61 protein-coding genes and 1 tRNA gene (2 of these 62 only partly in view) are annotated in these 55469 nt (G+C 72.5%); 16 read left to right on the top strand and 46 right to left on the bottom strand.

Features of this window, described 5'->3' with window-relative positions:
- The 3 genes in view from CCO04_RS02135 to CCO04_RS02125 are tightly spaced (at most 31 nt apart) and all read left to right on the top strand, a layout consistent with a single transcriptional unit that may run on beyond the window.
- Positions 1-27, top strand: partial view of a M28 family peptidase gene (locus CCO04_RS02135; RefSeq protein WP_215812438.1) — the 3' portion only. It extends 1518 nt beyond the left edge of the window; the window shows 27 of its 1545 coding nt (coding positions 1519-1545); the start codon falls outside the window, past its left edge; its stop codon occupies positions 25-27.
- Complete coding sequence (locus tag CCO04_RS02130) at positions 24-1208, top strand: lipase family protein (RefSeq protein WP_215812437.1); 1185 nt, start codon at positions 24-26, stop codon at positions 1206-1208. Before CCO04_RS02135 ends, CCO04_RS02130 begins: the two co-directional genes overlap by 4 nt.
- A 31-nt stretch (positions 1209-1239) precedes the next feature.
- Positions 1240-1470: a DUF3263 domain-containing protein gene (locus CCO04_RS02125; protein WP_215812436.1), complete on the top strand. Its 231-nt coding sequence runs from the start codon at positions 1240-1242 to the stop codon at positions 1468-1470.
- A 74-nt stretch (positions 1471-1544) separates the two neighbouring features.
- Here CCO04_RS02125 and CCO04_RS02120 read toward each other — a convergent pair whose 3' ends face one another.
- The 22 genes from CCO04_RS02120 to CCO04_RS02015 form a co-directional block, all read right to left on the bottom strand.
- Positions 1545-1724 (bottom strand): hypothetical protein, encoded by a 180-nt coding sequence (locus CCO04_RS02120; protein WP_215812435.1) that lies wholly within the window; start codon positions 1722-1724, stop codon positions 1545-1547.
- A complete protein-coding gene (locus CCO04_RS02115; RefSeq protein WP_215812434.1) occupies positions 1721-2398 on the bottom strand; it encodes an endonuclease/exonuclease/phosphatase family protein in 678 nt (225 codons plus the stop codon). The genes CCO04_RS02120 and CCO04_RS02115 overlap by 4 nt, the downstream gene beginning before the upstream one ends.
- A 44-nt stretch (positions 2399-2442) precedes the next feature.
- Complete coding sequence (locus CCO04_RS02110; protein ID WP_215812433.1) at positions 2443-2967, bottom strand: M15 family metallopeptidase; 525 nt, start codon at positions 2965-2967, stop codon at positions 2443-2445.
- Positions 2964-3326, bottom strand: a complete 363-nt coding sequence (locus tag CCO04_RS02105) for a hypothetical protein (protein WP_215812432.1) — start codon at positions 3324-3326, stop codon at positions 2964-2966. Before CCO04_RS02105 ends, CCO04_RS02110 begins: the two co-directional genes overlap by 4 nt.
- Entirely contained in the window at positions 3327-4838 is a 1512-nt protein-coding gene (locus tag CCO04_RS02100; protein ID WP_215812431.1) for a hypothetical protein, read from the bottom strand. It abuts the gene before it with no gap.
- Positions 4839-4849: 11 nt separating this feature from the next.
- Positions 4850-6643, bottom strand: coding sequence for a hypothetical protein (locus CCO04_RS02095; RefSeq protein ID WP_215812430.1), 1794 nt, complete (start codon positions 6641-6643; stop codon positions 4850-4852).
- 69 nt (positions 6644-6712) lie between these two features.
- A complete protein-coding gene (locus CCO04_RS02090; RefSeq protein WP_215812429.1) occupies positions 6713-9364 on the bottom strand; it encodes a hypothetical protein in 2652 nt (883 codons plus the stop codon).
- Positions 9365-9414: 50 nt separating this feature from the next.
- A complete protein-coding gene (locus CCO04_RS02085; protein WP_215812428.1) occupies positions 9415-9639 on the bottom strand; it encodes a hypothetical protein in 225 nt (74 codons plus the stop codon).
- Positions 9640-9824: 185 nt separating this feature from the next.
- Positions 9825-10415, bottom strand: a complete 591-nt coding sequence (locus CCO04_RS02080; protein ID WP_215812427.1) for a hypothetical protein — start codon at positions 10413-10415, stop codon at positions 9825-9827.
- Between the two features lie 106 nt (positions 10416-10521).
- On the bottom strand, positions 10522-11067 hold the full coding sequence (locus tag CCO04_RS02075; protein ID WP_215812426.1) for a hypothetical protein: 546 nt from the start codon (positions 11065-11067) through the stop codon (positions 10522-10524).
- 72 nt (positions 11068-11139) lie between these two features.
- A complete protein-coding gene (locus tag CCO04_RS02070) occupies positions 11140-11565 on the bottom strand; it encodes a hypothetical protein (RefSeq protein WP_215812425.1) in 426 nt (141 codons plus the stop codon).
- Positions 11562-11963, bottom strand: a complete 402-nt coding sequence (locus tag CCO04_RS02065) for a hypothetical protein (protein WP_215812424.1) — start codon at positions 11961-11963, stop codon at positions 11562-11564. Before CCO04_RS02065 ends, CCO04_RS02070 begins: the two co-directional genes overlap by 4 nt.
- A 170-nt stretch (positions 11964-12133) precedes the next feature.
- Positions 12134-13021, bottom strand: coding sequence for a hypothetical protein (locus CCO04_RS02060; protein ID WP_215812423.1), 888 nt, complete (start codon positions 13019-13021; stop codon positions 12134-12136).
- Positions 13021-13416 carry a hypothetical protein gene (locus tag CCO04_RS02055; protein WP_215812422.1) on the bottom strand — a complete coding sequence of 132 codons (396 nt, stop codon included), beginning with the start codon at positions 13414-13416 and terminating at the stop codon, positions 13021-13023. Before CCO04_RS02055 ends, CCO04_RS02060 begins: the two co-directional genes overlap by 1 nt.
- Before the next feature lie 235 nt (positions 13417-13651).
- Positions 13652-14014 carry a hypothetical protein gene (locus tag CCO04_RS02050; RefSeq protein ID WP_215812421.1) on the bottom strand — a complete coding sequence of 121 codons (363 nt, stop codon included), beginning with the start codon at positions 14012-14014 and terminating at the stop codon, positions 13652-13654.
- A gap of 3 nt (positions 14015-14017) precedes the next feature.
- Entirely contained in the window at positions 14018-14230 is a 213-nt protein-coding gene (locus CCO04_RS02045) for a hypothetical protein (RefSeq protein WP_215812420.1), read from the bottom strand.
- Positions 14231-14337: 107 nt separating this feature from the next.
- Positions 14338-15165: a hypothetical protein gene (locus tag CCO04_RS02040; RefSeq protein WP_215812419.1), complete on the bottom strand. Its 828-nt coding sequence runs from the start codon at positions 15163-15165 to the stop codon at positions 14338-14340.
- A complete protein-coding gene (locus CCO04_RS02035) occupies positions 15162-15452 on the bottom strand; it encodes a hypothetical protein (protein WP_215812418.1) in 291 nt (96 codons plus the stop codon). The genes CCO04_RS02040 and CCO04_RS02035 overlap by 4 nt, the downstream gene beginning before the upstream one ends.
- The gene (locus CCO04_RS02030; RefSeq protein ID WP_215812417.1) at positions 15449-15646 is read right to left on the bottom strand and encodes a hypothetical protein; all 198 of its coding nucleotides are present in this window, start codon (positions 15644-15646) and stop codon (positions 15449-15451) included. Before CCO04_RS02030 ends, CCO04_RS02035 begins: the two co-directional genes overlap by 4 nt.
- Positions 15643-16077, bottom strand: coding sequence for a hypothetical protein (locus tag CCO04_RS02025; RefSeq protein ID WP_215812416.1), 435 nt, complete (start codon positions 16075-16077; stop codon positions 15643-15645). The genes CCO04_RS02030 and CCO04_RS02025 overlap by 4 nt, the downstream gene beginning before the upstream one ends.
- 40 nt (positions 16078-16117) lie before the next feature.
- Positions 16118-16465 carry a hypothetical protein gene (locus CCO04_RS02020; protein ID WP_215812415.1) on the bottom strand — a complete coding sequence of 116 codons (348 nt, stop codon included), beginning with the start codon at positions 16463-16465 and terminating at the stop codon, positions 16118-16120.
- Complete coding sequence (locus CCO04_RS02015) at positions 16465-16716, bottom strand: hypothetical protein (protein WP_215812414.1); 252 nt, start codon at positions 16714-16716, stop codon at positions 16465-16467. The genes CCO04_RS02020 and CCO04_RS02015 overlap by 1 nt, the downstream gene beginning before the upstream one ends.
- A gap of 87 nt (positions 16717-16803) precedes the next feature.
- Between CCO04_RS02015 and CCO04_RS02010 the strand changes: the two genes are divergently transcribed.
- On the top strand, positions 16804-17130 hold the full coding sequence (locus CCO04_RS02010) for a helix-turn-helix transcriptional regulator (RefSeq protein WP_215812413.1): 327 nt from the start codon (positions 16804-16806) through the stop codon (positions 17128-17130).
- Between the two features lies 1 nt (position 17131).
- Positions 17132-17563: an ImmA/IrrE family metallo-endopeptidase gene (locus CCO04_RS02005; protein ID WP_215812412.1), complete on the top strand. Its 432-nt coding sequence runs from the start codon at positions 17132-17134 to the stop codon at positions 17561-17563.
- Here the strand turns inward: CCO04_RS02005 and CCO04_RS02000 are convergent.
- Positions 17546-18259, bottom strand: coding sequence for a Pr6Pr family membrane protein (locus CCO04_RS02000; RefSeq protein WP_215812411.1), 714 nt, complete (start codon positions 18257-18259; stop codon positions 17546-17548). The genes CCO04_RS02005 and CCO04_RS02000 overlap by 18 nt on opposite strands.
- A 177-nt stretch (positions 18260-18436) precedes the next feature.
- Here CCO04_RS02000 and CCO04_RS01995 point away from each other — a divergent pair, with 177 nt between their 5' ends.
- The 3 genes from CCO04_RS01995 to CCO04_RS01985 are packed head-to-tail and all read left to right on the top strand — an operon-like array spanning position 18437 to position 22268.
- Positions 18437-19906: an amidase gene (locus tag CCO04_RS01995; RefSeq protein WP_215812410.1), complete on the top strand. Its 1470-nt coding sequence runs from the start codon at positions 18437-18439 to the stop codon at positions 19904-19906.
- Positions 19903-21225, top strand: coding sequence for a cytosine permease (locus CCO04_RS01990; protein WP_215812409.1), 1323 nt, complete (start codon positions 19903-19905; stop codon positions 21223-21225). Before CCO04_RS01995 ends, CCO04_RS01990 begins: the two co-directional genes overlap by 4 nt.
- A 26-nt stretch (positions 21226-21251) precedes the next feature.
- On the top strand, positions 21252-22268 hold the full coding sequence (locus CCO04_RS01985; RefSeq protein ID WP_215812408.1) for a helix-turn-helix transcriptional regulator: 1017 nt from the start codon (positions 21252-21254) through the stop codon (positions 22266-22268).
- Between the two features lie 7 nt (positions 22269-22275).
- Here CCO04_RS01985 and CCO04_RS01980 read toward each other — a convergent pair whose 3' ends face one another.
- Together CCO04_RS01980 and CCO04_RS01975 are read right to left on the bottom strand one after the other, a co-directional pair.
- On the bottom strand, positions 22276-22662 hold the full coding sequence (locus CCO04_RS01980) for a hypothetical protein (RefSeq protein WP_215812407.1): 387 nt from the start codon (positions 22660-22662) through the stop codon (positions 22276-22278).
- Positions 22659-23618, bottom strand: a complete 960-nt coding sequence (locus tag CCO04_RS01975; RefSeq protein WP_215812406.1) for a carbon-nitrogen hydrolase family protein — start codon at positions 23616-23618, stop codon at positions 22659-22661. Before CCO04_RS01975 ends, CCO04_RS01980 begins: the two co-directional genes overlap by 4 nt.
- A 91-nt stretch (positions 23619-23709) precedes the next feature.
- Here CCO04_RS01975 and CCO04_RS01970 point away from each other — a divergent pair, with 91 nt between their 5' ends.
- Positions 23710-25185, top strand: coding sequence for an APC family permease (locus CCO04_RS01970; RefSeq protein ID WP_215812405.1), 1476 nt, complete (start codon positions 23710-23712; stop codon positions 25183-25185).
- 158 nt (positions 25186-25343) lie between these two features.
- Here the strand turns inward: CCO04_RS01970 and CCO04_RS28195 are convergent, their stop codons facing one another.
- On the bottom strand, positions 25344-25916 hold the full coding sequence (locus CCO04_RS28195) for a TetR/AcrR family transcriptional regulator (protein WP_215812404.1): 573 nt from the start codon (positions 25914-25916) through the stop codon (positions 25344-25346).
- Positions 25917-26050: 134 nt separating this feature from the next.
- On the opposite strand from CCO04_RS28195, the gene CCO04_RS01960 reads away from it, so the two are divergent.
- The 3 genes from CCO04_RS01960 (at position 26051) to CCO04_RS01950 (ending at position 29110) form a co-directional block, all read left to right on the top strand.
- Positions 26051-27061, top strand: a complete 1011-nt coding sequence (locus CCO04_RS01960; RefSeq protein WP_215812403.1) for an Ig-like domain-containing protein — start codon at positions 26051-26053, stop codon at positions 27059-27061.
- A gap of 75 nt (positions 27062-27136) precedes the next feature.
- On the top strand, positions 27137-27616 hold the full coding sequence (locus tag CCO04_RS01955) for a nucleoside deaminase (protein WP_308281104.1): 480 nt from the start codon (positions 27137-27139) through the stop codon (positions 27614-27616).
- Positions 27617-27730: 114 nt separating this feature from the next.
- On the top strand, positions 27731-29110 hold the full coding sequence (locus CCO04_RS01950; protein ID WP_215812402.1) for an Ig-like domain-containing protein: 1380 nt from the start codon (positions 27731-27733) through the stop codon (positions 29108-29110).
- Between the two features lie 66 nt (positions 29111-29176).
- Here the strand turns inward: CCO04_RS01950 and CCO04_RS01945 are convergent, their stop codons facing one another.
- Positions 29177-29740 (bottom strand): TetR/AcrR family transcriptional regulator, encoded by a 564-nt coding sequence (locus CCO04_RS01945; RefSeq protein WP_215812401.1) that lies wholly within the window; start codon positions 29738-29740, stop codon positions 29177-29179.
- A gap of 90 nt (positions 29741-29830) precedes the next feature.
- On the opposite strand from CCO04_RS01945, the gene CCO04_RS01940 reads away from it, so the two are divergent.
- Complete coding sequence (locus tag CCO04_RS01940) at positions 29831-30670, top strand: oxidoreductase (protein ID WP_215812400.1); 840 nt, start codon at positions 29831-29833, stop codon at positions 30668-30670.
- A gap of 86 nt (positions 30671-30756) precedes the next feature.
- On the opposite strand, the gene CCO04_RS01935 is transcribed toward CCO04_RS01940, so the two are convergent.
- The 4 genes from CCO04_RS01935 to tmk all read right to left on the bottom strand — a co-directional run bounded on the left by CCO04_RS01935 (position 30757) and on the right by tmk (position 34273).
- Positions 30757-30829, bottom strand: a tRNA-Thr gene (locus CCO04_RS01935).
- A 72-nt stretch (positions 30830-30901) separates the two neighbouring features.
- On the bottom strand, positions 30902-32455 hold the full coding sequence (locus tag CCO04_RS01930; RefSeq protein ID WP_215812399.1) for an alpha/beta hydrolase: 1554 nt from the start codon (positions 32453-32455) through the stop codon (positions 30902-30904).
- A gap of 10 nt (positions 32456-32465) precedes the next feature.
- Entirely contained in the window at positions 32466-33617 is a 1152-nt protein-coding gene (locus tag CCO04_RS01925; RefSeq protein ID WP_215812398.1) for a DNA polymerase III subunit delta', read from the bottom strand.
- On the bottom strand, positions 33614-34273 hold the full coding sequence (tmk, locus tag CCO04_RS01920; RefSeq protein WP_215812397.1) for a dTMP kinase: 660 nt from the start codon (positions 34271-34273) through the stop codon (positions 33614-33616). The genes CCO04_RS01925 and tmk overlap by 4 nt, the downstream gene beginning before the upstream one ends.
- A gap of 68 nt (positions 34274-34341) precedes the next feature.
- On the opposite strand from tmk, the gene CCO04_RS01915 reads away from it, so the two are divergent.
- Positions 34342-35343 carry a serine hydrolase gene (locus CCO04_RS01915; RefSeq protein ID WP_215812396.1) on the top strand — a complete coding sequence of 334 codons (1002 nt, stop codon included), beginning with the start codon at positions 34342-34344 and terminating at the stop codon, positions 35341-35343.
- Here CCO04_RS01915 and topA read toward each other — a convergent pair.
- The 9 genes from topA to CCO04_RS01870 all read right to left on the bottom strand — a co-directional run bounded on the left by topA (position 35340) and on the right by CCO04_RS01870 (position 49056).
- The gene (topA, locus tag CCO04_RS01910; RefSeq protein ID WP_215812395.1) at positions 35340-38063 is read right to left on the bottom strand and encodes a type I DNA topoisomerase; all 2724 of its coding nucleotides are present in this window, start codon (positions 38061-38063) and stop codon (positions 35340-35342) included. The two genes, CCO04_RS01915 and topA, sit on opposite strands and share 4 nt — an antisense overlap.
- A gap of 109 nt (positions 38064-38172) precedes the next feature.
- Entirely contained in the window at positions 38173-39246 is a 1074-nt protein-coding gene (locus CCO04_RS01905) for a DUF2510 domain-containing protein (RefSeq protein ID WP_215812394.1), read from the bottom strand.
- Between the two features lie 28 nt (positions 39247-39274).
- Positions 39275-40768 carry a class I SAM-dependent methyltransferase gene (locus CCO04_RS01900; RefSeq protein WP_215812393.1) on the bottom strand — a complete coding sequence of 498 codons (1494 nt, stop codon included), beginning with the start codon at positions 40766-40768 and terminating at the stop codon, positions 39275-39277.
- A 25-nt stretch (positions 40769-40793) separates the two neighbouring features.
- Positions 40794-42584 (bottom strand): lipopolysaccharide assembly protein LapB, encoded by a 1791-nt coding sequence (locus tag CCO04_RS01895; RefSeq protein ID WP_215812392.1) that lies wholly within the window; start codon positions 42582-42584, stop codon positions 40794-40796.
- A gap of 40 nt (positions 42585-42624) precedes the next feature.
- On the bottom strand, positions 42625-44010 hold the full coding sequence (locus CCO04_RS01890; protein ID WP_215812391.1) for an Ig-like domain repeat protein: 1386 nt from the start codon (positions 44008-44010) through the stop codon (positions 42625-42627).
- A 66-nt stretch (positions 44011-44076) separates the two neighbouring features.
- Positions 44077-44868, bottom strand: a complete 792-nt coding sequence (locus CCO04_RS01885) for a M14 family zinc carboxypeptidase (RefSeq protein ID WP_215812390.1) — start codon at positions 44866-44868, stop codon at positions 44077-44079.
- Positions 44869-44870: 2 nt separating this feature from the next.
- Complete coding sequence (locus tag CCO04_RS01880; RefSeq protein ID WP_215812389.1) at positions 44871-47171, bottom strand: sodium-translocating pyrophosphatase; 2301 nt, start codon at positions 47169-47171, stop codon at positions 44871-44873.
- Between the two features lie 145 nt (positions 47172-47316).
- The gene (locus tag CCO04_RS01875) at positions 47317-48693 is read right to left on the bottom strand and encodes a PLP-dependent aminotransferase family protein (protein ID WP_215812388.1); all 1377 of its coding nucleotides are present in this window, start codon (positions 48691-48693) and stop codon (positions 47317-47319) included.
- A 30-nt stretch (positions 48694-48723) separates the two neighbouring features.
- Complete coding sequence (locus tag CCO04_RS01870; protein WP_215812387.1) at positions 48724-49056, bottom strand: STAS domain-containing protein; 333 nt, start codon at positions 49054-49056, stop codon at positions 48724-48726.
- Between the two features lie 192 nt (positions 49057-49248).
- Between CCO04_RS01870 and CCO04_RS01865 the strand changes: the two genes are divergently transcribed.
- Both CCO04_RS01865 and CCO04_RS01860 read left to right on the top strand, forming a co-directional pair.
- Positions 49249-51621 (top strand): DEAD/DEAH box helicase, encoded by a 2373-nt coding sequence (locus CCO04_RS01865; RefSeq protein ID WP_308281103.1) that lies wholly within the window; start codon positions 49249-49251, stop codon positions 51619-51621.
- 9 nt (positions 51622-51630) lie between these two features.
- The gene (locus CCO04_RS01860; protein ID WP_215812385.1) at positions 51631-51942 is read left to right on the top strand and encodes a hypothetical protein; all 312 of its coding nucleotides are present in this window, start codon (positions 51631-51633) and stop codon (positions 51940-51942) included.
- Between the two features lie 72 nt (positions 51943-52014).
- Here the strand turns inward: CCO04_RS01860 and CCO04_RS01855 are convergent, their stop codons facing one another.
- From CCO04_RS01855 to CCO04_RS01830, 6 genes are all read right to left on the bottom strand, one after another.
- Entirely contained in the window at positions 52015-52575 is a 561-nt protein-coding gene (locus CCO04_RS01855; RefSeq protein ID WP_215812384.1) for an Rv3654c family TadE-like protein, read from the bottom strand.
- On the bottom strand, positions 52572-52907 hold the full coding sequence (locus CCO04_RS01850; RefSeq protein WP_308281102.1) for a TadE family type IV pilus minor pilin: 336 nt from the start codon (positions 52905-52907) through the stop codon (positions 52572-52574). Before CCO04_RS01850 ends, CCO04_RS01855 begins: the two co-directional genes overlap by 4 nt.
- A 104-nt stretch (positions 52908-53011) precedes the next feature.
- Positions 53012-53263 (bottom strand): DUF4244 domain-containing protein, encoded by a 252-nt coding sequence (locus tag CCO04_RS01845; protein WP_215812382.1) that lies wholly within the window; start codon positions 53261-53263, stop codon positions 53012-53014.
- Between the two features lie 169 nt (positions 53264-53432).
- Entirely contained in the window at positions 53433-54182 is a 750-nt protein-coding gene (locus tag CCO04_RS01840; protein ID WP_215812381.1) for a type II secretion system F family protein, read from the bottom strand.
- On the bottom strand, positions 54179-54991 hold the full coding sequence (locus tag CCO04_RS01835) for a type II secretion system F family protein (protein WP_215812380.1): 813 nt from the start codon (positions 54989-54991) through the stop codon (positions 54179-54181). Before CCO04_RS01835 ends, CCO04_RS01840 begins: the two co-directional genes overlap by 4 nt.
- Positions 54988-55469, bottom strand: partial view of a TadA family conjugal transfer-associated ATPase gene (locus CCO04_RS01830; RefSeq protein ID WP_215812379.1) — the final stretch only. Its footprint extends 721 nt past the window's final position; the window shows 482 of its 1203 coding nt (coding positions 722-1203); the start codon falls outside the window, past its right edge; the stop codon is at positions 54988-54990. Before CCO04_RS01830 ends, CCO04_RS01835 begins: the two co-directional genes overlap by 4 nt.

Here is a 55469-nt window from a genome sequence, read left to right as displayed (position 1 = left end):
AACCGGATCGGCCAGGGCCTGCGGTGAACCGGGCGCTGCGCCGGATCGCGGCCGCGGGCGCGACCGCCGTCCTGCTGCTGGCCACGGCTCCGGTCACCGCCGCGGGCCCCCGCCCCGGACCGCACCCGGGCACGCTCCTGGACACCTCCGCCGCCGGCCGCACCAGCCAAGTCGCCGGCGCCGGCCGCGTCGTCGAGGTCCGCTACACGACGAGCACCGCGGCGGGGCGCGTCGTACCGGCGACGGGGCTGGTGCTCGTCCCCCGCGGCCGCGCCCCCAAGGCCGGCTGGCCGCTGGTCGTCTACGGCCACATGACGACCGGCATCGCCGACCGCTGCGCGCCCACCAACGGCACCCCCGGTCACCCCGAGCTGCGCCGCATGCAGCAGGGCGACGACCTCACCCGCAGCCTCCTCGCGGCCGGCGTCGCCGTCGCCCGCCCCGACTACGAGGGCCTCGGTACGCCGGGCGCCCACCCCTACCTGCGCGGCGCCTCCCTCGGCCGCTCGATGGTCGACCTCGTCGCCGCCACCCGCGCCCTCGTCCCCCTCAACGGACGCTGGGTCGCCTCCGGCCACTCCGAGGGCGGGGTCGCCGCCCTCAACGTCGCCGACCGCCGCCGTACCCTCGTGCCGGGCATGCGCCTCATGGGCGTCCACGCGATCACCCCCGTCACCCAGATGGAGGTGCTGGTCCGCACCCTGCGCCCCCTCCCCGTCGCCGTCGCCCCCCTCACCGGCGAGCTCGTCGCCCTCGCCGCCCTCATCATCAAGGGCCAGGCCGTCGAGGACCCCGCCGTCCAGCGCCTCGCCCTCGACGGCGGCCTCAGCCCGCGCGCCCGCGCCCTCTGGAACCAGCTCGACCAACGCTGCCTCGCCGAGCTCGCCGCCCCCGACTCCTGGGGCGGCCTCGCCCCCGCCCGCCTCCTCGGCCCCCGCGGCAACGAGCTCGTCCGCGTCGTCACCACCCAGCTCGCCCAGGACGACGTCCGCCGGCTCCGCCTGCGCCCCCTCCCGGTCCGCATCGAGGAGGGCCTGGTCGACGCGGTCGCGCCGTTCGTTTTCACCGAGCAGCTGGTCCGCTCCTACCGGCGCCAGGGGCTCGACGTGACGCTCGGGCGCTGGCTGGCGGGGCACTCGGAGACCAACTCGGCGTCGTACTCGGTGGGGGCGGCGACGGCGTGGATCCTCGCGCAGCTGCGGCGCTGAAGTGTCGGACCCTGGCCCTAGCCTCCGGTCCATGCTCAGCGTCCGCGACCACATGACTCTCCGCCTGGCCAGTGCCCACTACCGCTATCCCGCGCGTCGCGAGGCCGACGTGCACGAACAGCTGAGCATGTCGCCGACCTTGTTCTGGCGCCACGTGCACGTCCTGCTCGACTCGCCGGCAGCGCTCGCGGTCTACCCGCGCGAGGTCAACCGGCTCCGCCGCCTGCGCGAGCAGCGCCGCGACGCGCGACGCGCGGCCTGAGACGCCGAAGAGCCGCCGCTCCCCGAGGGGAACGGCGGCTCTGGTGCTGGGCTCGGAACGGTGTGCGGATCCGCCTACGGGTCGCTGGTGTGCAGCCCCGCGAGCGCGGAGACCACGGTGACCTCGGCGGCCCAGAGGACCATCTCGGGTTCACCGATGAGGCCCTTGACCTGCAGATAGGCCACGACCGGGGTTCCGGCCGCGGTCAGGACGTAGAGCGCGCGGCGGATCCTCGCCGGCAGGTTGATCGTCATCGGCCCTCCTCGGGACGTCGGGGAACTCGGACGAGGGCGGAGACGCCCGCGTGGTCACTGGTGCGCTTGCGGAGCCGGCGGGCACGCCGGTCGACGAACCGGAGCGGACCGGTCAGGACGTGGCCGTCGATCCCGCGCCCGCGACGTGCGGTGGCGGCGCCACGCAGGCGCACCGCGGCCACCGGGGCGTTGAAGTCGCCGGCGAGCCAGACCGGGACGGGCGAGGCGAGGAGCCAGTCCACGAGTGCGCCGTCGAAGTCGGACCACCGCGCCCGCGCCCGCCGCGGATGACGGTGCGTCGACGCGAGCCGGACCACCCGCCTCCGCCCGAGCGGGCCGGCGATGCGCACGTCCTGCCACACCACGCCCCGCGCCAGGATCCCGAGACCCGCCGCCGTCAGCTGCCGGTAGCCGTGGCCGCGGCGGCGCGGGTCGTCGACGTACCGGCCGACGGGGCGGACCTGGTCGAGGTCGAGGACGACCGCGACGCCGCGGGTGGCGTCACTCGTCATCCGCTGCACCACGGCGTACCGCGGGTCGTCGAGCAGGCCGGCGTAGTCCTCCCGCTTGCCTTCCTGGACCCCGATCCAGGCCGGCCGGCGGGCTGCCAGGATCGCGGGCACGTCGCTGACCCGGTCGGTGAAGTCGTCGTTGACGGTGACGCCCTCGAGCACGTCCGGGCGCAACCGCAGGCCACGCCAGACAGCACGCCAACCCGTCACGACAGGACGACGTCCCGCTGCGAGGGGTTGGCCGCGAGCAGGCGCCGGCCGCGCGGCGTACTCATCAGCCGGCGGGCGACGTGCTCGCAGGCACGGAGGTCGCGGACGATCTCGAGGTGCATCTGGTCCTTGCGGCCGCGGTAGTCACCGCCCCAGCGGACGCACCCGCCGTAGAGCCGGAGCCGCCGGCGGATCCGGCGCGCCATCGCCGCCGGCATGTGCTCGGTGCCCAGGGGGTAGGTCATCGCGTTCACGTCGACCGCCGTACCGGAGGCGTGGTTGGACAGCGACAGCGCGCCGCGCACCGGCCGGTAGGCCCAGCCCCAGTCGTCGAGCACGCTGCCGCGCACCGGCTCGAGCCGCTCGGCCCACCACAGCAGGACATGAGCGAGGAGCAGCCCCGCCGAACCCTCACGCATCCGGACGTGGACCTCGCCGGTCCGCGCCGGGATGGTCCAGACGTACAGCCGGCCGCTCCCGTCTCCGAGAGCCGGCCAGCCGTTCTGCGACGTCGCGGTCATGACTGCTCCTGCCGGGATTCGAGCGCGGCGAGCCGCGCATTGGTGGCGGCCTCCATGCCGGCCGAGCTGATGAGGTGCACGTCGAGCTGTCCCCCGATCCGGGCGACCGCCTTGGCCGTGTCGTCACCGGTCGACCGCACCTCCGCGAGCTGCGCCACCAGCCCGTCGATGTCGGCGCGCAGGTTGGACGTGTGGCTGTTCGCCACGTGCTCCCGGGTGACCTGCACCGGGTCCGCGATCTGCTCGCGGAGCCACGGCTTCGCGAAGCGCCACAGGAACCCGGCCAGCGTCAGCATCGAGACCAACGCCCCGCAGACGACGCCGACGCCGAGCAGGGCCGCCTCCGTCGCGTCGGTCACTCACCCGGCTCCGAGATAGGCCACCGTCAGGGCGTTCATGTACGGCTGCGAGGCGTCGATGGTCCAGGCCGTGGCGGCCTGGGCGACGAGACTCACGACCTGACCCGCGGTGAGGAACACCGCCGCCGAGACGTCCAGCGCCGAGATGTTGGCCGTGTCCTGTGCCGAGGCGAGGATGCTCGTCTGGACGACCGTGCTGTAGGCGCCCGGCGTACCACCCACCCCGATCCAGACGAAGCGACGGCTCGCCGCCGTCGACGACGCGAAGGTGACATTCCCGTTGACCTGGTACCAACCGCCTCGCGGAACGGTGATCGTCCCTTCCTTGAGCAGCATGCCTCCAGTGGGGCCCGAGCGGGCGAGGTCCATCTGGATCACCGCCGACGTGTTGGCGGCGAGACTCTGAGCGCTGTTCTTGTAGACCGAGATGGCCGGGATGGGGTCCCCGACCGACACCGCCGTCGCCCGCGCACTGGCGTCGACCGCGAGGGTCTTGACCTGCTCGAGGATCGACTCCTCGTCCCGCGCCGCGAGCCCCACCGGATTGGCCTGCAGCTCGTCCTCCGTCCAGTCGTAGTCGGTGTCCCCGACGACGACGTCCGTGTTCTGGGCCAGACCTCGCACGTCCGGGACGCCGAGCAGCCGCATCGTGTCGCCGGCCTTCACCATCGACAGGTCGGCAACCACGCCGCCGGGCGTCGTCACCTGACCGTGGGTGAGGGTGAGACCGTTCGTCCAGCCCGACCGCCCTTGGAGCTTGTTCCACTCGTCCTGGGCGATCGCAGTGGCCTGCGCGGCCGTCTTGAAACCCCGGTCCGTGATGTCCGCCGTCTGCTTGACCCGAGTGAGACCCGTGGGCGGGTAGAAGACGGTGCTCCGGCTCCCCGTGGTGGCGTCCTTGTAACGGACGTACACCCGGTCGGCCCGCTCCTCCGCGGAGGAACCCAGCACGCCCGAGCCCGGCACGACGTACCAGGTGGGCTTGGACTCGTCGACCGGCGCGATGACCAGCTGCCGGTTCTCGTTGACCAACCAGCGCGTCTTGTTCTCCTGCGCCCAGGCATCGAGGATCGAGCTGATCGTCGACAGCCCACCCTCCCCGTCGTCCCGGCCGACCGACACCGTCCCGAAGTTGCCGACCCGCGTCCACCCGGCGAGGCCGCCGTCCGCGATCGCCGCATCGACCACCACGTTCGGCACCGTCGACGCATCACCCGCCGGCGTGAGCCCCGGGTTGGTCTCCGCGTCCCGGCACGCGCCGAGCGCCACGAACTCGCCCGAGTCCCAGTTGGGCTCGTCGAGCGTCCCGGACCAGATGCAGACGGGGCCGAGGAAGATCTCGACCGCGGCGCCGTACACGAGGGCGGGGTGGCGCCAGTTCCGCGAGTCGGGGATGGTCCAGGACGCCTGCCAGGAGCCGTTCGTGCGAGTGGAGTGCTTGAGCTCGCCCCAGCCTTGGGGAACGAGAGAAGACAGCCAGGTTCGCCCGACACGGACCTCGGGCCGGCTCACCGATGACCTGCTCATGCGACGTGGGAGTGGTAGCGCGGATAGAACTCGAGCTCGGACTGACTCCCGACCGTCGCCGAGGTGACCGTGAACACCTGCGTCACCCCCGGTGAGAACCTGTGCGCACCGAAGGACACGCACTTCCAGTCGATGCACACGGAGTTGGTGCCCTTGGCTCCCGTTCCTCCGTACACCGACGGACGGGCGGCACCCAGCTCAGGCGATCGAATCTCCAACCAGGTCAGCGAATCGGCGTCGCGGATCCAGGTGAGCGCTCCGTCATGAAGGCCGAACAGCCAGCCTTCGTCCAGCGTCATGTTCGAGGTGCCGGTCAAGACGAGCTCGATGAGCTGGTCCCCTTCCGCGGCCACGACGGGCAGCGGAAGGGCTGCGAGGTTGAGCACCTGGTAGCCGCTCGTGACCGGAACCGGGATCGAGCCCGCATTGACGACCGATGACCCGACCGTGCTCGCGCCGCCTGCCCCGACCATCCTGACCGACCATCCCAACGAACCAGCGACGCTGATGTTCATGCGAGCCATGAGCGCGTAGGAACCATGCGTCAGGCGACTGGCGGGAATTCGGATCGTGGTCGGCGTCGCCAGCGTGTTCCGTCCCCCAGAGACGAGCGAAGCGTCTGCGGTAACAGCCGAGCTCGAGGCGAGCCAGCGACGCAGCGGCGGACGCCAGAGCACATTGGTCGAGGTGTAGATCAGGTTGTCGGTGCCCAAGGCGGTCGGCGTGGCGTCGAATAGGCGGATTGCGGCCTGCGTCGGCGCCGAGCCGCTCACGGTCGCAGTCCGCGATTGCTGCCGCAGCGTGCTGTCGACCTTGTCTCCGATGGTGTCGGTTCGAGCCACGTTGGTGACTTCCAGCCAACGATCACCGCTACGGTTTTCGCCGGCCACGAAGGGGACCGATACCGAGAGAACCGAGAAGTTCGTCGCGGCGACATAGATCCGCGTGTACCCGCTGCCGATCGGCTCAGCGGAGAGCGGAGTCGCGCTCACGCCGTCGATCTTGATCGACGGCAGATTGAAGACCGATGGATGGCTGACCCGCACATCGACCGCCAGGTAGGGAAGACCCGCCATCGACACGGCGCTGGATCGGGTCAGCGTCATGCCTGCGTAGTCGAGCGTCCACAAAGACGTGGACGTGCTTCGAACGGCGCCGGCTACGACGCCGAAGGAGTTGGAGAACATGCTCGGATGCCTGTTGGCCAGGTCGAAGGAAGCGGACCAGTTGGTGGTCGCATCACAAGTGTCGAGCGTCTGATAGACAGCCGTTCCGCCCGGGTTGGGTGCGACGGGAATCGCGGGAACGACGACGGTCTCCTCGGGCCGGGCGAACGGGAGGCAGGTCAAGGTGAGCAGGTAGTACCGGTACTCCCTCCGCTCCTCCTCGATGTCCCACCCCTCGGAGGTGTCACGCTCGAGCCTCGCTCCGACGACGTCGAAAACACATGTAGCCGCAGACGTCGCTGCCGGCACGTACACCAGCGGCGCCTTGGAGGGTGCCAGCGCACCCCGCATCAGCGCCATCTCGGCGGCCGCCAGGGCCGGACCCGCCGCGACCAGTGGAGCGGACAGGCGCAGGCGAATGGGCGCCTCTCGGTTGTCCCATCCTTCGAGGACAGCCAGTGCGCCGTCTGTCAGAAGCGACTGGACCACCTCGAGGCGCGCGCCAGGATTGCCGAAGTTCGTACCCTCAGCCATCGCCTCGATGAGGTACCCCTCCGCAGGCGGCGGAGTACCCGGGTCAGCGAGCTCGAGCGGGGCCCATCCGAGCCGAACCTGCTGCGTCATCGGGCACCGCCTCGCGCGGGCATCACCAGGTCGCTCGAGGCGACGGTCGGCAGAGCTGCCACAGCCATGTCACTTGCCCTTCTTGCTTCGTGCGGCGTTTCCACGTCCGCGCTGGTTCGACCTTCGGTCCTGCCGGTGCTCGGCTCTAATCGCCTTCTCGATGGCGTCGAGCTTCGCCTCGAGCTTCTTCACATTCGCCGCGGCGGCGTCGTTCTGCGCCTTGTAGGCCGCTGCCGCTGCCGCTGCACCCACGCCGCGGTTACCGGAGGCCAAGGCGGCCCGCTCGCCGAAACGGTCCTGATACGTCTTCAGCTGACCCGCCGAAAGTGCAGCGAAACCAGCGATGGTCGACGAGTCGCCCTCCGCCAGCAGCGTCGCGAGGGCGTCACCGGACACGCCCTTCCTCCTGAGATCGGCGATGTTCCGGTTGAGCTGGTTGCCGGACGCGATGTCGCCGTCGAGCTTCGCCATCACGTCGGCGAAGGATGATCCCGCGGACCACGCGTCCGTCTCCCCGAAGAGCTCAGAGGTGAGCTTTCCCGCGACGGTCTCGCGGAGCGAGGGCATCTTGTCGGTCAGCTCTTCGCGCGTGTCCTTCTCGTGCTTCAGCGCTCTCCGGGACTCCTCGAGAACCTTGTTCAGCCCCCGGAGCGTGCGTGGAAGGTCGAACCGATCGGACGATCGCCCAGCATCTCGTGGCCGGCCACGGTCGCGCGGGCCAGTCGTCCCGCCGTCCGCCAGCCGGTTGGCGTTGATCTCCTTGAGCAGCGAACGATGGCGGTCAGCCTGGCCGTGGCGGTTGGAGATGACTTCTTCGCCGTCTGCCAGGAGATAGAGGTGGCGGTCGGCGTAGCCCAGGCCCGTCTTCGGAACCGTTCCACCATCTGCCTTACCGCGCCCTCCTGCCGCGCCTGTCACGTCGGACGCGCCGCTACCGACGAAGTCGAGCCGGAGCCGCCTCAGGCTCTGCGCCTGGTTGAGGAGCGCACCGATCGCGCTCACTGCCCCAGCCGTATTTGCAGTGATCTTGATCCGCTTGCCGTTCGGAAGCAGTCCCACCGCCCTACCAACGCGGCCGAGCGAGCCCTCGAGGCCCCCCGCGCCCTTCGTGGCCACCCGGAAGGCGCGATTGAGGCGTCGGGCGGCGGCCTGGCCGCCATTGGCAAGCTGCTCGAGAGCCAGACCGGCCTCTGGGCCGAGGTCTTCGATGATCTGCTGGATGGCATCGGCCGAGGCCCCGTTGTCCAGGGCCTTGTTGATGTTCTTGCCCATCTGGGCGTCGGCTCGGCCCATTTCGCGCATGCGCCGCTCGAGAGTCTCCAGCGACGTGGTCGGCTTCTGGACGTCGGTTGCGAGCGACCGCATCGAGCCGGCGACCTGATGAGCCCACTGGCTGATGTGGTTCTCTGCGGCGATTCGGCCCTGCAGATCGGCCAGACGCTGCTGGGAACGCTCGAGCTTCTCGACCTCCTTCTGAGCCTTGCGTTCCTTCTCGGCGCCGTCCTCGACGTCCGACTTGCCGAAGACGCCTTTCAGGGAGTTCTTGATCTCCGAACCGTTCAGAAGCACACCGATACCGGTCACCGTTTGGAGGATGTCCTCCGTATCCCACTCGACCTTCTCGTTGAAGTCCTTGACATCCGCCTTACCCTGCTGGAGCAAGACCTGGGCGGTAGGCAGATCGCCCGCAGCAACGGCGGCATGGACCCCGTCAAACGACGCGACGAAGGCATCGTTGGCGGCCGCCGCGTCGAGCACCATCCCAGTCACTGCGCCAGCCGCCGCACCCCAGGGGCCGAATGCCGACCCCGCCAGCGCCATCTCAGTCACGGTGCCGCCGAACGACTCTCCCAGGCCAGTGGTCGCCAGAGTCAGAGCCGCCAGCGGCCCCGCGGTACGCCGGGCAACGAGCCCCGTGGTCTTCAGCGCGGATCCTGTGCGCTTGGCGGCAGCCGAGCTCTGCTCCATGCCCGAGTGGAACAAGGACTGGGCCTTGTTGAGGTCCGGGTACTCCCGACTCATCGAGCGCAGATCAGCACGCAAGAGCTTGATCCGGGAGCGAGTAGCTGTTGCGGCGCTCTTTGTTGCTCCGAAGACACCTTGCTCCTCGAGCTTGCCACTGAGGAACTTAGAACCCGCGAGGTTCTTCGCCGCAGCCGCGGTGCCCTGCAACCCGCGCTCGTACAGCGACAGGGCCGCGAGGCCGGTCAGGATCGGACCGCCGAGGTCGCTCGAGCGCAGCGCCGCCGACACCCCGGTCACTCCCTCGGCGACCCGCGGCGAGATGACCTCCAACGACTTCAACGTCTCGTTCAGTCCGGGCAGCCAGTCCTGGTCGGTCTGGCTCCGGACGCCCTCGATCACCGCAGGCAACCGCTGGAGCTGGCCGACGGCCTGCTGGGTCTCGGGAGCGATCTGACCGATCGCACGACGGGCGCTCTCCAGGGACTCCGCCGCCGGGTCGAGCCCCGACAGCGCGGTGGAGAGCAGCCGGAGCCGGCGCGCCATGTTGTCGATGTCGGTCCGACTGCGTCGGGAGGCCCGGCCGAGTCCTTCGACCTGTCGCACGACCTTGTCGAAGGACTTCGACGAACCACCGGCGGACCCCGTCAACGGGCGAAGGGCCTTGTCCAGCTTCTCGGCCGCTGTGACGGCCTTCAGCATCTCCTTCGTGAAATGGTCCTCGACCTCGAGACGGACGGTTTCGCGGCGAACGGCCACGGCGGATCACCACCTCTCGGGTAGTCGGGTGTTGCGAAGGTTGGGGTGCGCTAGGGCGCCGGCTCGTCCGGCTCCTGCGGTGATGCATCGCGCTCGGTGGTGAACGCGTCCCACGGGGTGGGGTCGATCGGGGCGACGCCGATGCCGACGCCGTGCGAGTGGTGGTACGGGAACTCGGGTGAGCGCTTCTCGTGCCAGGACTGGAAGGTGCCGTCGTGGTACGCCGCCTTCTCGTGCAGGTCGGCGTAGGCATCCTGCGCGGCCGCACGTTCCATCGCGGCGTAGCAGATGCGGCGGTAGGGGTACCAGGAGCGCTCGGGGTCGGAGCACTCCTCGACCGGGTTGCCGCAGTCGGGGCACTCGGCCTGGCGGCGCTGCCAGTCGGTGAGCCAGAGGTCGCGCTCGCGCGGGTCGAGGCGGTCGAGCTGGGCCAGGGTGAGGCCCAGCGACCGGGCGATGCTCAGGTCGCGTCGGACTTCGGTACGCCGGGCGAGTACCGCGCTGCTTTTGGGTCCGAGATTCCGCCGGTGTTGAGCACGTAGGCGGTGACCCAGAGCGTCTCGAGCTGGCCGATGGACAGGCGCTTGATCCGGCGTCCGAGGCCGCCGATGGTGTCGAGGGCGACGTCGCCGGCCTTGACGACCGTGCGGTGTACGTCGTCCTCGGGGTCGGCGTACATCAGCAGCGCCTTGCCGAAGGTCTCGATGTTGACGCCCCAGTCGGCGTCGTCCGGGTGGTCGGTCTCGGCAGGGTTCTCGCCCTCGCCGGGGACCTTGCGCGGCGGGTGCTCGGCGAGGATGCTGCGCCACTCCTCGTGGCCGATGGAGCCGATGACCCACTCCTCGGCGCGCGCGGTGGCCTCGTCGACGATCTCGTCGTAGCGGGCCTGGGCGGCGGCGACCTCGGCGTCGGCATCGACGTCGTCACCGAGCCGGCCCGGTGCGGCCTGGGCGGCGAGCGCCTGGCGCTCGGCGACGCCGACGTTCTGGCGCGCCTCGGCGAGGCGCTCGAAGTCGCCGTCGGCATAGATCAGGACGGTCTTGCTGGGCATGGCGGTTCCTCTCGACAGGGGTCGACAGTGGGACGGGTAGGTGCGGTTCGACAGCGAGGTGGACGCAGGCGGGGCGGCTGTCGAACCCGCCCCGCCTGCGGGACTTTCAGGAGAGGACGGCGATCTTGAACGCCGGCTGGGCGGTGATCGCGAACTTGCAGACCGCCGAGCCCTCGGCGGTCGCGCCCTCACCCTTGGTGCCGGGCATCGACGGCCCGATCTCCACGGGGTAGACGTGGAGGAACTGGCCGGCGGTGATCGCGGTCGCCCGCGCCACGTTCTGGCGGTCGGCGAGGAAGCCGGTGACGGCGCCGCTGACGTTGAGCCACTTCTCCCAGAGCTTGACCGGGTTGGAGGCGGCGACACCCTGGGCGTCGAAGGCGTAGGTGAGGTCACCGCCGCCGTACTTGGTCTCGCCGATGCCCTCGTAGACGAGGGTGTCGCCGAACCGGCGCTCGGTCTCGACGAGGGTGGTCTCCGCCGTCGGGTTCGGGGCGCCGTCGCTGAACGCGATGTTCGTGATGTCGAGCGCCGCAGCTCCGGTGGCCTCGGCCACGGTGGGCGCGAGGGTCGCCGAAGCGATCGTGGGGATGAAGATCCAGTTCCGGCGGCCGTACAGCTTGGCCGGTGCGGGGCGAAGCGGTTCAGGCATCGCTCGTCTCCTTGTTCTCGGCCTCTGGCCGCTGGTGGTTGGTTCGACAGGGGAAACTTGTGGGGGTGCCGCTCAGGCGAAGGTCCAGTGGTCGGACCCGAACCAGCCGGTGGCGTCGTCGTCCTCGGGCTCGCCGATCGCAAACACGAACGGACCGGCGGTGCCGCCGTCGGGGAGGTCCTGCGCCCGGCCCTCGAGGGCGAGGGCGACGAGACGCCGGAGCTCGCGGACGGTGCCGACCGAGCCGGCGTGGCAGCGGGTCGCGAGCTCGAAGTCGGGGACGCTCACCACGCCGGATCCGCGCCGGGTGGGCGCTGCATCCCTGCGGTTGAGCGCGATCTCGACGTGCTGCGCCGGCGGCGTACCGGTCGGGTCGCTGCCTCCCGGAGTGCCGGGGACGTCGTCGATGTCGTAGACGGTGGCGAGGCTGCCGAGCTCGGCCTGGATCGCGGTCTTGATCGCGGTGGCGAGCGGCTGGAGGTCGAGGTTGCCGGTCATCGCCGTCCCCTCCCGGGCCGGAACCAGTCATCCATCGCGACCCGGACGTCCCGCGTGACGAGGCCGATCGCAGCAGCGCCGGACGTCTCGAGGGCGGCGTCCAGGGCCGGCGCGCCGCCCGGAGGCGGATCGGACACCGGCCCGTAGTCCGCCGACCAGCCGACGCCGTCGACCGCGCGCGGCTGGTCCCAGGTGAGGGTCCGGTAGAACGGGCCGGCAATGGTCGTGCGCACCCGGTTCTTGGCGACGAGGTTGCCGCTCATCGCCCCCTTCCGCACCGCGGTACGGACGTCCTCGGATGCGGCGTCGGGGATGCTCGCGAGGTCACGGGCGAGATCACCGATGTGATGAACAGCCTTGAACGGCATCGATACCCCCTGGTTCGGTCGGTCGCGCATGGTCGTCAACCCGCGTGCGGGTGCACGCCGGCTGCTGCCGCCGGCCGCCGGTCAGGCAGCCGGGTACGGCGGGAGGTCCCGAGGTCCGCGGCCCCCATGGAACGGCCCTGCTCGATCGATCGAGCCGGGCCTCACTCTGGGGACGCTGCCGCCGCCTGGAACTGGGACAACTATGGCACCGCACGAGCCCGGCGAACCGAGACGCCCTTCGCACACGGACGGGACTCGGCAGCGAGCAGATCCAGCACCTCCCCGAGGCGGTAGCGCTTCGGACCCACCTGGTCGCCGTCGTCGTCGAGCCGCCGCACGGCCTGGATGCGCCCCCGCGCCGACCACTTGCGGATGCGGTCGTAGAGCCGCGGCACGCTCGTCTCGGAGTCGTGCAGCGCCACCAGGACCTCGGCGAGCTCCTTGGGCCGCGCGACCCACCCCCGCGCCTCCTCGAGGATCGTCGCCAGGTGGTCGCGTGCATAGGTGGTGATGCCGCAGCCGCGGCAGGTGACCCACGTGAGCCCCGGTACGACGTAGGTGTCGGCCCCGCACAGCGCGCCGTCGACCTCGCTGCGGCAGCTGCCGGCGTACCAGCCCGGCGCGACGTCCTCGGTGAGCCGGCGCAGCAGCTCCTCGTGCGTCGCCAGCTGACGCACGAACGCGCCGGCCCACTCCAGCGTGCCGATGCTGGCCAGGTGCTGGGCGAGCAGGCGGCAGGTCACCGCCACGACCGCCGGCTCGTCGTCCGCCGTGGGCAGCGGCAGGTTCCGGTCGTCCGCCAGGGCACGGGCCCAGGTGGTGAGGTCGCTGCCGGCCTCGCCGAGCGCGCGACCGACGCGGTCGCCGGAACGGTCGTGGTGCGCGCCGTCCCAGAGGACGCGCGATCCCGGGACCTGCTTGACCCCGGCACGCCCCGGCCGCCACCGCGCCAGGTTGCGGAAGTAGACCGGCACGAACTCCAGCGCGGTCGCGGCCCGCACCTGGCACAGGTCGCACAACGCCAGTCCGTTGGTCGTCTCGGCGGCACAGTGCAGGCAGCTCGTGCCGGGGTCGGGAGGTGCGGGCATCAGGAGATCTCCTTGGTTCGGGGAAGTCGGGGCTTGGGGTCGTCGGTACGGGCGCGCGCGGCGTCGGCGACGCTGACGAACTCGTGGCCGCTGTGGGCGGTGTGACGCTGGGCGGGCTGGGAGCAGACGTCGCACGCCGTCGCCGTGGTGAAGGGCTGCCGGGGGGACGTCGTACCGTCCACGGCCGCGGCCTGCCACCAGGGCCCCGCCTCCAGCACGCGGTACGGACTCGCGCTGGTGCGCTCGCTCGCGACCCAGGCCAGGGCGACGAACACGTCCCGTCGAGGACGGTCCAGGAGCCTGGTCTCGATGAGGGTCCTGACCTGGCGCTCAGGCCAGTCCGGGCGGGCGCGGGAGATCGCGCACGCGATGCGCTGCGCCTCGTGCTCGTTCATCTCGTCCTCCCGATTCCGAAGGTGGTCGCGCGCCGATGTCCGCAATTCGGATTCGGACTCGCCTCGATCCCGGAGCAGCGGCGCGCAACCACGAGGGACAGGCGCGGTGCGGTGGGGAGCGGTGCGGTGTAGGTCGCGTGACGCACGGCGGACGTCACGGGACGGTCACCGCGGGCGTCACGCCGCTCGTCACGCGACACGTCACGCCGCACGTCACGCGTGACCGGGCGGGCCGTCACGCCAGCTCCTCGTCGCGGAGCTCGGCGAGCCGCCGGCGGCGCTTGCGCTGCCGGTCCCGAGCACGCTCGCGCTCGGCCTCGAGCTCCTCGGCGGTGCGATGGATGTCGTGCCAGTCGTGGAACTGGTAGCCCGGCTCCCCCTCCTGCTCGCTCTCCCGCCACAGCCCCGCGGCCACCAGGCGGGTCGCCGCCTGCTTGCCGCGCGGCCATCCGGACACGAACCACGTCGGCACGAAGCCGTCCGTGCGGTACGCCGTGCAGTGCGAACCCGCGACGGTCCAGAGGCCGATCGCCTCGAGCTGGGCTCGCCGCGCCTTGGGATGCCCGTGGAACTGGTCATCGACGAGGAAGAAGGCCATCGCTCACCTCCGCCGGCGCCGCCACTCCGCGAGTGCGGCAGGCAGCTGGCGAGCACGCTCCGCGCGCTCGGCGTCGGTCCACGGCCGCCACCGCCGGACGGCGCCGGCCTGGACCCAGCGACCACCGGTGAGGCCGTCGTCGGTACGCCGGCAGGCCGGGCAGGTGTCGAACGTCCGCGCCCGGTGCTTCTCGCCGCAGCCCGTGCAGGTCTTCACGGTGCGCGAGGTCGACGAGCGCTGGCAGGACCGGCACACCGAGCTCGCCGACTGCGTCGGCTTCCCACACCCGGTGCAGGCGGACCGGGACCGGTCCGTGGAGGAGGTCACCGGCGCTGCTCGATCCGGTCGCAGCGGGGCAACGCGAGGGTGAGCGGACCGTCGGCTCCTTCGTAGGTCTCGGCGGCCGGGTCGGTGAGGCGCTCGACGGCGAGCGCCCGGAGCGCCCGGCCGCGCCGCAGGAACTCCTCGGCCAGATCGCAGACGGTGACCCGGTGGTGGGGCGGCTCCTTGGAGACGAACACGAGGGCGACGCGCTCGAGCGCGAGCTCGAGCCCGTCACCGACCGCGAGGTCGTGCGCGGCGCCGAGGTCGTAGCCGTGGTCGACGACGGCTCGAGCGAGTGCGTCGGCACCCGGCCTCGTGCCGGTCGACTTGAGGTCGACCACGATGCCGTCCAGAAGCCGGTCGTACCGGGCCTTGTGGCGCAGTCCGGCCGGCGACTCGTAGAACGCCGACACCCCGGTCGCGCCCGGGAGGTCGAAGAGCAGCGCGGCCGCACTGGGACTGCGGGTGACCGCGTCGCGCATCGCGTGCGCACGCTCCCAGTCCTCGGGCGAGACCAGCGTCTTGCCGGCCGTCGCGACCTCGGCCGCCGCGGTCCGCCACGCGGTCGTCGCCGTCGGGTGGTCGGCGACGCTGCCGTCCTTGCGGCGCCCGACCTTGCCCGGGTCGAGGACGACGTACCGGTCGTCGAGCCGATCGGGATCGAGCACCACCGCGTGGAACAGCGCCCCGAACGCACGTGCACGCGAGGCACCCGCAGCCGGGTACCGCTCGGGCAACGCCTTCCTCAGCACCGACGACGAGAGGTGGCCCGTACGGGCTCGGTAGTCCTCGATCGTCATGGCGTGGTGCAGCCCGGGCGTGATCATTCGACCACCCACAGCCGGGGCGGCTCGAGGTGCTCGGCCGGGCAGCAGTCCGGGCACAGCGGACCGTCGTGCTCGCACAGCTCGTCCACGGCGACGGCGCCGGAGCACTCAGCGCAGGCGACCCGGTGCCGGTCGAGGTCCGCGGCGATCTGCCGGTGCCACAGGCACACCCAGCACTCGTGGGGGTCGCAGGCGGTGTGGTCGACCCGCCGTGGCGGATCGACGGGACCGACCTCGGTCAGGGTCACCGGGTCGCCCCGGTGGTCGTAGACGACCCGGGCGCTCATGTGCGGTCCCCCTTCACGAGGCGCAGGCCGGGCTTCGGGTGCACCGGCGTGCCCCGCATGACGAGGCCGAGGGTGTCGAGAGCGAGATCGCGCTCCTCGCGCAGCTCATCCCTGATCCGGCGGCCGCCGACGTGCTCGATCGCCCAGAAGGCGAAGAACACGGCAGCAGCGGTCCAGGCGACGGACTCGGTCATGCGGCCCTCCCGGTGGCGGCGGCGCGGTGCTCGACGGCGCCGACGACCGCGGCCAGCGCCGACGGGCCGGCCGTCGCCGTGACCTCGCGGGCGAACCGCCCGTAGATCGCGAGAGCGGTGGAGGCACGACGGGTGCCGTCGACGCCCGGCCGGAGGGCGAGCGCGATCAGCGCCGCCGCGGTGTCGGGCGTCAGGCCCGGCTCACCGGGCTCGTAGCCGGCGGAGCGGACCGCGACGACCTCGAGGTCGGCGTACCGGTGGCGGTACCCGTCGTCGTAGCCGGCCGCACGCTTCCAGAGGCCGGCGCCGGCCGGGTCCTCGTCGCGGAGGTACAGCTCGCCGTCGGCCGTCTCCACGACGGCCGCCAGCCCCTCGGGCTCCGCGGTCTCGGTCGGCGCCAGGCTCAGCCGGCGCACTCGTGCTGTGATCATGGATGGACCCCTCTCAGGTGGTGTCTCGGGTAGGTGGTGGTCAGCCGGACGCGCCGCGCCAGCGGTAGACCCGCATCGGCCGGCCCGCGTTGCGGCCCTGGGTGTCGGTGCTCACGGACCACTCGTCGGTCTCGGCGATCAGGTCCGCGGCCTTGGCGCGGTGCACGAAGGCACCGATCCGCCGCGGCGCGACCACGCCGCGCAGCTGCTCGCGGTAGTCGTTCTGGTCGAGCCGGCCCCCGTGGAGCGAGGCGGTGGCGGCGAGGACGCCGACGAACGCGCGCCACTCGAACTCCGTCGAGGGGTGCGCGGGGTCGGCGACGAGCGAGAGCAGATCCGCTCCGTCGCCGTCGACGGACGACCAGCGCGGGACACCGGGGCCGGCCATCACGCCACCTCGGCCAGGCGTCCCAGCGGGACGCCCAGCCAGAGGGAGACCTGCACGAGCTCGATCAGGTTGTACGGCTGCGTGCCGTCGTACCGGCTCCTCGCGGTGTGGTGGGTGACGCCGAGCGCACGGGCGAGCTCTCCCTTGGTCTTGCCCTGCCGCGCCATCTCGGCGCGGACCTCGGCGGCCACGTGGGCCGCTCGGGCCTCGCCCGCCCTTCTGGCCGGAGCGCCGATCTGGAATGAACTCATGCCAGAATGGTGGAACGAACTCGTTCCACTGTCAAGCACGCGTGCCAAATTGTTTACATTCGTTCCAACTTGAACGACAATGAACCCATGGACACAGCCCGAGCCCAGGGAGAGCGTCTCGCCGCTGCGATGCCCGAGGTCATCGAGCAGGCCCGCTGGCACGCCAAGATCCGCAGCGCCCGCGCCCTCGCCACGCAAGCCGGCATGACGCACACCTACTTGAACGCGCGCCTGTCCGGCGAGGTCGTCTTCACGGTGCGCGACCTCGGCGCCCTGGGCGTCGCGCTCGGGGTCGACCCGGCCGAGCTCCTACGACGCGCCGCCGCCTTCGCCAATGAGTCGGACCCCACTGACACGCTGCAGGCGGTTGCCAACAAGGGCCAGATCGAAGAGCCGGGAGAGAACAGCATCTGACATGCGGAACACGTACAGCCCGTGGCGGGATCTTGCCAACCGTCCGCAAGTCGATCTGGTGTGGCGCGAGCTGCCCGAAGGGATTCTCGGGCAGTACGAGCACCACCTCCTCCGCATCACCCTCGATCCGCGGATGCCGCGCCGCCAGTCGCGCAGCGTCCTGGCCCACGAGCTCGCCCACGCCGACGCGCGCGACGTGCTCTCGACCTGCGAGCAGGCCAACCGCCGCCAGGAGCGCCGCGCCGACCACAAGGCCGCCCGCCGCCTCATCCACATCGACGACCTGGCCGACGTCATGGTGTCGTGCGACAACCACCTCTCGGCGATGGCGGTCGAGCTGCACGTGTCCGACGCGCTGCTGCGGATCCGGCGCGAGATGCTCTCGGCCGCCGAGAAGTACCGCCTGTGGCACCGACTAGCCGAGGCCTCCTGACGGGGCCTGCTCCGGTCGCGCGACCCGCACCAGCACCGCCGCCACCGCGGCGAAAGCCAGCGCGATGGCCACCACCCAGCCGGCCACCGCGAGGTAGCCGCCGTTGTCCGGGTTGAGGAACGGGTAGGGATACCAGCCGTCGCGGCCCTTGATCTGGTCGTGGACCAACGGCCCCCGCACCAGCGTGTACGCCGCCCACGCGATCGGGGACACCAGGATGACGCCGATCCGGCTCCAGGGCTGGGCCCGGCGGCCGGGGGCGAGGATCCAGTCGAGGACCACGACGACGGGCCCAACGACGTGCATCACCTCGTTGGTCCAGCTCGGGACGTCGCCGCCGCCGGTGACGGCGAGGCCGCGCAGCAGCAGGTTGTAGACCAGCCCCGTGATCCCCATGTACGTCGCCACGGCCACCCGGGTGCCGCTGAGCCAGGCCGGCTCGGCGCCGGTGCCGGTCCCGGTGTGCAGCAGCAGGCGCGCGGCGCCGAGCAGGAGCAGGGCCGCGGCGGCGATGTTCGACAGGATCGTGAAGTAGCTGAAGAAGTTGACCCACAGGGTCGCGCGGTCGGCGTACCCGGCGGCGTCCCAGGCGTCGACCGAGCCGGACAGGGTGACCACGGTGGCGGCGACGATCGCCACCCCCATGCCCAGCCGTACGGCGGCCCATCCGAGGCGTGCGCGGCTGCGGAGCGGCAAGGTGAGCTCCCGATTCACAGGGGGACGTCGTGCAGGTGACCGGAGCAGCCTAGAGGCGGATCCCAGGCCGCGGAAGCAGCCCCGTTCCTACGTATTTCACCCGATGTGGCAGGCCTCCCCTCCTCCCTAGCGTGTGCGGCGCGTCACAAGCGCTGGCGCCGCAGACCTGGAGGAAGCATGGACGAACTACTGGACGCGGGGGCCGCGTCGATCGCCCGCGCGGTGCGCAGCCGAGCGGTGTCTCCCGTCGAGGTGCTCGACGCGACGCTGGCTCGTCTCGACCGGCTCGACCCGGTGCTCAATGCGGTCACCTTCGTCGCGCGCGACGAGGCGACGACGCGGGCGCGTGACCTGGAGCGCCGGATCGGGGCCGGCGAGGACGTCGGCGTGCTGGCGGGCGTGCCGACGTTGATGAAGGACCTCTTCGGCCACAAGCCGGGCTGGCCGGCCACCTTGGGGCAGGTCCCGGGGCTGCTGGAGCGCAGGGCGACGGGGTGGAGCACCTTCCCGGCCGCGATGGAGGCGGCAGGCGCGATCGTGGTGGGCCAGACGAACAGCCCGGCCTTCGGCTTCCGGGGTACGACGGACAACGCCGTGACCGGTCCGACGCGCAACCCGCACAGCCTCGACCACAACGCGGGTGGGTCCTCCGGCGGCAGCGCGGCCGCGGTGGCCGGCGGCATCGTCCCGGTGGCGGGGGCCACCGACGGGGGCGGCTCGATCCGGATCCCGGCGGCGTGGTGCGGAGCCGTCGGCTTCCAGCCGTCCCCCGGCACGATCCCCTTCGTCAACCGGCCGAACGCGTTCGGCCCCTCGCTCTTCCTGTACGAGGGCCCGATCACGCGCAGCACCGAGGACTGCGCGCTCGCGCTCACCGCGATGGCCCGTGCCGACGTACGCGATCCGTCGAGCAGCGGCGCCGCGCCGCCGCGGTTCGCCGAGCACCTGGGGCAGCAGTCGCTGCGGGGCGTGCGGATCGGCTTCACGCCGGACTTCGGCCTGTTCCCCGTCGAGCGCGGGATCGTGCAGGTCTTCCACGAGGCGCTTCTCGCGCTGGAGTCGCTGGGGGCCGAGGTCGAGGAGGTGCGGTTCGGCTGGCGGCACAGCCACACCGAGCTCACCGACACCTGGTGCCGTACGACGGCGGTGGGCGTGCACGAGGGGCTCGGGCAGCTGCGCGACGAGGGCTACGAGCTCGCGTCGCTCGGGCTCCCGGACCAGCTCCTGCACTGGGCCTCCCGGGTGCCGGCCCTCGGTGTCGACGACCTGGTCCGCGACGCGCAGACCCGCACCCACGTGTACGACGAGATGCACGCGGCCTTCGCGACGTACGACCTGGTCGTCTCGCCGACCGTGGCCGCGATGCCCGTGCGCAACCGCTCGGACGGCGACACCGTCGGGCCGTCGAGCATCGAGGGCGAGCCGGTCGATCCGCTGATCGGCTGGTGCATGACCTACCTGACCAACTTCTCGGGCAACCCCAGCGCATCGGTGCCGATGGGGACCGTCGACGGCCTCCCGGTGGGGATGCAGGTCACCGGTCCGCGGCACGGCGATGTCGCCGTCCTCCGGGCGATCTCGGCCTTCGAGGCCGCCCGGCCGTGGCCGCTCAGCGCCCACCTCACCTCGCAAGGAGAAGCGGCATGACCCTCCCCGCCACCGGCCTCACGGCACCGCCCCCGCCCACCGAGCCCGAGCACTCGGTGCTCTCCGAGGAGTACGAGAACACGCCCGTCCCGCTGAGCGCCCGGCGCTCGCTGCTCTCGAACGTGCTGGTGTGGATGGGGTTCCCGATGATCCTCACCTGCGCCGTCTCGGGCGGCCTGATCGTCGCCGCCCTGGGGCTGGCGCACGGTGCGCTGGCGATCCTGGTCGGCAACCTCGTGCTGTTCGCGTACACCGGGCTGATCGGGATCGTGTCGACCCGGCACGGCCTCAACTTCCGCCTCCAGTCGGCCCTGACCTTCGGCGCCAAGGGGTCCACGATCATCACCGGCTCGATGGCGACCATCGTCGTGGGCTGGTTCGCGGTGCAGGTGGCGCTGACCGGCGAGAGCATGGCCGACGCCTTCGACGTCAATGTCGTCGTCGTGACCGTCGTGGCCGGACTGCTCTACACCGGGTTCACCGTGCTCGGCGTCAAGGCGCTGACGCTGATCGGCTACGTGTCGATCCCGCTGTTCCTGGTCTTCGGGCTCTGGGCCGCGATCGACGCGACGACCTCCGCCGGCTGGTCGGCCGTCAGCTCGTACGACGGCGACGGGTCGCTGACCTTCGGCTTCGCGGTCACGATGGTGATCGCCCTGTTCGTCGACGGCGGCACCATGACCGGCGACTTCAACCGGTGGGCCAAGAACACCCGCCACTCGCTGATCTCGACCGCGGGCGCCTTCCCGTTCGCCAACACGGTCTCGATGCTGCTGGGCGGCCTCATCACCGCGGCCACCGCGTCGGCCACCGATGCCAACTTCTTCGGCAGGTTCGCCGACCAGGGCGGGCTCCTCGCCGTGCTCGCGATCCTGCTGCTGTTCATGAACCTCGGCAGCGTCTGCGCGCACAACCTCTACCTGTCCGCGGTCGGCTGGGCGAGCCTGACCCGGCGGAGCATGCAGCTGGCCGCCACCGTCATCGGCGTGCTCGGGATCGCCATCGCGATCTCGGGCGCCTGGAACCACTTCAGCACCTGGCTCTCGCTGCTCGGCGTGCTCGTGCCGTCGCTGGGCGCGGTGATGATCGTCGACCAGCTCGTCGTACGCCGCACGGAGTGCGCGGTCGTCGCGTCCGGCTACCGCGTCCACGCCTTCGCCGGCTGGGCCCTGGGCAGCGCCTGCGCCGGGCTCGCGGAGGCCTTCGCGCCGCAGCTCTCCACCGCGGTGGTCGGCATGGTCGCGGGCGCGGCGGCGTACCTCGTCGTGCACCGGCTGTTCTCGGGCGACGGGGGTCCGTGGCCGCCTCCGGCTGCGTAGAGTGCAGGGGGCGCACGGAGGTGGACATGGGCAGCGGGTACCCCGCATCACAGGCGATCGAGGCCGCGTGGCGGGTCCCGGGGATCGTCGCCGGACTGGCGCCCGCTGCCGAGCGCGCCGAGGCCGTCTTCGACGAGCTGCGCCACGTCCTCTCGTACGCCGCCGTCCAGCTGGCCCGGTGGGATGCCGCACACGGCACCCACCGGGTCATCGCCAGCCGGGGCTACCCGGACGCCGTGCTGGCCTCGCTGCACAGCGAGCTCTACCGCAACGACCGGGTCTGGCCCGTCCTCGCCAACCAGCACGGACCGGTCTTCTGGGACGACTGCCCCTTCGACCGCAAGGGATCGGGCTTCTACACGACGGTCCTCGAGCCGCACGGGTACGGCGAGGGCGCGACGATGCTGCTCCGCTCCCCCGACGGCGACTACCTGGGGATGCTCACCCTCAACATCGAGGACGCCCGCGCCCCCATCGAGGGCACCCGGTCCCTGCTGGGCGTCGCCGGCGCCGCCCTCTTCCCCCTCGTCGCACCGGACCGCAACGCCCACGCGCTGGTGCTGCAGTGCGCGCCGGACGCCGACGCCGTCGCGGTCCGCGACGCCCAGGGCGACTGGCAGCCCCTGCGCGACTGGCCGATGCCGCCGGCCGAGCTGCTGGCCCACCTCGACGCGAGCCCGGCGCTGCCGGCCCAGGCCCGGTTCCCGTGGTTCGACGAGCGCGAGCGCGGCCGGGGCGTCAGCGCCCACGTCCAGGTGCTGCCGACCGGCGACCTGACCTATCCGACCGTGCTGACGCTCCAGCGGGCGCGGACGCCGTTCGGCCTCACCCGGCGCGAGGTCCAGATCCTCTCGCTCGTCGCCCGCGGCCTCTCCAACGCCGAGATCGCGGCCTCTCTGCACCTGAGCGTCCGCACCGTCGGCACCCACATGGACCACGTCCTGTGCAAGCTCGAGGTCACGTCCCGCACGGCAGCGGCGATCAAGGCGATCGACCACGCCGTCCTCGCGGTGCACCCCGGACCGACCCCGCGGCCGCGCTGACCTGCGGTCACCCCGCCAGGTACCAGGCGGTCGCCGCCACGAGTCCCGCGCTCAGCGCGACGAACGACAGGTACGAGCCACCTCGGAACCACGCCTTCTCGTGCACGGTCTTGGAGAACGCCATGGGCAGGAACGACAGCGGGTTCACGATGCCGCCGAAGGCGACCGGCAGCACGACGTACCAGGGGATCGAGGGCACGGCCAGGCCGACCGCCACGAGCAGGGCGCCCATGATGATCCAGTCGAGGTGGACCTGACGCAGCCGGTGCGGGTCCACCACGCCGAAGCGCCGCAGGGAGCCGGGACGCTCGACGGCCGCTGCCAGCGCGAACCCGGAGACGGCGCCCACCGAGATCGAGACCAGGCCGATGCCGACCAGGCCGTCGGCGCTCATGCGTCCTCCGGAGCGGTCGCCACGGTCCGCAGCCGGCGGCGGTCGACCGTCAGCCGGAGGACGTCGGGGCGCGCGTAGTGGCCGGTCGCGTCGAGGTCGAGGTGCAGGCCGGGGAGCCCGTCGACGTCGAGGTCCGCGTAGACGATCCCCTCGACCCCGCGCTGCGGCTCGAGGATCCACTCGCCCTCGGGGCCGATCACGGCGGAGCCACCGGCGAAGTAGTGCTCGCCCGGGCCGACCCGGTGGTCCTCGCCGAGCGCGGCGGCGTACTCCTCGCGCATGTCCTCCGGCACGGCCTCGTACGGCAGCAGCAGGCCGGCGGCGATGACGTAGCAGCGTCCCTCGAAGGCGTAGGACCGCGCGGCGAGGAGGTGCTCCTCGGTCAGGTCGGGCCACACGGCGACGTGGATCTGCTCGTAGTCGGCGTGGAGCGCGGCGCGCGCGAGCGGGTTCCAGTGCTCCCAGCAGACGAGGCCGCCCACCCGGCCCACAGGCAGGTCGACGGCGCGCAGCCCCGCGGCGTCGCCGGGCGCCCAGACGATCTTCTCCGCGTGCGTGGGGACCAGCTTGCGGTGGACGTTGACGACCTCGCCGTCCGGCGCGATCGTGACGAGCGAGTTGTAGAGGGTCCCGCTGCCGCGCTCGGAGCGCTCGTTGACACCGATCACGACCGAGACGTCGTGGGTGGCGGCGGCGCCGCGGAGCGCGTCGATGTCGTCGGGGACGACGACGCTCTCGCGGAGCATCGCGGCGTACAGGTCGCGGGCCCGGCGGTTCCCCCACGAGGTGCAGGAGAAGGCCCAGCCGGGGTACCCGGTGAGCCACGTCTCCGGGAAGACGACCAGGTCCGCCCCGCCTGCGGCCGCCTCGGCGATCGCCTGCGCGGCGATCTCCAGGGACGCGGTCAGGTCGTGCAGCCGGGCGGGCCGCTGCACGATCGCTGCTCGTTGGGTCATGCCGGACTCCTCTTGCTTGTGGGGCTGTCGGGTGGGACAGTACCCCAGGTCCTTATCGATCGATAAGGAGCCATGAGAGAAAGGTCCCCCCGTGGTTGACACGACAGCGCGATCCGCGGATCAGCAGCTCGAACAGCTCGGCTACCGCCCCGTCCTGCGCCGGGGCCTCGGCGTCTGGTCGACGTTCTCGATCGGGGTCGCGACCGTCGCGCCGGTGGTCGGGCTCTACGCGATCGTGCCGCTGGGCCTGATGACCGCAGGCCCCGGCTGGGTCTGGGTGCTCGGCGCCTGCCTGCTCCTCCAGCTGTGCACGGCGCTCGTGTTCGGCGTCCTCGCCGGCCGCTACCCGATCGCCGGCGGCCCGTTCCAGTGGGCCCGCCGCCTCGTCGGCCCGCGGTACGCCGTCTTCACCGGCGTCACGTACGTCGTCGCGGTCTCCGCCGCCCTGACCACCGTCACCTACCTGGCGGCCCCCTGGCTCTCCCAGCTCCTCCTGGACCGCCCGGTCTCCGGCGTGGAGCAGGCCGTCTGGAGCGCCGCGCTGCTCCTGGTCGCGCTCGGCGTCAACAGCCTCGGCGTCGGCGCCACCAAGGCGCTCGTCAACCTCGGCATCGTCTGCGAGATCGTGGCGTCGCTGGTGCTCGGGCTCGTCCTGATCATCGGCTTCCGGCACCACGACTTCAGCGTGCTGTTCACCAGCGCCGGCTCCCTCGCAGCCGAGGACGGGAAGTCGCTGACCGCCGTCCTCGCGGCCTTCGCTGTCTGCGGCTGGGCGTTCGTCGGCTTCGACGCCGGCGCCTCGGTCGCGGAGGAGACCGTCGACGCGAGCCGGAGCGTGCCGCGGGCCGTCGTCTCGGCCACCGCCGTGGTCGGCCTCGTCGTGATGGTGGTGGCGATCGCCGTCATCCTCAGCGCCCCGGAGAACGGCCCCCTCACCCCGGCGGCCGTGGCCGACCCGATCCTCCACACCGTGCTCGCCAACCTCGGCGACTGGGCCCGGATCCCGTTCCTGACGCTGGTCTGCATCACCTTCGTCGCCTGCGTCCTGTCGATGCAGACCTACCTGGGCCGGGTCATCTTCGCCGCCGCGCGCGAGGGCGTGCTGCCGCGGAGCCTGCGGCTCGACGACGTCACCCAGCGCAGCGCCGCGCCCGTCCGCGCCATGGCGCTGGCCAGCACCCTCGCCGGGCTCGGCCTGCTGCTCGGCCTCAACCCCCGGGCGATCGGCACCATGATCACCTTCGGGACCGGCGGGCTCTACATCACGTTCTTCCTGGTCGTCGCGGCGACCGCCTTCGCCCTGCTCACCGGTCGCTGGCGCCCGCTGCCGACCCGCCGCGCCGAGCGGGGCTTCCGGGTGATCGTCGGGATCGCCTTCACCTGGCTCGCGTTCGAGGTCGTCAACATCGCCTGGCCGCGCAGCATCCTGGCGGCGCCGGGTGCGTCGACATTCGAGATCTGGGCGGTGTCGATCGTGTTCAGCATCGTCGCCGTCGGCACCGGGCTGGCGATCCTCCTCGGCCGGCCCGAGCGGCGGATGCGGCCCGTCCCCGAGGACCGCCCCTAGGGTGTGTCTCTCCAGTCCGCGCCGTCGCGAGCGGCGTTTGCGGCCGATCTGGCAAGGCGGAGCAGCGAAGGCGGACCGGAGGCCCGTCGAGTCTGTGACAACGCCGCCAGATCGAGTCGCAAACGCCGCGCAGCAGGCGGGGACTGGAGAGACACACCCTAGGACGTGGCGACCCGCAGCCCGCGCAGGATGAAGTCCGCGCCCTGCCGGGCCGCCTCCTCCGGCGACGTCGCGAGGCCGAGGGTGTTGAGGTTCATGTGGCTGATCGTGATCCCGGCGATCATCGCCTCGGCGACCACCGGGTCGATCGCGACGAACTCACCGGCAGCGATCCCCTCGGCGACCAGCGCCTGCAGGATGTCGGCCAGCTCGCCCAGCTTGGCCGCCCACGCCTCGAAACCCGGCTCGTGCACGAAGTCCGACGCGTGGGCTCCCGCCAGCGGGATCGCGCCGGAGTGGATCGCCAGCAGGTCGTCGTACACGTAGGCGTGGAGGCGCTCCGCCGGCGAGCCCGGCGCGGCGAGCGCGGCCCGGGCCTTGACCAGCGTCTCATCGAGGCTGACCGCCAGCAGGTTCTCGGCGATCGCCTGCTTGGACTTGAAGAAGTGGAAGAGCGCGGGTTGGGTGACCCCCACGCTCGCGGCGATCTGCCGGGTGCTCGTGCCGCGGTACCCGTGTCGCCAGAAGAGGATCGACGCCTGCCGGAGGATCGACTCCCGGGTCTCGCTCACGCAGCCCGCCTTCGCTCGGCAACAGGCACGACCGCGAGCATAGACGGCACAGGGACAAAGCCGGGACACGGAAGGGACAACACCGAGGACAACGGTCGTCGCCCGCGGGACGAACCGCCTCCTAGCGTCGCCGCATGACCTCACCGGACCGGAACCGCAGATCCCCCCTCGCCCTGGCCGCGACCCTCCTCACCGCCTTCCTGGTGGCCTTCGCGTCCCCCGCCCAGGCCGCCGCCGGGGAGTGGCAGGACGGCACCAGCCAGTCCGACACGATCATCGACTGCCTCACCCGCCTGCCCTCGACCGGCGTCACCGCCAACACCGGCTGGTGGTCCCCGACCGGCGAGGTGCCGAAGGTAGGCGAGCCGTTCCTCCTGCACGGCTACATCGGCCTCGTCGGCCTGCCGTGCAGCAGCGGCGTCGCCGTCCTGCCCGAGCTCGTCTTCGACGAGACCGCCTTCGGCTACCCCGACGAGCCGGTCAAGTGGGGCATCAACGACATCGACGACCCGACCCCGACCTTCTCCACCGACCGGGTCGAGCTGACCCGCGGCCCCAACGGCGGCATCGCGATCGCCTCGGTCGGGGGCCGCGCGATCACCCTCGAGCGCGGACAGATCTTCGAGTTCCAGGTCCCCGTCGTCGCCAAGCGCGCCCTCAAGGGCACCGCCACCCGCGCCCCCAGCTGCCCCGGCCGCACCGCCGGCACCAAGCCGTGCGCCGTCGCCGAGAGCGGCGACCACCTGCAGGTCGCCTTCAAGGTGAGCGGGCACGGCGGCAACAAGGCGTACGTGACGCCGTACGTCCCGCTGTTCGCGACCGGCTCCGGCGGCACCGGCGGCGGTGTGGTGGCCAAGGTCGCCTCGACCACCGCGGCGACGTACAAGGTGGCGGCGCGCAAGAAGGGCACCGCGACCGTCACCGTCCGCGCCGGCAAGACGGCGACCGGGCGGGTCGTCGTACGGGATCTTGCTCGCGGCGGCCGCGTCGTCGGCCAGAGCACGCTCACGGCGGGCCACCGCGGCGTCGTCCGGGTCTCCGTGGCCAGGCTCGGCAAGGGCAAGCACCGCCTCGTCGCCCAGTACGCCGGGTCGCCGACGGTGAAGCCCTCGAGCTCGTCAGTGCGGTCCATCCGGCTGCGCTGACCCCGCACCCTCACCCGCGCCGCGAGGCCCCGACCTGTCTTCCGCAGGCCGGGGCCTCTCGGCCATCCTGGACCGGTGTCCGCACTCGCCCCGCACGACGAACGCCTGCTCCTCGCCGCCATCGACCTGGCCCAGCAGGCCCGCGACCACGGCAACCACCCCTTCGGCGCCCTGCTCGCCACCGCCTCCGGCGACGTCCTCTGCGAGGCAGAGAACACCGTCCTCACCGACCGCGACGTCACCCGCCACGCCGAGCTGAACCTGGTCAGCCGAGCCTCCCGCACCCTCACCCCCGACCAGCTCACCACCGCCACGCTCTACACCAGCACCGAGCCCTGCGCGATGTGCTCGGGCGCCATCTACTGGAGCCGCATCCCCCGCATCGTCTACGCCTTCGGCTCGGACGAGCTCGCCGCCCTCGCGGGCGGCAGTACGGAGCTCACGCTGCACCTCTCGAGCCGCGACGTGTTCGCGGCGGGGGCGCCCGACGTACGGGTGTCGGGGCCGCACCTGGGAGAGCGGGCGCGGGCGGTGCACGAGGGGTTCTGGGGCTGACCGGGCGTGCAGGTTCCGCGACGGCAGGTGCCTGGGCGCGAGTTCGCCGAATCCACGTACTCGTAGCGGTACGCAGTGGTTCCATGACCGGGCTCCCTCCGAGAGGAACCCCCCATGGCTCGAACCACCCGCCTGACCCTGCGCGCCCTCGCCGCCCTGGTCGCCCTGCTCGCCGGCACGCTCGTGACGCCCGCCGCTGAGGCCGCCGCGCCGGTCACCGCCCTACCCACCCAGGTCTCGTTCGGCTCGCTCCACGTCGGCAAGAGCGTGGCCCGGAGCGTCACCCTGAAGGCCGCTGCGGGTCAGACGATCACCCACGTCCAGTCCCTCGAAGGGGCGCCCTTCGAGGTCGCGACGGTCCCGGCGGCCTGCACGGCGCCCGGCCCGACGCAGTGCACGCTCACCGCGACCTTCAGCCCGACCCGGGCGGGCCTCGCCACCGGGTCGATGTGGGTCGTGACCTGCGCGTCCAGCACCTCGTGCTCGGACACCTACATCCCCCTCACCGGGACGGGCGTCGCCCCCGGCACCAGCCCGGCCATCGCCTTCGGTGCGGCGAAGGCCGGCGCGACGGTGACCAAGCCGTTCACCGTCAGGTTCGACGCGGGCTGGTTCGTCCGCTACGTCGAGTTCGCCGAGCAGCCCGGACCGGCCACCGCGACGTTCACCGTCCCGGGCGTCCCGCCCGGCGTCTACACCGACCCGTGCGGCACCTCCCCCGCCGCGACCAGCTGCACGATGACCGCCGCGTTCCGCGCACGTTCGATCGGGGCGCAGAGCGACACGATGAAGGTCCACGTCTGCAAGGTCGCGGACTACTCGTTCTGCACGGTGCTCACCTCGAAGGTCTCCGGAACCGGGACGGCACCAGCCACTGTCTCGCCGGGCAGCCTGCGCTTCGGCCGGGTCATGATGACCAGCGGCGGAACCTGGCCGATGAAGGTCACCCTCACCGCCGGCTGGCGAGTCGGATCATTCGGGCTCGCGGGCGTGCCGTCCGCCCCCGGCCCACTCAGCGACATCCGGCACATCGGCACCACCTGCACGAGCCCGACCGTCTGCATCATCCAGATCGGGTTCCGCCCGACCCAGACCGGGAGCTACGCCGCGGACGCCTACCTCCAGGTGTGCAACACCGCCGGGATCTGCTTGTACCTGCCGAAGTTCCGGATCACCGGCACCGTGTACCAGAGCGCGAGCCGGACCGCGGTGAGGTCCAGCGCCGCGACGGCGCGCCTCGGTTCCCCGCTGACGTTGACCGGGACGGTGACGCCGGAGCCGCAGGGTCTCGAGTCCGCCCAGGGGACGATGACCTTCTACGACGGGAAGTCCGTCGTGTGCGCCGACGTACCCGTGAGCAGGACCGGTGTCGCCACCTGCACCGCCCCTGTCGGAGGCACCACGGGCTCGCACGCGATCAAGGCCGTCTACTCCGGCAACGTCCGGTTGAAGGCGTCCACGTCGGCGGCGGTCTACGTACGGGTCACTGGCTGAGAACCACGCTGCTCGAGCAGGCGGACCACCCCCGCGCGCCGGCGGGTGCCGTCGGCCGGCGACCAGCTACGACTGGCGCAGGCCGGTCGTCAGGAAATCGAGCCACCGGCTCCGCTGAGCGCTCGTCGCACCCAGTGGAGCCGTGTTGATCAGGAGGTAGAGGTCCTCGACGGTCAGGTCGGGACGAACGGACCCCTCGTCCTGCGCTGCTCCGATCACCCAGGCGAGCTCTGCCGCGGCACGTTGCTCACTCTCGGCAGCAGCGGCCGAGGTCACGCCACCGTTCGCGATCTTCGCAGCCTGGCTTCGTGCGGTGAGCTCCATCACGAAGGCCAGGAAATCGAACAGGCTGGCGCCCGCCGGCGCTCCCGCCTCCACCTCCTCCCGCAACTCGACGGCCCGCCCAGCAACCTCCCGCACGTAGTCCGAGACGATGGCGGCGACGAGGTCGCTCTTGGTCGGGAAGTGGTTGTAGAGGGTGCCGACTGCCACGCCGGCCTCGGCGGCGATCTCGGCCATGGGGACCTCGGCACCGACGCTGTCGATCAGGCGCCGAGCAGTGCCGAGAATCCTGAGCCGGTTTCGCGCCGAGTCGGCCCGAGGTGCGCGGTTGCCGCCGTCGTGAGCCATCTTCCCCGTCTCTCCTAACGCGTACTTGAAAGTGAACTGGGGTTCAACATACATTGTGAACCACCATTCATCTTAGACGAGGACACATCCATGAGCGCCAAGCCCACCCGTCAGGTCGTCATCGTCACCGGTGCCTCATCGGGTATCGGCGAGTCGACCGCCCGCCGCCTGGCCGAGGACGGCCACATCGTCTTCGGTGCAGCCCGCCGGCTGGACAAGCTCGAGAAGCTCCGTCAGCACGGCATCGAGCCGCTGACGATGGACGTCACCGACGAGAACTCCATGGTCGCCGGGATCCAGACCATCATCGACACCCACGGCCGGCTGGACGTGCTGGTGAACAACGCCGGCTACGGCTCCTACGGCGCCTTGGAAGACGTCCCCCTCGAGGAGGCGCGCCGCCAGTTCGAGGTCAATGTCTTCGGTGCCGCCCGTTTGATGCAGCTCGCCCTCCCCCACATGCGGCAGCAAGGAAGCGGCACGATCATCAACATCACGTCGATGGGCGGCAAGATCTACACCCCCCTGGGCTCCTGGTACCACGCCACCAAGTTCGCTCTCGAGGCACTCAGCGACTGTGCCCGGCTCGAGGCTGCCCCCTTCGGCGTCGACGTGGCGATCATCGAACCCGGCGGGATCCGCACCGAGTGGGGCGGCATCGCCGCCGACCTCCTACGTGAGACCTCTGGCCACACGGCCTACGCCGACCAGGCCAACGCCGTCGCCGAGTCCCTGGCCGGAGAGGGCAATGCCCGGTTCTCCTCCGACCCCTCCGTCATCGCGAACGCCATCAGCAAGGCAGTGGCAGCGAAGCGACCCAAGACACGCTACGCCGTCGGCTTCGGCGCCAAGCCCCTCATCGCCCTGCACGACAAGCTTCCCGACCGCGCGTTCGATCGACTCATCCGTCGGGCATCCGGCATCAAGTAGGGCCCGGGCCTCGATGTCGCCCTGAACCTCTGAACGGAACCGGCCCTGCCCTGCGCGTGTGCACGGGGCAGGGCCGGACCTGTCGGAGCCGCCTGTCGGAATCGAACCGACGACCTAGTCATTACGAGTGACTCGCTCTACCGACTGAGCTAAGGCGGCGTACGCCGGTCTGCACCAGCGACCGCGGCAGCATACCGGGACCGGCCCCGAGACCGGGAATCCGGGTCGGCTTCAGCAGGTCAGGCCGTCCCGGGGGACCTTGCCGTCGATGAGGTAGGCGTGGACGGCGTCGTCGATGCAGCTGTTCCCCTTGTTGTACGCCGTGTGCCCGTCCCCCTCGCGGGTGACCAGGACGGCGGACTCGAGCTGCTCGGCCATCGCCACCGCCTCCTTGTACGGCGTCGCGGGGTCCCGCGTGGTGCCGAGGACCACGAGGGGGGCCGCGCCGGAGCCGTCGATCTTGAGGTCGGGCTCGTCGGTGGCGGTGAAGGGGTCGCCGTCGCAGGCGGTCAGGCCCCAGGCGAAGACCTTGCCGAAGGTGGGTGAGGCCTTCTCGAAGTCGGCGAACTGGCCGGGGACCTGGTCGGGGGTGATGGACCAGGGGTCGTCGAGGCAGTTGATGACGGAGATGGCCTCGAGGCTGTTGTCGGTGTAGCGACCGCCCTCGCGGGAGCCGTAGAAGTCGGAGAGCTGCAGGAGGGTCGAGCCGTCGCCCTTGAGGGCGGCCTTGAGGCCGTCGTCGAGGAAGGACCAGTTGTCCTTGGCGTAGAGGGGGGTGATCAGGCCGTAGAAGGCGAGGCCGACGGTGAGCTTGCGGCCCTCGGCGTCCTTGGTCTCGAGCGGCTTCGCGTCGATGTCGTCGAGCAGGCCCTTGATGGTCTTCAGGCCGGCGTCGACGCTGTCGCCGAGGAAGCAGTCGCCGTCGGCGACGCAGCTGCCGACGTACGAGCGCAGGGCGGTCTCGAAGCCGGCGGCTTGGCTGAGGGCGCCGTCGCGCGAGGACAGCGAGGGGTCGATGGCGCCGTCGAGGACGAGGCGTCCGGTGTTCTCGGGGTAGAGCTCGGCGTACGTCGCGCCGAGGCGGGTGCCGTAGGAGAAGCCGAGGTAGTCGAGCTTGTCCTCGCCGAGGGCGGCGCGCAGGACGTCCATGTCGCGGGCGGCCTCGACGGTGCTGACGTGGGCGCCGAGGGTGCCGGAGCGGGCCTTGCAGCCGGCCCAGAAGTCCGCGGAGTTCTCGGTGGCCTGCTTCAGCTCCTCGGGGGTGTCCGGGTCGGGGTCGGCGGCGATGTAGGCGTCGAGGGCGGAGTCGCTCAGGCAGTCGACGGGGGCGGACTTGCCGGTACCGCGGGGGTCGAAGCCCACGATGTCGTACGCCGCCCGCAGCTCGGGCGCGAAGTAGTACTGCGCGTCACGGACGGTGGAGGTGCCGGGAGCACCGGGACCGCCCGGGTTGATCACCAGGGAGCCGATCCGTTCGCCGGTCGCCTTGGCCCGCTCGAGGGCGATCTCGATCGAGCCGTCGCCGGGCTTCTGGTAGTCGATGGGGACCTGGAGGGTGGTGCACTCGTCGGCGCCGCAGGCCGACCAGCTGAGCTTCTGCTGGTAGAAGTCCTCGATCGTGCGACCGTCCGCGCCCTGGGTCTGCGCGGGGGGCGGCGTGGAGGAGTCGGCGGCCGGCTCGTCGGAGTCGTCGCCGCTGGTCAGCAGCACCACTCCGATGCCGACGCCGCCGGCGAGCACGAGGGCCCACACCACGACGACCGCGACGATCAACTTCTTGCTCACCAGCAGCTCCTCATCGTTGTGGCGCCTTCAACGCCACCATCATCGACTCCAGGGCCAAAGCCACCGGCACGTTGAACTCCAGCATCTGTTCCCGCGCGGCGAAGATCCAACCGATCCTGCGGAGGTTCAGCTCGGGGGTGGAGGTCTCGACGATGGTCTGGACCTGTTCCCGGATGTCCTCGTTGACCAGCTCGCCGGGGGCTCCGGTCGCGAGTGCGATGGCGTCGCGGTAGACCGACATCAGGTCGGTCAGGCCGCGGTCGACGACGTCGAGGTGGCGCCGCTTGGCGCGGGTGCGCTGGCCCTTCTCGAGGGCGGCGAGGGCGGGGCCGTACTCGCGGGGGCGCCGGCCGCGCTCGACCACGCCGTAGGCCGCGTCGAGGTCGACCTTCTCGCGCGCGTCGAGCTCGGCGGTGATCGCGTCGGCCTCGTCCTTGGCGGCGCTCGCGAGGCGCGTGGCGGCGTCCATGCAGCGGCCGAGGGTGGTCAGCCGCACGGGCATGCTGACGACCTCCTGGCGCCGGCGGCTCACGTCGTCGTCGAAGGCCAGCGCCCGGGCCCGGCCGATGTGTCCCTGGCTCGCCCGCGCCGCGTACGACGCCCGCCCGGCCTCGACGCCCCGTGCCTGCAGGAAGCCGGCGACCTCCTCGGTCGTCGGCGTCGCGAGGGTGACCAGGCGGCAGCGCGAGCGGATGGTGGGCAGCACGTCCTCGACGGTCGGCGCGCACAGCATCCAGATCGTGCGGCCGTTGGGCTCCTCGATCGCCTTGAGCAGGGCGTTGCACGCCTGCTCGGTGAGCCGGTCAGCGTCCTCGACGATGAGGATCTGCCAGCGGTCGCCCATCGGGCTCAGCGACGCCCGGCGGACCAGGTCGCGGACCTCGTCGACGCCGATCGACAGCTTCTGGGTGCGGATCACCGAGACGTCGGCGTGCGAGCCGGCGAGCACGGTGTGGCAGGTGTGGCACGTGTCGGGGCAGTCGGGCCCGCGTCCGCCCTGGTCGCACTGGAGCGCCGCGGCGAACGCGATCGCCGCGTTGGACCGACCCGATCCCGGCGGACCGGTGAACAGCCAGGCGTGGGTCATGCCCTGGCCGGCGACGGCCTTCTCGAGCGCGGCGACGGTCGGCTTCTGCCCGACGAGGGTGTCCCAGACGCTCACGGTGCCATCCTCCGTGCCTGGGCCAGCAGCGGCGCCACCCGCGCCGCGATGAGGGCGGCGATCTCGTCGATCGTGCCACGGGCGTCGACGACGAGGTAGTGCGCGGGGTCGTGCGCGGCGAGGTCGAGGAACGACTGCCGTACCCGCTGGTGGAAGGCCAGGCCCTCCCCCTCGATCCGGTCGCGCTCCTCGAACCGGCCCAGGCCGGCCTCGGGCTCCAGGTCGAGGACGACGGTCAGGTGCGGGCGCAGGTCGCCGGTGGCCCACCGGGAGACCTCCTCGAGCTCGTCGCGGTCGAGCGCGCGGCCGGCGCCCTGGTAGGCGAGGGTCGAGTCGACGTACCGGTCGGTGATGACGACCTCGCCGCGGTCGAGCGCGGGCAGCACGAGGGTCTCGACGTGCTCGGCCTTGTCGGCGGCGTAGAGCAGGAACTCGGTCTTGTGGGCGAGCTCGCCGGTCTCGGGGCTGAGCACGATCCGGCGCAGGTCCTTGCCGACCGGGGTGTCGCCGGGCTCGTGGGTGAGCCGCACGGCGTAGCCCTGCTCGGCCAGCCGGTCGCGCAGCAGCCGTGACTGGGTCGACTTGCCGCCGCCCTCACCGCCCTCGAAGCACACGAAGACGCCGGTCGAGGTGTAGCGGCCGGGATAGCGGGTCACGGGTTGAACCTACGAGACGGGTCCGACACGTGCCACGTCCGGGGCGACCGTCCTACGCTCGCGTTGTCATGTGGACCACCAAGACCGCCCTCGGCGTCGTCCTCCTGCTCGTCGGCGGTGCCGCCCTCGGCTGGTGGCTCCTGCGCGACGACAGCGTCTCCCACGCGCTCCCGGCGCCCCGCGACCTGGCCGCGGTCACCCGCGCGATCACGGACGCCGTCCCGCCCGCGCAGCGCGACGCGGACGTCCCCGGCGTCACCGTCGGCGTGAGCAAGGACGGCGAGGTCGCCTGGACCCGCGGCTTCGGCGTACCGGAGGGCCAGCTGCTCCAGGTGGGCTCGATCTCCAAGACCGTCGCGGCCGCGGCCGTGCTCACCCTGGCCGACGAGGGGATCCTCGACCTCGACGCGCCCGTGTCGTCGTACCTGCGGGCGTGGCGGTTGCCCGCCGAGTTCCCCGACCCGGACGCGGTCACCCTGCGCCGGCTGCTGTCGCACACCGCCGGCATCGGTACGCCGGGCTACCGCGGGCGCCCGGCGGTCCGGCCGCTGCCGACGACGGCCGAGGCGCTCGACGGCATCCGGCAGAGCGAGGAGCCGGGCACCTACGCCTACTCCGGCGGCGGGTTCACGATCGCCCAGGAGGTGGTCGAGGAGGTGACCGGGGAGCCGTTCGCCGACGTCGTGCAACGGACCGTGCTCACACCCCTGCGGATGACCGCGAGCGGCTACGCCTGCCCCGGCGCCACGCTCCGGTACGCCGAGGCCGCGGCCGCCGGCCTCTGCGCGACCGCCGCCGACCTCGCCCGGTTCGCCGGCTGGCTCGGCTCCGCGGACCCGCGCGCCGTCCGGATGCGCACCCCGGCCGCCGGCACCGACGGCCGCTACGGCCTCGGCACCGAGATCGGGGACGACGGCGCCACCGTCGGCCACCTCGGCGTCAACCGTGGCTTCCACGCCGAGCTCCGGGTCAACCCGACGGCCGGCGTCGGCCTCGTCGTCCTCACGGACGGGGACCGCGGCGGCGAGGTCGTCGCCGCGGTGCTCCGGGCGTGGCAGGACGCGGGCTAGGCCTTCTTGGCGGCCTTCTTGGCCGGCGCCTTCTTGGCCGCGGCCTTCTTGGTGGTCGTCTTCTTCGCAGCCGCCTTCTTGGCCGGCGTCTTCTTCGCGGCGGCCTTCTTCGCGCCCTTCTTGGCCGCCTTCTTGGCGGGGCCCTTGGCCCGGCGCTCGGCCAGCAGCTCAGCGGCGCGCTCGAGGGTGATCTCCTCGACCGAGTCGTCCTTGCGCAGGGTCGCGTTGTACTCACCGTCGGTGACGTACTCGCCGAACCGGCCGGCCTTGACGACCACCGGCTGCCCGGAGACCGGGTCGTTGCCCAGCTCCTTGAGCGGCGGCGCCGCGGCGGCTCGGCCGCGCTGCTTGGGCTGGCTGTAGATCTTGAGCGCCTCGTCGAGCGTGATCCCGAAGATCTGGTCCTCGCTGGTGAGCGAGCGCGAGTCGGTGCCCTTCTTGAGGTACGGCCCGTAGCGGCCGTTCTGGGCGGTGATCTCCTCGCCGTCCTCGCCGGCGCCGACGACGCGCGGCAGGGCGAGCAGCTTGACCGCGTCGCTGAGCGTGACGGTGTCGAGCGACATCGACTTGAACAGCGAGCCGGTGCGCGGCTTGGCGCTCTTGGGCGCGTCCTCCGGCAGCACCTCGGTGACGTAGGGACCGAAGCGGCCGTTCTTGGCGACGACCTGCAGGCCGGTCTCGGGGTCGACGCCGAGATCGATCTCCTCGCCGGCCGGGTTGGCGAGCAGCTCCTTGGCCTTGGCCACGGTCAGCTCGTCCGGCGGGAGGTCCTCGGGCACGTTGGCACGCTTGGCGAACGCCGCGCCGTCGTCGCCGGGGCCCTCGAGGTAGGGGCCGTACTTGCCGACCCGCAGGTGGATGCCGTCGTCCTCGTCGCCGACCGGGAAGGTCGCGAGCTCCTTGGCGTCGATGTCGCCGAGCCCGGTCACCAGCGGCTGCAGGCCCTCGAGGCGGTCGGAGCCGTAGTAGAACTCGCTGAGCTCGCTGACCCGGTCCTTCTGGCCCTTGGCGATGTCGTCGAGGACGGTCTCCATGCCCGCGGTGAAGTCGTAGTCGACCAGCCGCGAGAAGTGCTCCTGGAGCAGCCGGATCACCGAGAACGCGATCCACGCCGGCACCAGCGCGGTGCCCTTCTTGTAGACGTAGCCGCGGTTGAGGATCGTCCCGATGATCGACGCGTACGTCGACGGGCGGCCGATCTCGCGCTCCTCGAGCTCCTTGATGAGCGTGGCCTCGGTGTAGCGGGCCGGCGGCTTGGTCTCGTGACCGTTGGCGCTCAGCGACGCGGCCGAGACCCGGTCGCCCTCGTGCAGGTTGGGGAGCCGGGTCTCCTGGTCGTCCTTGGCCGCGTTGTCGTCGGTGCCCTCGACGTAGGCCTTGAGGAACCCGTGGAACGTGATCACCCGGCCGGACGCGGAGAAGACGACGTCCTCACCGGTGCTCGCCGCGCCGCCGAGGCGGATCGTGACGGACTGGCCGACGGCGTCCTTCATCTGCGAGGCGACGGTGCGCATCCAGATCAGCTCGTAGAGCCGGAACTGGTCGCCCTTGAGGCCGGTCTGGGCCGGCGTGCGGAACGAGTCGCCCGCCGGACGGATCGCCTCGTGCGCCTCCTGGGCGTTCTTGACCTTGTTGGCGTAGGTGCGGGGGGCGTCGGGGAGGTACTCCGCGCCGTAGAGCTCCTGCACCTGTGCCCGCGCCGCCCCGATGGCGCTGCCCGACAGCGTCGTCGAGTCGGTACGCATGTAGGTGATGAAGCCGTTCTCGTACAGCCGCTGCGCGACCGACATCGTCACGCTCGAGCTCATGCCGAGCTTGCGGCTGGCCTCCTGCTGGAGCGTGGTCGTGCGGAAGGGGGCGTAGGGGGAACGGCGGTAGGGCTTGGACTCGACCGACCGGACGTCGTACGTGCTGTCGGCGAGGCCGCTGACGAGCGCCTGGGCCCGCCGCTGGTCGAGGTGGACGACGTCGGCGCGCGCCTTGAGCTGGCCGTCCTGCCCGAAGTTCGAGCCGCTCGCCACCCGCGTCCCGTCGACGCTGTAGAGCTTGGCCGGGAACATCCGCTGGTCGTGCGCGGAGCCGGCGTCGAAGGTGCCCTCGAGGTCCCAGTAGGAGGCGACCTTGAAGGCCATCCGCTCCTTCTCGCGGTCGACCACGAGCCGGGTCGCGACGGACTGCACACGGCCGGCCGACAGACCCGACATCACCTTGCGCCACAGCACCGGCGAGACCTCGTACCCGTAGAGACGGTCGAGGATGCGGCGCGTCTCCTGGGCCTCGACGAGGTCCATGTCGAGGTCGCGGGTGTTGGCGGCGGCGGCCTGGATGGCCGCCCGGGTGATCTCGTTGAAGGTCATCCGCTTGACCGGGATGCCCTTGGGCTTGAGCTCGTCGAGGAGGTGCCAGGCGATCGCCTCGCCCTCGCGGTCCTCATCGGTGGCGAGGTAGAGCTCGTCGGCGTCCTTGAGGAGCTGCTTGAGCTTGGCGATGTGGGACTTCTTGTCGCGCGGGACGATGTAGTACGGCGTGAAGTCGTGCTCCACGTCGATCGCCAGCCGACCCCACGGCTTGTCCTTGATCTTGGCCGGGGTGTCGGCGGCGTTGTTCGGGAGATCCCGGATGTGGCCGATGGAGGACTCGACGACGAAGCCGTCGCCGAGGTACCCGCCGATGGTGCGGGCCTTCGCCGGCGACTCGACGATCACCAACTTGTGGGACACGGAGACCTTCTCTGCTACTTGTGCGCTGCCTGATCCGGCGGTTCACGGTAGCGCGTGGTGTCCAGCAGGGTGGCGAGCGGCGTCCAGGTGGGACGGTCGGGGAGGCCTCTCAGCCGACAGAGATCTCCCCGATGACCTGCTCCTCCTGGGCGATCCGGGCGTCGTCCCCGATGGGCGCGACCCCGATGAACACGCCGTACGACGCCGGGTCGCCCGTGTCGACGATCACGACCGTGGTGACGTCCCCCTCGATCGGGAGGCCCTGGCCCTTGACCCGGATCTCCGAGGTGATCCGGTAGGCCGGCTTGCCGTCGACGGAGATCTCCTCACGCTTCAGGTCCGTACGCTCCGAGAAGCCCTTGTAGATCTGGTCGTTGGTGGTGAGGCACTGCATGATGATCTCGGCCGTGGAGTCGACGCCCTCGAAGCCGTGGGCGCGCGGGATCGCACCGACGCCGTAGAGCGAGATCCACTTCTGGGGCACGACCTCGGCGACCTGGGAGATGAACCCGTCGGCATAGGTGTGCGCCGGCGACTGGCGTGCGTCGGTGGTGTAGCCGTCGAGCTTGGGGATCCTGAGACCGCCGCCCGTGAGCGTCGTGGCGCTCGGGTCCGGGGCGGTAGCCGGCTCCGGCTTGCCGCCGGTGCACTGGATGCCGGTCGGGCGCACGGTCGACGAGGTCTCGTCGGTCGGGCCGTCGCTGGTCTGCGACGTGGGGTCGTCGGCCTTCTTGTCGCCGCCGCCGTCGTCGTCACCGCTGAGCGCGCGGATGCCGAAGAAGCCGCCCACACCGAGCAGGGCCAGGACGAGGACCGCCGCGACGACGATGCCGACCGTCTTGCCGGTGCTCCCACCGCCGGTGCCGCCGGTGCCGCCCGGGGGCGGGGTCGGGCTCCAGGTGGGCTGGGGCTGCTGCTGGTACTGCGGCTGCTGCTGGTACGGCTGCTGGTACGGCTGCTGCTGGTACGCCGGCTGGGCCGGGGGCAGCGCGGTGGCCGCGGTCGGCGGGACCTCCGGTGCCGGCGGGGTCGCCGGCGGGGCCGGAGGCGTCGCGGGAGCCGAGGAGGCCGCGCCGCCGCCGGACGGCTGCGTCGTGGTCATCTGGCTCCACGCCTGGCCGTCCCAGTACCGGTAGGTGTCGGGCGCGCCAGCGGGGTCGGGGTACCAGCCTGCGTTCGTCACGCGCCCAGTCTGCCGCACGGCGGCGTGGTCACTCGCCGGGCGCGAGGAACCCTTCGGCCACGAGCTCGGCCAGCTCGGGCAGGTAGACCTCCCGCAGACCGGCCGGGTCGCGGTCCAGGAGCTGCCCGACGGCGTCGACCAGCGGACCCACGGCGAGCTCGCCGTCGCACGCGCCGGCCACCGCCGCGACGACCGTGTCGACCTGGCGGGCGCGGCGGAACCCGCGCTGCTGGCGGAGCACGATCGTGGCCGGGTCCTCGCCACCGACGGGGCCGGAGGTCTCCTGGACGACGTCCTCGCGCAACACCAGGTGAGTGTCCGCGTCCAGCGACCGCGCGGCCAGGGACGAGTCGGCCCACGCCGAGATCGCCGGGGCGATGGGCTGCTCGACGTCGTACGGCCACTCGAGGAGGTCGCGGACCAGCGCGCCCGGCGCGACGTCCGCGCGCCGGCGCAGGTTGAGCCAGCCGAAACCGACGCCGGCCACACCCTGCTGCTCCAGCCAGGACAGCCACGTGTCGTAGCGCCGGCCGTAGGTCGCGGGGTCGCCACCGGTCGCCGGGTGGTGCCCGGAGTCCTTGAGCCACAGCTCGACGTACGACGCCGGGTCGAGCACCTCGCGCTGGACCACCAGCGCGTCGCACTCGTCGGGCAGCCAGCCGCCGATCCGCTCGTCCCAGGGCCGGTCCTTCTCGATGACCCAGTTGGCGAGCACCTGGCACCAGCCGCCGTCGGTCAGGTGGTCGGGCGCGGTCCGGACGATGTGCTCGACGACCTGGTCACCCGGCAGCCCCGAGTCGCGGTAGACGAGGCGCTCACCGGTCGCCGGCGAGATCACGAACGGCGGGTTGGTCGCGATCAGGTCGAACCGCTCCCCCGCGACCGGCCCGAAGAACGACCCCTCGCGCACGTCGATCTTGTCGTCGACGTCGTTGAGCGCCGCGTTGAACCGGGCGATCGCCAGCGCCCGCTGGTTGACGTCGGTCGCGACCACCCGGTCGCTGTGCGCCGCCAGGTGCAGCGCCTGGACCCCGCACCCGGTCCCGAGGTCGAGCGCGGTCCCCACGTCGTGCCGCAGCGTCAGCTGGGCCAGGCTCGACGACGCCGGGCTGATCCCCAGCACGTAGTCACCGGTCACCGCCGTCGGGATCCCGTCCAGCCCCGGAGTCAGGTCGCTGACCACCCACAGGTCCCCCTCCTCGGACCCGTAGGGGCGTACGTCGAGCCGCGCCGCGACCTCCCCCACGCTCTGCACCAGCGCGCCCGCATTGGCCAGCCGGTCGACCAGCCCGGGCAGCGCCCGCTCCGCCTCGGACACCGGCACCGCGGCCTGCAGCAGGAAGAGCCGGACCAGCGTCGCCAGCGGGCTCCCGTCCGTCGTACGGCGCAGGCCGGGGCGGGTCTCGTTGCGCGAGAGCGCCTGGTGCGCCTCCGGGCCGAGCAGGTCGCTGACGGCGTCGTAGGTGAAGTCGGCGGCGAGGAGGGCTTCGCGCAGGGGCGCGGCGAGGGCGACGGGCAGCACGGAGCAACGGTAGAACGTGGGGCGCTCAGGCCGCCGTCCGGCGTCCCCGCAGCACCCACCACAGGCCGAACCCACCACAGCCCGCGGTCGCCACGGTGAGCAGCGGGTACGCGACGGCCGCGCCCGCGTCGGTGACCGCGAGCCACCCGACGAGCACGGTCGTCAGCAGGGCACCGCCCACCACCGGGCGCTGCCAGGCCGCGAGCCTCCCCATGGACCGGAGCGCGGGCAGCCCGAGCAGCAGGCCGAGCAGCGCGAGCCCCCCGACCAGCACCGCGACCACCGTCGACGGCGGGGCCGGCGCATCCGTACCCAGGCCGCCGCGCCGGACGAGGGCGTACCCGCCCAGCGCGCCGAGCGTCGCCCACGAGGCCAGGGAGGCGACCGGATCCGGTCCGGGACGGTCGAGCTTCGCGCCCCGTTCGCAGGCGAGGATCATCGCGCGGTCCATCTCGTCGGTCCGCTCGGCCGCCTGGCAGGCCTGGGCGATCGCCAGGAACGGCACGGGCTCGCGCGGCTGGAGCTGGGACCACACCAGCAGCGGAGGCAGTGGCTGGGGCTGACCCTCCTCGACCCTGCTCTGGACCACGGCGGTGCGCAGCCACAGCGGTGCCACCAGCGGTACGCCGGCGTCCCGGTCCGGAACGCCCGAGGCCGCCAGCGGCGTCGGCGCCATCCGCAGTCCGGCCTCGGCGACCTCGAACGCCCCCGCGACGTCGCCCCGGATGAGCAACGCGGCGGCGAGGTCGTCGTAGGCCTCGCGCACGTAGGGTGCCGCCGCGACCAGCCCGCGCCGCGCTGCCAGGCTCTCCTCCGGAGGCCGGACGTCGCCGGCCACCTCGAGCCGAGCGCGCGCCCACCACGCGTCGACGTACCAAGGAGCGTGGAGGAGCGCCGTGTCGGTGCTCGCGAAGCACGCCTCGGCATCCCCCTCGATCTGGTGCAGGAGCGCCCGCAGGCACCACAGCCTCGGGTCCTCCGGCGCGGCCACCAGCTCGGCCTCCAGCCGGCTCCACGTCTTCTCGCGCCGGCCTCCGGACGAGAGCCCCAGGATCTCGTCGTCCCGCTCCGGATCGGCGTCGCGGACCGACGCCGGCACCGGCGGCAGCGGAGTGACCCCGGCCGGCAACGCGGCCGGGCGCCGGAGGTGGCCTCCCTGCGTGATCTCCTCGAGGAGCGCGTGCGCCGCCGGGTCCCCGGGCGCCACGCGGACCAGGTGCCGGGCGGCGTCGAGCGCGACCTCGGTGCGCCCGCGAGCGACATGACCCAGCGCCAAGGTCCGCCAGGCGAGCGGATCGTGCGGTGCGAGCTGGGTCCAGGCGCGCGATCGCCAGGTGACGACCCGGTGATCGTCCTCCCCCATGGCGCCCAGGACCGTGCTCCTCAGGACGCCGAGCGACACCTCGGCCGGCGCGCTCGGCACCCGCGGAACCGCGGTCGCGACGCCCGCAGTCGCGGTGGTCTCCGGCAGCACGATCTCCGGCACCAGCAGCTGGGCCCGGTCCAGCGCTTCATGAGCGCGACCGAGCTCGCCCATCGCCGTCAGCCCCCGGAACAGCAGGACGTGCCCGATCCCGAGGTCCGGCGCGAGCCGGGCCAGGTTTCCACCGAGCGTCGCCGTCTCGTGCGGGAGGGCCTCGGCAGCACCACCGGGACCGTCCACTCCGGAGAACGGGCCCAGGAGCGCCCGCAGCACCCACCCGTCCAGGTCGTCCGGGTGCGCCTCCGTGCACCCGCGCACCAGGTCGCGCGCTTCGTCGTACCGGCCGGCGAACGCCAGGTCCGCGGCGCGCTGCAGCGCGCTTCCCTCTCCCATCGCGCCACGGTAGCGGCGGACGAGGGTGGGCGTGGGTGGTTCAGGAGCGCCGCACCCGGATCACCAGCGTCGTGCTCGCCGCCGACGTCGCCTGGCTGCCGCCGTAGCGCACGACGAGGCGGTGCTTGCCCGGCTTGAGCTTCTTCAGGGTCACCAGCACCTTGCCGCCGCGCAGCGTCCCGCTGCCGACCTTGCGGCCCTTGTCGGTCACGGTCACGACGCCGGACGCGACGCCGCGGGTGGGCTTCACGACGACCTGGACCTTGGCCTTGCGGCGGGAGGTGGGGGCCTTGCCGACCGCCTTGGCGCTGACCCGGGCGGCGACCTTGAGCGAGGTGACCGTGCCGCCGAGCGTGCCGGAGCTGCCGGACAGGCCGCCCGGCGTACCGCCGGTGGTGCCGCCGATCGGCCCGGTCCCGGTCACGCCGCTGCCGGAGCTCGCGATCGTGAACGTCTGCAGGGGGCCGTAGACGGTCGAGCCGCCGGTGGGGGTGAACGCGCCGCGCCAGTAGTTCTTGCGGCCCGGCACGATCAGGCTCGCGAACGGCGCCCAGTCGGTCCAGCCGTAGACGGACGACCCGAAGTTGGCCGGCACCGGCACCTCCACCTGGTACGTCGGCTGGTCGAGGCCCGTGGCGAACTCGATCCGCAGCACGCCCGGCCGGTTGTTCGTGATCGCCTGGAACTCCGACACGATCCCGTACGGCGTCACCCCGCCGTCGGGGTTGTGCGTCGCGGCGACGGTCGACGGGTTGTCGTACAGCACCTGGTACGACGGCGTGGCCGGCGTCCCCCCACCGCCGGCGACCGCGAACACGTAGACCGGCGCGCGCAGGGCGACCGTGCTGTCCGAGTTCCCGTCGAGGGTGTCGAGCGAGATGTTCAGGTTCGCGCCCGACACCGGCTGCGTGGCACGCACCGGGAACTGGAACTCCCAGCGCCCACCCTGCGCGACCCCCCACAGGCCCTGGTCGCGGTTGTTGGAGTACGTGCCGTTCGTGAGGTTCCCCCAGCCCGGGCAGCCCTGCATCGGCGCCGGTCCGCCGGACCCGTTGTAGCCGCAGCGGATCTGCTGGGAGGTGTCGAAGACGACGCCGGGCGGCAGCGCGATCCGCGGGCGGAAGTAGGTCCCCCCGAGGCAGGGATTGCCCAGGCCGTGGACGGAGTAGTGGATCCAGAACGTCTGCCCCACCGCGGGCACGCCGCTGTCCGGATCGGCCCAGTAGCCGGCATACGCGCCGATGCCCGCCTCGGTGTAGGGCGTTCCCTGGATCAGGCCGATGCAGTTGACGACCTGCGTGTAGCCGATCCCGCCGTCGTACCAGCCGCCGGGGCGATCGGCCGCGCTCGCGGGCGTGGGGTGCAGGAGGCCGGTCCCGAGGAGGAGCGCGACGAGGACGGCGACGAAACGCAGGGCTCTGGTCACCGCACCATTCGGCCAGGAGGGACGGCAGCTCCGCGTCAGGGGAAGACCCCTAGTTTTCCGGGATTCCTAGCGGACCCGCGCCGCGCGGGCGATGCCCCGGCCGGCGACCGCGGTGCGGAAGCGGACCGACGTGCGGGCGCCGTACTCGATGGTGGTGGCGACGCCGTGCCGGCCGAGGGTGCTGTCGTACCAGCCGGTCAGCGTCGGCGACACGGTCCCGGACGGGTTGCCGACGCCGAAGTGGCGGCGCGGGAGGTGGAGGTTGCGGGCGAGCCGCTTCTCCCAGCGGACGTCGCGGCCGCTGCGGCCGATCCCGCGCAGGGGCTGGTGGATCGACGCGATGTAGTCCGGAGCTATCTCGCGCAGGAACGCGATCATCGCCTGCGTCTCCGGCTCGCTGGCCGGCCGCGGACCGCCCCAGTAGCGGGTGCCGCGCCGGGCGCTGGACCAGCCGCTGGTGGGCCAGTTGCGGTTGAGGTCGACCCCGTGCGCATTGGTGCGGGTACGACGAGCGGCGCCGTCGGGGTTCATCGTCGGGATCACCCAGATCCCGGTCCCCGGCTTGGGGGTGAGGTGCTTCTTGAGCCAGCGCGCCGTGGCGGGTCCGGCCTTCTCGTCGCCGTGCATCTGCCCGAGGACGAGCAGGACGTGGGTGGCACCCGGATCACCCCGGTAGAACGCGCGGATCGGGCGCCCGCGCACGGAGTGCCCGATCACGGTGCGCGTCAGCGCCTGCGGGGCCGCGACGGCGCTCGGGGCCGGCGGTGCGGTCGCCTCGGCGGCGGGCGACGGTACGACGGCGGCCGCGCCGGCGACGACCACGAAGGTCGCCGCCAGCGCGGCCAGGGTGCGCCGCACGCTCAGACGGCCTCCGTCGCGGCGGGCTCGGAGGCGCCGTCGTCGATCGCGGAGGACCGCTGCTTGGAGATGTAGACCGCGGCGAAGATGCCCGCGGCCGCGGCCAGCGCGATGAGGATCCGGACGACGTCGTTCTTGTCCTCGCCGTAGGAGAGGCTGACGACAGCGCCCACGATCAGCAGCGACACCAGGTTCATCACCTTGAGGAGCGGGTTGATCGCCGGACCGGCGGTGTCCTTGAACGGGTCGCCGACCGTGTCACCGGTGACCGTCGCGGCGTGGGCCTCGGAGCCCTTGCCGCCGTGGTGACCGTCCTCGACGAGCTTCTTCGCGTTGTCCCAGGCCCCGCCGGCGTTGGCGAGGAACACCGCCATCAGCGTGCCGGACGCGATCGCGCCGACCAGGAATCCGGCGAGCGGACCGACGCCGAGGCCGAAGCCCACCGCGATCGGGCTCAGGATGGCGAGGATGCCGGGCGTCGCCAGCTCGCGCAGCGAGTCGCGGGTGACGATGTCGACCACGCGGCCGTACTCCGGACGACCCGTGCCCTCCATGATCCCGGGGATCTCGCGGAACTGGCGGCGTACCTCGTAGACGACCGCGCCTGCCGCCCGGCCGACGGCGTTGATCGCCAGGCCGGAGAACAGGAACACCACGCCCGCGCCCAGCAGGGCGCCGACGATCAGCTTGGCGTCGTAGACGAGGAAGTCGTCGTACAGGACGTCGCCGGCCTCGGCGAACGCGCTCTGCGTGTACGACGCGAACAGCGCGCTCGCCGCGAGCACGGCCGTGGCGATCGCGATGCCCTTGGTGATCGCCTTGGTCGTGTTGCCGACCGCGTCGAGCTCGGTGAGGATCTTCGCGCCGTCCTCGCTCACGTCGCCGGACATCTCCGCGATGCCCTGCGCGTTGTCGGAGACCGGGCCGAACGTGTCCATCGCGACGATGACGCCGACCGTGGTGAGCAGGCCGCAACCGGCCAGCGCGACGGCGAACAGCGCCAGACCCGTGGAACCACCGGCCAGCAGTGCCGCGCCGAAGACCGCGGCGCCGATCACGATCGCGGTGTAGACCGCGGACTCGAGACCGACCGAGAGGCCGGACAGGATGACGGTCGCATGGCCGGTCAGCGAGGTACGGGCGACGTCGTTGACCGGGCGGTGCTCGGTGCCGGTGAAGTAGCCGGTGAGCGCGAGGATCGCGGCGGCAAGGACGATGCCGATCGCCACCGCTCCGGCGGCGAACACCTGCGGCGAGAGGTCCGCCTCGACGCCCGTGCCGAGCTCGGACCAGTCGCTCGGGAGGTAGACGAAGGCCGCGATCGCGCTCGCGACCAGACCGACGGCGGCCGAGAGGTAGAACGCCCGGTTGATCGTCTTCAGGCCGCTCTCGCCGGCGCGGGGCTTGGTGAGGTAGACGCCCGCGATGGCCGAGAGGGCGCCGATCGCCGGGACGATGAGCGGGAACACCAGGCCCTGGTCGCCGAAGGCCTGCGACCCGAGGATCAGCGCGGCGACCAGCGTCACGGCGTACGACTCGAAGAGGTCGGCCGCCATGCCGGCGCAGTCGCCGACGTTGTCGCCCACGTTGTCCGCGATCGTCGCGGCGTTGCGCGGGTCGTCCTCGGGGATGTTCTGCTCGACCTTGCCGACGAGGTCGGCACCGACGTCGGCGGCCTTGGTGAAGATGCCGCCGCCGACCCGCATGAACATCGCGAGGAGCGCGGCGCCGAAGCCGAAGCCCTCGAGCACGTTGGGCGCCGTCTCCTGGAAGACCATGACCACGACGCTCGCGCCGAGCAGGCCGAGACCCACGGTGAACATGCCGACGAAGGCACCCGTGCGGAAGCCGATGTTCATCGCCGGGTCGCGGCCCTGCTCGTTGGCCGCGGCGGCGACGCGCAGGTTGGCGCGCACCGCGAGCGACATGCCGAGGTAGCCGACCGCCCCGGAGAAGCCCGCTCCCACGAGGAAGAAGACCGACCGGGCGATCCGGACCCCCCACTCGGACTGCAGACCCGTGGCGCCGTCGGCGGTATGGGCTGGCAGCGCGAGGAGGACGATGAACGCGATGGCCGCGAAGATCGTCAGGGTGCGGAACTGCCGGGTGAGGTAGGCGTTCGCCCCCTCCTGGACGGCCTGGGCGATCCGCTGCATGTTCGCGGTGCCCTCGCCGGCGCGGAGGACCTCCGATCTGAACAGCACGGCCATGCCCAGAGATCCGAGAGCGATCACGGCCACGATCGCCACCAGGGCGAGGTCGCCCCCGGTGACTTCGACATCGACGACGAGCGGACGGGGCATACGACTTGCCTCCTGGGGGAGTTCAGCTTCGGGTCATGGGAGACCCAGGTCTGAGATCGTGGCCCGGAGTCTACGCAGACTGTGGCGTAGAACACATGGACGTTGTGACGCGAGTCACACGTCCCGGGCGTGTCTCAGCGTCGTCTCAGCGCACGCGGCTGTGCCAAGCGCCCATCTGCGCGGCCTCGGCGACCCGCTCCGCGACCTCGTCGAGCTCGTCGAGCTCCTCGTCCAGGAGCCCGACCGTGACCCGGACGAAGGCGCCCTCCCCCGGGAACACCTGGAACGGCCCGCCCGGCATCACGCCGATGCCCAGGGACGCCAGCCGCACCAGCGCGGCCGACTCGTCGCGGACCGGCACCCACACGTTGAGCCCGTCGCGCCCGGTCACCTCGATGTCGTGGCGCCGCAGCACCGCGCAGAACGCGGCCCGCCGCTCGGCGTACGTCGTCCGGGCGGCGGCGACCTGGGCGACCGCGGCGTCGTCGGACAACAGCTCCAGCAGCACCCGCTGGAGCAGCCGGCTGCTCCAGCCCTGGCCCAGCTGGCGCAGCCGCGCGATCCCGGCGAGCACCTCGTCGGGACCGGACACCGCCGCCAGCCGCAGGTCGGGACCGTGGGACTTGCCGAAGCTGCGGATGTGCACCGTCCGCTCGGGCAGGAACGCGCCCAGGCTGACGTCCGGCGAGGTGCTGATCGCGCCGGCGGAGTCGTCCTCGACGACCAGCACCGGCGACGGCGCCTCCTCCAGCACCCGGGCGAGCTCCTCGGCGCGCCGGGGCGTGGTGGAGATGCCGGTCGGGTTGTGCGCCCGCGGCTGCAGGAAGAACGCCCGCGGCCCCTTGGCCAGCGCCGCCTCCAGCTCGGCCGGGACGACGCCCTCGTCGTCGAGGCGGACGCCGATCACGCCGACGCCGGCGGCCTCGAAGATGTCGAGCGCGGGCGGGAACTCGGGGTGCTCGACGACCACCGTGTCGCCGTACTGGAGCTGGGAGCGGACCACCAGCTCGACCGCGTCCATCGCGCCGTCGACGATCGCCAGCGAGGACGCCGGGGTCGGCCAGTCCTCCAGGATCAGCTCCTGGAGCTCGGGCAGCACCGGGTCCTCCAGGTAGCTCTCCGAGGCACCCGCGGTGCTCAGCACCTGCAGCGCGGTGGTCAGCGAGGGCAGCAGCGCGACGTCCGGGACCCCGGTGGACAGGTCGAGCGCGAACTGCGCCCGCGGGTCGACCACCCGCCGGATCCGGCCCTCGGCCGGCTGCGCCTGCTCGGCCACGATCGTGCCGTTGCGCCCCGCCGTCCGGATCGCGCCCGCCCGCGCCAGGATCGACCACGCCGCGCTCACCGTGGTCGGCGAGAGCGCCAGCTCGCGGGCGACCGTGCGGATCGGCGGCAGCCGCTCCCCGCCGGTCAGCTCGCCGTCGCGCAGGGCCCGGCCGACGGCGGCCGCGAGTCCCCGCGCCGTCGGCTCGTCGAGGCGGGCCTCGATGGCCGAGAGCAGCTCACGCACGGTGGCGGGCACGCGGACGTCGTACGGCGTGCCGGTGGCCGGTCAGGCCAGAGCGGCGTCGGCGGAGTCGTGGATGACGAAGACCTTCGCCAGCCCGGTGATCTTGAAGATCTTGAGCAGCCGGTCGGCGTTGCAGACCAGCTCGAGCGAGCCGTCGTGGGCGCGGACCTTCTTGAGGCCGCCGACCAGCACGCCGAGACCGGTGGAGTCGAGGAACTCGACGCCCTCCATGTCCACCACGAGGTGGTACGTACCCGCGGCGACCAGCTCGGTGATCGTGTCGCGGAGCTTGGGGGCGGTGTAGACGTCGATCTCGCCACCTACGGCAACGACGGTGCGCCCACCGACCTCGCGCGTCGACAGTGTCAGATTCACGACCCTCACCCCGGGAGTACTCACCTACGTATGCAGTGGCACTCATCAAACCATGTCGGCCGCCCGGGCGCACAGCGAGTGCGGAATCCGCGGGAACGGGACCGCGGCCCGCCGACCCTCTTCCTGCCGCCTCCCCGCCCTCTCCGCCGCGTCGTGTTCCGTTGTGTCGGGGGTGGTTGCGACAATCGAACCGTGACCGCGCAGCCCGATCTCCGCCTCCCGGCCGCCGCCGGCCGACGGGACCCGAGCGCGCTCCTCGACCGGCTCACCGCGCTCCCCGGGCGGGCCGAGCGGCTCACCCACCGCCGTGAGGTCTCGGCGCGGGCGGCGGTCCACGCGGACTGGCCCGCCTGGGCCGACCCGGCCGTCGTCGCGGCGTACGAGGCGCGCGGCGTCGTCCGCCCCTGGGCCCACCAGGTCGCCGTCGCCGAGGCGGCCCACCGCGGCGAGCACGTCGTCGTCGCCACCGGGACGGCGTCCGGCAAGTCGCTGGCCTACCTCCTGCCCGCGCTCTCCGACATCCGCGCCACCCGCGGCCCGCGGGGCCAGCGTGGCACTGCCGTGCTCTACCTCGCGCCCACCAAGGCCCTCGCCCACGACCAGTGGTCGGCCATCCACGACCTCGGGCTCGACGTCCGCGTCGCCACCCACGACGGCGACTCCACGCCCGAGGAGCGGGAGTGGACCCGCGACCACGGCGAGTACGTCCTCTCCAACCCCGACATGCTCCACCGCTCGCTGCTGCCCGGGCACGAGCGCTGGACCCAGTTCTTCCGCTCGCTGCGCTATGTCGTCATCGACGAGTGCCACCACTACCGCGGCGTGTTCGGCGCCCACGTCGCCCAGATCGTGCGGCGGCTGCGGCGGGTGTGCGCGGCCTACGGCTCCTCGCCCACGTTCATCCTGGCCTCGGCCACCGTCGCCGACCCCGACCTCACCGCGCGGCGGATGACCGGGCTCGACGTGACCGCCGTGACCACCGACGGCTCGCCCCGCGGCGCGCTCCAGGTGGGGCTGTGGGAGCCGCCCCTCACGTCGTACCGAGGGGAGAACGGGGCGCCCGTCCGCCGTCCCGCCACCGCCGAGACCGCCGACCTGCTCGCCGACCTCGTCGTCGAGGACGTGCGCACCCTCGCCTTCGTCCGCTCCCGCCACGGCGTCGAGACCGTCGCCCAGCGTGCCGGCGAGCTCGTCGCCGAGGTCGACCCCTCGCTGGCCGGACGGGTGGACTCCTACCGCGGCGGCTACCTCCCCGAGGAGCGCCGTGCGCTCGAGGAGGACCTCCGCAGCGGCCGGCTGCTCGGCATGGCCGCCACCAACGCCCTCGAGCTCGGCATCGACGTCAGCGGCCTCGACGCCGTCGTCGTCACCGGCTACCCCGGCACCCGCGCGGCGTTCTGGCAGCAGGTCGGCCGCGCCGGACGCGACGGCGGGGGCGCCCTCGGCCTCTTCGTCGCCCGCGACGACCCGCTCGACACCTACCTCGTGCACCACCCCGACGCCCTGCTCGGCCGCCCCGTCGAGGGCACCGTGTTCGACACCGACAACCCCTACATCCTCGGCCCCCACCTGTGCGCCGCCGCCCAGGAGCTGCCCGTCACCATCGCCGACGCGCCCCTGTTCGGCCCCCGCATGCGCGAGGTGCTCGGCTCCCTCGTCGAGCGCGGACTCCTGCGCCGCCGCGCCGCCGGCTGGTACTGGACCGACCGCTCCCGCGCCGCCGACCTCGCCGACATCCGCTCCGCCGGCGGCGCCCAGGTCCAGCTCGTCGAGGGCGCCACCGGCCGCGTCGTCGGCACCGTCGACGGCAGCCGCGCCCACAGCACCGCCCACACCGGCGCGATCTACCTGCACCGCGGCCAGACCTGGCGGGTCGACGAGCTCGACCTCGACGAGCGCGTCGCCACCCTCAGCCAGGTCTCGGTCGACCACACCACCACCGCCCGCGACATCACCGACATCCGGATCGTCGCCGAGCGCGAGCACGTCGCCTGGGGCCCCTGCCAGGTCTCGTTCGGCACCGTCGAGGTGACCAACCAGGTGACGTCGTACCTCCGGAGGCGGCTGCGCACCGGCGAGGTCATCGACGAGACCCCCCTCGACCTCCCCGCCCGCACCCTGTCCACCGCCGCCGTCTGGTGGACCGTGCCCGACGAGGTCATCACCCCCCTGCTCGCCCGCGCGGGCCTCGACCTCGCCGACCTGCCCGGCGCCGCCCACGCCGCCGAGCACTGCTCGATCGGCCTCCTTCCTCTCTTCGCGACCTGCGACCGCTGGGACATCGGCGGCGTCTCCACCGCCCGCCACCCCGACACCGGCGTCCTGACCGTCTTCGTCCACGACGGCCACCCCGGCGGCGCCGGCTTCGCCGAGCACGGCTACCGCACCGCCGCCTCCTGGCTGCGCGCCACCCGCGCCACCATCGCCTCCTGCGAGTGCACCGCCGGCTGCCCCTCCTGCATCCAGTCCCCCAAGTGCGGCAACGGCAACGACCCCCTCGACAAAGCGGGCGCCGTGGCACTTCTCGACGCGTTGCTCACCGCCGCACCCCCCGACGTGGCGTAGCCTGCGGCCATGCTCCTGCTCGGACTCGTCGTACTGGTGCTCGGAGTGCTCGGGCTCGTCCTCAGCTTCTTCGGCGCCAGCATCGACTACAACCATCGTTCGGCGGAGATCCTCAACATGGACGTCGCCCCCCGCACCCTGGTGCTCTGGGGCGCGATCTCCATGCTGCTCACCGTCCTCGGGCTGTGGATGATCAAGGGCGGGATGAAGCAGGGCTGGAAGCGCCGCAAGGAGCACAAGCGGCTTGCTGAGCTGTCGGAGAAGCTGGACGAGGCTGATCTCGAGCGGCGGGGTGAGCGGCGGGACGACGGGGACAGCTGACTGGTCTGCTCGGCTGAGCGTGCTGCTCGTCTGAGCGTGCTGCTCGTCTGAGCGTGCTGGGCGGCTCGCCGCTCAGCGGGTCGAGGGGCCGGCGCGGGCTGAGGCCGTGAGGTCGTCTTGGCGGCCGAACCAGCGGGGTCCCTGCACTGCTACGGCGACGACGACGTCTGGTCCGACGCGGCGGCAGGAGCGCAGGGTGGCCCCGTTGGCGCTGGCGACGCGGGCGGCCGTCGTACAGGGGGCGGGGGTGGGGCCCTGTCCGGACTGAGCCGCGGCGGCCAAGGCGGCCAGGTCGGCGGCGGCCTGGGCACGGCGGTGGTCGACGAACAGGGCGCTGAGACCTGCGGCCGCGGTACCGGCAAGGAGCAACACACCTGCCATGGCGACGGTCAGCACAGTCGCGCCACCACGCTGGGTGTCGACCACTCCGTCCACGCCATCCCCGGCGGCAACCTCGGCCACCTCGGCCACGTCGGGGTGACTGGCGTGGTTGCGACTGCGGCTGCGGCAGTACCGATGGCGGCGCCAGGCGAGGCGCGCGCGGAGGGCTGCGAGCAACGCAGGCAACTGGGTCCTTGGGCGCGGTCGGAAGAGGCGGCTGCGCTCCGGTGTGGTGGGGCGGCGGGCGATCATGGGGCCTTCTCCTCGGTCAGGGCGACGGCTTCGGCCTGCAGCTCGGCGCCGGGCAGGGAGCGGAACAGACCTCCGGGGCCGGCGATCCGGCCGCGGGCGTGGACGACGACCTGATCGCCGTCGTGGGTGACGGACAGGCGGACTCCGTCGGGAGCGACCTGACGGCCGAGGGCGAGCGCGGATTCAGGGTCGTCGCCGCGGGCGAGGGCGCGGGCGGTCTCGCGGGCGGCGTCGACCGTACGGACCTGGCCGACGGCGACCGCGAGGAGCCAGACGAGGCCCGCGGTGACGAGCAGCAGGATCGGCAGCGCGAGGGCGAGCTCGGCGGTCACGGCGCCGCGTTGGTGGCACCGGTCTCGGCGCGGGTCCCCCCGCGAGTGCCCACGCGGGTGCCGGCGCCGTTGGGGGCTGGTCCGGAGGCGATGGGGCACGGCAGTCATCCGAGCTGGAGGACCGACAGAACGCGGTCGAACAGGCTGGTGATGAGGCGGTTGCCGAGGCCTCCGGTGAGCAGCTTAAAGAGGAGGCCGGCGAAGCCGGCTCCGGCCGCGGTGGCGACGGCGTACTCGGCGGTGGTGACGCCACGTTGATGGCCGGCACGGCTCGACCGGCGGGGGCGGCCGGGGCGGCGGCACGGGGACGACCTGGGACGGCGGTCGCGGGACGGGTGGGACGGGTGGTGGGACATGTCGCTCCGATCGTCGGCGCCGCGGGTGCGGCGGTGGTGGAGGGACGAGCGTGCGTGGGGATGGGCCGGATGGGGTGGGGGGCAGGGCGGGGCTGTGGAGGGGAAGGCGCGGGAAGGCGGGGTGGGGAAGGAAGGGGGTTGGGAGTGGGGTGGGTGGGGCGGTGGGTGTTCAGACGATGGAGGTGGCGAGGGAGACGGCGAGCGGGACGATGCCGAGCAGGAGGAAGGCGGGGAGGAGGCACAACCCCAGCGGTACGGCGGCACGTACGCCGACTGCCCGAGCCCGGTCCTCGGTCTCGGCACGAGCGTGGGCGGCGAGGTCGGCGGCGAGGCGTTCGACCGCGGCGACGACCGGGGCTCCGGTGCGGTGGGCGCGGGCGAGGGTCCGGCCGAGGGGGGCGAGGTCGGGGTCGTGGGCGAGGCCGGTCCAGGCGGCAGCGGCGTCCCCGCCGAGGCGGAGGCGGGCGGCGGTGGTGTCGAGCCGGGCCGCGGCGGGGCCGGGGAGGGCCTTGCAGACGAGGTCGATGGCGGCGGCCGGGTCCAGGCCGGAGCGGAGGGCGGCGGCCAGGAGGGTGACGACGTGGGGGAGGTCGCGGCGGACCTCGTCCCGACGGCGCCGGACGGCAGGCGGCTCGAGGCGGGTGGCGGCGATCCAGGTCGCGGCAGCTGCGGCGAGACCGGCGGGGAGGGCGAGGAGTCCGCCGAGGAGCGCCGCGGCACCGGCTCCGGCGAGGACGGCCCAGATCAGTCGGCCGCGGCGGAGCAGGCCGGGCGCGGGATCCGCGCCCGAGCCAGGAGCGGGATCGGGGCGGGAGGCAGGACCGGAGCTGGAGGGCGGGGCGAGCCGGGGGTGCGGAGGCAGGAGCAGGAGGACCGCGGCGGCGACCGCGACGGCATGGGCGAGCGTGAGGGCAGTCATGAGAGGCGGTCGACGTCGCGGGCGAGGGCTTCGATCCAGGTGAGTCCGGCGTACCCGAAGGCGAGGCCGGCGGTGAGGCAGGCGAGGCCGGCGGGCTGGGTGAGGAGGAAGCGCCACGGCCCCGCCTCGGGTCCGGATCCGGACCCACCGGCCCCGGAGGCGATGAGGAGGGTGAGGAAGGGGAGGGCGGCGAGGAGGCGGGCGGTGGCGCGGGCGGAGGCGAGCTCGCCGGCGACGATCCGGCGGGTGTGCTCGGCGGCGCGGAGGTCGGTGGCGGTGCGGGTGAGGACATCGGCGAGGCCGTGGCCGGTGCGGTGGGAGACGTGCCAGGCGGCGGCGACGATGCGGAGGGCGTCGGCGCCGGGGGTGGTGGCGAGGGTACGGAGGGTGGTGGGGACGTCGCCTCCGGTGGCGGCGGCGCGGGCGGCGGAGGCGATGGGCGGCCACTCGGCGGCGGCGTGGTCGAGGGCGGCGGCGGGGGTCTGGCCGGCGGCGAGCTCGGCGCGGAGGACGTCGCAGAGGTCGATGACGCGGCGGCGGACGTCGGTGGCGGCGCGGTCATGGCGGCGAGCGGCGAGGAGGCGGAGGGCACCGGTGACGAGGGCGGCGGCGAGGGCGGCCAGGAGCACGGTTCGTGGGGAGACGGCGGCGGTGGTGGCGAGGAGCGGGAGCGCGAGGGCGGTCAGGAGGAGCGGGGAGCGGCCGTGCAGGCGGCGCGGGGGGTGTGGTGGGCCGGAGAGGGGGAGGCGCGGGCGCGGCGGGACCAGGAGGAGGACCGCGGCGGTGACCGTCAGGGCGACGGCGATCACGCCGGGCCGCCTCGGAGCAGGGTGCGGAGGGCGCTGACGGCGGGCTCCGGGCCGGGCACGGCTGCGGCACCCGCTCCGGCAGACGAACCGGCCGGGAAGGTGAGCGCGGGGACGGTGCGGACGAGGCCGGTGCGGTGGTCACGGTCGAGGACGGCGATCTCGCCGAGGCGGCGGAGTCCCGACCCGCGCTCACGGACGACGTGCAGGACGACGTCGAGGGCCGAGGCGAGCTGGCTGTGGGCGGCGGGGCGGTCGAGGCCGGCGCTGAGGGCGAGCGCCTCCACCCGAGCCGGTACGGCGGCCGCCGAGTTCGCGTGCAGCGTCCCGCAGCCCCCTTCGTGCCCGGTGTTGAGCGCGGCCAGCAGGTCGACGACGGCGGCGTCGCGGACCTCGCCGACGACGATGCGGTCGGGACGCATCCGGAGGGCTTGGCGGACGAGGTCGCGCAGGGAGACGGCGCCGGAGCCCTCGATGTTGG

Origin of the sequence: Pimelobacter sp. 30-1 (assembly GCF_018831735.1) — a bacterium.
GTDB lineage: Bacteria > Actinomycetota > Actinomycetes > Propionibacteriales > Nocardioidaceae > Nocardioides.
The sequence above is the reverse complement of the archived record's forward strand: the minus strand, read 5'-3'. Positions and strand labels throughout refer to the sequence as shown.

Bases quoted from the DNA above. Each gene is read 5' to 3' on its own strand.
- CCO04_RS02125 (WP_215812436.1), top strand. From the start codon at position 1,240: ATGCTCAGCGTCCGCGACCACATGACTCTCCGCCTGGCCAGTGCCCAC.
- CCO04_RS02120 (WP_215812435.1), bottom strand. From the start codon at position 1,724: ATGACGATCAACCTGCCGGCGAGGATCCGCCGCGCGCTCTACGTCCTG.
- CCO04_RS02110 (WP_215812433.1), bottom strand. From the start codon at position 2,967: ATGACCGCGACGTCGCAGAACGGCTGGCCGGCTCTCGGAGACGGGAGC.
- CCO04_RS02095 (WP_215812430.1), bottom strand. From the start codon at position 6,643: ATGACGCAGCAGGTTCGGCTCGGATGGGCCCCGCTCGAGCTCGCTGAC.
- CCO04_RS02085 (WP_215812428.1), bottom strand. From the start codon at position 9,639: ATGGAACGTGCGGCCGCGCAGGATGCCTACGCCGACCTGCACGAGAAG.
- CCO04_RS02080 (WP_215812427.1), bottom strand. From the start codon at position 10,415: ATGCCCAGCAAGACCGTCCTGATCTATGCCGACGGCGACTTCGAGCGC.
- CCO04_RS02075 (WP_215812426.1), bottom strand. From the start codon at position 11,067: ATGCCTGAACCGCTTCGCCCCGCACCGGCCAAGCTGTACGGCCGCCGG.
- CCO04_RS02070 (WP_215812425.1), bottom strand. From the start codon at position 11,565: ATGACCGGCAACCTCGACCTCCAGCCGCTCGCCACCGCGATCAAGACC.
- CCO04_RS02065 (WP_215812424.1), bottom strand. From the start codon at position 11,963: ATGCGCGACCGACCGAACCAGGGGGTATCGATGCCGTTCAAGGCTGTT.
- CCO04_RS02060 (WP_215812423.1), bottom strand. From the start codon at position 13,021: ATGCCCGCACCTCCCGACCCCGGCACGAGCTGCCTGCACTGTGCCGCC.
- CCO04_RS02055 (WP_215812422.1), bottom strand. From the start codon at position 13,416: ATGAACGAGCACGAGGCGCAGCGCATCGCGTGCGCGATCTCCCGCGCC.
- CCO04_RS02050 (WP_215812421.1), bottom strand. From the start codon at position 14,014: ATGGCCTTCTTCCTCGTCGATGACCAGTTCCACGGGCATCCCAAGGCG.
- CCO04_RS02040 (WP_215812419.1), bottom strand. From the start codon at position 15,165: ATGATCACGCCCGGGCTGCACCACGCCATGACGATCGAGGACTACCGA.
- CCO04_RS02035 (WP_215812418.1), bottom strand. From the start codon at position 15,452: ATGAGCGCCCGGGTCGTCTACGACCACCGGGGCGACCCGGTGACCCTG.
- CCO04_RS02030 (WP_215812417.1), bottom strand. From the start codon at position 15,646: ATGACCGAGTCCGTCGCCTGGACCGCTGCTGCCGTGTTCTTCGCCTTC.
- CCO04_RS02025 (WP_215812416.1), bottom strand. From the start codon at position 16,077: ATGATCACAGCACGAGTGCGCCGGCTGAGCCTGGCGCCGACCGAGACC.
- CCO04_RS02020 (WP_215812415.1), bottom strand. From the start codon at position 16,465: ATGGCCGGCCCCGGTGTCCCGCGCTGGTCGTCCGTCGACGGCGACGGA.
- CCO04_RS02015 (WP_215812414.1), bottom strand. From the start codon at position 16,716: ATGAGTTCATTCCAGATCGGCGCTCCGGCCAGAAGGGCGGGCGAGGCC.
- CCO04_RS02010 (WP_215812413.1), top strand. From the start codon at position 16,804: ATGGACACAGCCCGAGCCCAGGGAGAGCGTCTCGCCGCTGCGATGCCC.
- CCO04_RS02005 (WP_215812412.1), top strand. From the start codon at position 17,132: ATGCGGAACACGTACAGCCCGTGGCGGGATCTTGCCAACCGTCCGCAA.
- CCO04_RS01995 (WP_215812410.1), top strand. From the start codon at position 18,437: ATGGACGAACTACTGGACGCGGGGGCCGCGTCGATCGCCCGCGCGGTG.
- CCO04_RS01990 (WP_215812409.1), top strand. From the start codon at position 19,903: ATGACCCTCCCCGCCACCGGCCTCACGGCACCGCCCCCGCCCACCGAG.
- CCO04_RS01985 (WP_215812408.1), top strand. From the start codon at position 21,252: ATGGGCAGCGGGTACCCCGCATCACAGGCGATCGAGGCCGCGTGGCGG.
- CCO04_RS01980 (WP_215812407.1), bottom strand. From the start codon at position 22,662: ATGAGCGCCGACGGCCTGGTCGGCATCGGCCTGGTCTCGATCTCGGTG.
- CCO04_RS01975 (WP_215812406.1), bottom strand. From the start codon at position 23,618: ATGACCCAACGAGCAGCGATCGTGCAGCGGCCCGCCCGGCTGCACGAC.
- CCO04_RS01960 (WP_215812403.1), top strand. From the start codon at position 26,051: ATGACCTCACCGGACCGGAACCGCAGATCCCCCCTCGCCCTGGCCGCG.
- CCO04_RS01950 (WP_215812402.1), top strand. From the start codon at position 27,731: ATGGCTCGAACCACCCGCCTGACCCTGCGCGCCCTCGCCGCCCTGGTC.
- CCO04_RS01945 (WP_215812401.1), bottom strand. From the start codon at position 29,740: ATGGCTCACGACGGCGGCAACCGCGCACCTCGGGCCGACTCGGCGCGA.
- CCO04_RS01940 (WP_215812400.1), top strand. From the start codon at position 29,831: ATGAGCGCCAAGCCCACCCGTCAGGTCGTCATCGTCACCGGTGCCTCA.
- CCO04_RS01915 (WP_215812396.1), top strand. From the start codon at position 34,342: ATGTGGACCACCAAGACCGCCCTCGGCGTCGTCCTCCTGCTCGTCGGC.
- CCO04_RS01895 (WP_215812392.1), bottom strand. From the start codon at position 42,584: ATGGGAGAGGGAAGCGCGCTGCAGCGCGCCGCGGACCTGGCGTTCGCC.
- CCO04_RS01880 (WP_215812389.1), bottom strand. From the start codon at position 47,171: ATGCCCCGTCCGCTCGTCGTCGATGTCGAAGTCACCGGGGGCGACCTC.
- CCO04_RS01860 (WP_215812385.1), top strand. From the start codon at position 51,631: ATGCTCCTGCTCGGACTCGTCGTACTGGTGCTCGGAGTGCTCGGGCTC.
- CCO04_RS01855 (WP_215812384.1), bottom strand. From the start codon at position 52,575: ATGATCGCCCGCCGCCCCACCACACCGGAGCGCAGCCGCCTCTTCCGA.
- CCO04_RS01845 (WP_215812382.1), bottom strand. From the start codon at position 53,263: ATGTCCCACCACCCGTCCCACCCGTCCCGCGACCGCCGTCCCAGGTCG.
- CCO04_RS01840 (WP_215812381.1), bottom strand. From the start codon at position 54,182: ATGACTGCCCTCACGCTCGCCCATGCCGTCGCGGTCGCCGCCGCGGTC.